Here is a 57,671-nt window from a genome sequence, read left to right on the forward strand (position 1 = left end):
CAGGAAAAATAAAAAAGGGCAGGATCTTCGTAAGAAGATCCTGCCCTTTTTTATGAGGTTTATCTTTTATATTGATAGTGATATATTTAATATTATGCTCTACTGGCTATTTTAATATTATCAATTGCTATCATTTAGTTCAACCTTGTACAACTGCTTGTTCAAAGCTACTGCCTTTCCTTCCTTTACTACAAATTCAGTGTCTGATAGAGGGCCTAGCGTTCTTTTGCGCTTCTTCAGCGCAAATTAATGCAGCCCGAAAACAGATCACTTAATTTGCCCCTCTTAATTTGACTTCCTTATCTTAATAATCCTCATCCAGTGCATCATTTTCATGATCGGATAAGTTGGATCAAACTCAAACCATTTGCTTGCAAAGTTTGGGCTATTAGGTTTTTTGTGGTGGTTGTTTTGAAACAACTCTCCTAACATCAGAAAATCAAGCGGCAAAGAGTTTTTGCTATGATCATTGTTATCATGATTCGAATAACCGTATTTATGTCCACACCAATTCACGATTGCACCATGAAGAGGTCCCATCAAAAAGTGGATTGGCAACAATAAGAACATCCACCATGCGGTAGCAAAAGTTACATAGAACCAAATGTAAAAGCAGATGAACACCGAACGTGTAATCCAGGAGTCCCCTATCTTATCAATAATTGGCCATGAAGGATAGTTATCACGAAACTGTTCTTCAGGCTCATGGTTATACTTTGAATAATTCAGATAAATGTTTTTTGTCTGAATCATCATACCCCAAACATCTTTCACAAAATGTGGAGAATGTGGATCCTTCTCTGTATCACTATAAGCATGATGCATACGATGTAAAATCGCATATGCTCTTGGATTTAAAAAGGAAGATCCTTGTGACAAAAAGGTAATCGCATAAAAAAACTTCTCCCAAAAGCCATTCATTTTAAACATCTTATGTGATGCATAGCGATGCAGAAAGAATGTCTGAGAAAATAGCGACAAAAACCAGTGCGCCAGAAAAAATATTAAAATTATCATATAAGATATTAACGATTATTATAGATGTTTAGATACAATTATGTCATTAAATGACAGGAAGATGCGTTATCTTCCGAAATCGTCCTGAACCCTAACAATATCGCTTTCATCAGATGGACTAGCCGGATCTGTGTGTTGCCAGATTTCTGAAACAATACCCCAATCTTCTAAACCAATTAAACGGTGTCTTTCACCTTGTTTTAATTTGATGCTTTGTCCTGGAGTTAATTGTTTTACTTCACCCTGCTCGTCAGTATCACTAGTGATTACTCCAACGGTACCGTTAACTACTCTCCATATTTCAGCACGACGATGGTGATATTGCCACGATAAGCGTGTATTTGGAGCAACTATCAATATTTTAGGACTTAATTTACCTGAAATTTTAAGATCATCAACATTTAAACCTTCAAAATAAACGTTCGCAAATTGTTGTGCTTGTTCTTCATCAATTACAAAAAAACCTCCCCATGGACGGGTCTCATCACGGTTAACGACATTAAATCCTTCAATCTTTAAGCGTTGTGCAACGCCTTCAAATATTTCTTTTTTTTGATCTGACATTTTATAAGTGGTATATTTTAAATCCCAAACTTACTTAAAACTGCTTTAGCTTTCATTATCAGAGCTAAAAAAAATCAAAAAAACAGATAAAAAGAATCAATCGCCTAGATTATCAATGTCTGCCAGATCATTATTTAGGTCAATAATTAGGCTATATAGCAGTGAAATATTCTTATCATCAGGATCAAACTTTCCTCTCAACAAATCTGAATATTTATCAATGAACTCATCATACATCTCATCAGGTATTTCCACTTCATTAAGTTTAATTTGACAAGTGGTATGGTATAGTAATTGGGAGATCGAAAAATAAACAGCATTTAAATTATAAAGTAAATCTTTGTAGCTTTTACTTTCCCAATCAATAATATAAGCATAGTAACTATCAGAAGCCAACAGACTGTACTCTTCATTTTCCATCACCTCCATCTCATCAAGGTTGTTTATTAGAAAATAAGTCTGAGAGCATTTTACCACCTTATCAATGGAGCTCAACAAAATCCGAACTACCTCATCATCAACAGCCTCTAAAAGCTCAAAATCATCCGACGAAATAGAATCTGGTTCAATCAAGCCTTTTAAGTCCGAAAGATCTTTTTCATAGGCAATCATAAAGCCATTCTTGCAAAGCTCGTTTATAACAAAACTTAAAACATGAGGTACAAGCCCTTTAATGCTATCTTCCAAAATCTTAACTTTTAGATGTTCTTCGTTGAAGTTAATTACATCTCGGCAGATTACAAAATAAAAATTTCGCTAGTTCTTGAGGCTAGAAATATCACCATTAATACTTGTAGGTAACCACAAGCGGGAGATGATCTGAAGCGTGAATATCATTTAATACCTGATGTGACTGTACTTTCAAAGGACTCCCCTTTTTTAACATGATAAAATCTATTTCTTCTTTAGGGTTTACATCTGGAATCGTAGGTGCGCAATTTTCCTGGCAACTACGTTCAAAATATTTCTCCAATACCTTCATCGCAGGAGTTGAGGCTGTAAGGTTTAAATCTCCGGCAACAATTACAGCTCCTTTACGGCCACCTAAAATTTTGTTAATCTCTGCAACCTGCAGTATGCGATGTTCATCTTTCAAATCCAGATGTGTGCTGGCAAAATCAAGCGTCTTTCCATTTGCAAGGGTAACATTAATTACTGCCAGAGAACGAGGCTCAGCATTTAATCCTTCCTTAAAAGGCAATGAAAATCGTTCTTCTTTATTGATCTTAAATTTGGATAATATGGCAACACCATATCCCCCTCCACCAAAATCAATGCTTTTAGAAAAGAAACTATACATCCCGGTTAGTTCTGCAAGTTTTTTCACTTCATCAACATTACCGCTACGACTGGTTAATACATCTAGCTCCTGCAATGCTACTAAATCTGGTGATTGACTATTTATTACATCAGCTATGGCTTGTAAATCAATAACACCTTCTTTTGCGGGTGGGTTCCCGTGATGAATATTATAGGTCATCACCTTAAGTTCCTTTTCTTTGTTATTAACAGAAAGCGAATCAGTATTATTTTTTGCTGAAACTTTTACTGCAGAAAAACTAAATACTGAACATATTATCAGTGTGGCTAAAGTTGTACGGGAAGATCTCATATTAGTTTGGTTATTATATGTGCCTAAATTAATAAACTATTTATAATAGTTTATGTTTTACTAAGTACAATAGTCGCATTTCACCCCTAATAATGCCGTATTCGTACCCCTTATTGTTGGCTAAATGGCTGTAACTTTAAGTATAAACTTAAAACTCATGAAAATAGAAACCTTAAATGAAGTAACCGAAACAACAAACGAATTGTCAAACATAATTTCTTCTATGTCAGAAGAACAGCTCAATAAATCCCCTTTTAAAGGTAGCTGGACTGCCGGACAAGTTACAGATCACATTTCACAATCATTTGGAGGAGTGATACAAATAGTTAATGATGGAGCAGTTCCTACAGAACGGGAACCTGGCAAAAAGATTGAACTTATTAAAAGTATATTTTTAGATTTTGCAACTAAAATGACTTCACCTGATTTTGTTCTTCCTTCTCAGCCACCTCATAAAAAAGAAGTACTGATTGCAGACCTCAACACAATGAAAAATCAATTAACTGAAGCTATCAAAACGTTAGATTTAACAGAAACTCATATGAATTTTGAAATCCCGGGATTTGGGAAATTTACAAGGCTAGAGTGGATTAACTTTCTTATTTATCATATGCAAAGGCATATCCACCAAATCAAAAATATACAGCAGCTAATATAAAGCAGAAAAGCCTCCGGTCCATGAGGCTTTTCTGCTTTAACTTGAAACTTGTATTTACTTCGCCAATTGTGAGTTAATTCTTTTTACAATATAATCGATATCAAATGGTTTACTGATATAATCATTTGCACCTGCATCTAAACTTTTTTGTTTATTCTGATCATTTGCCGACATCACAATAATTGGAATATGCTTAGTAAAAGGGTCACCTTTTAAATCACTGCAAATATCAGTGCCATCACCATCAGGTATCATTACATCTAAAATGAAAAGATCAGGCAAACTATCCTTTAATTTACTTTTAAGTTCTGTAAAGCTCGAGGAAAGCTGTAATTCATAACCTTCATCTTTAAGTAAAACTCCAATTATATACCTTATATCTTCATCATCTTCAAGGACGTGTACTCTTTTTATCATAACGGATTCTTATTAATATAGATTTAGTAATACATAGCAACAATTTGGCCACACATAATAAGGGCTATATAATTATTACGCAAATGATACAGGATGCTACAGGTTGCCAAAATAGAAAATATATACTTACTTCAATAAATCTTTAGAATGTACGATCAAAGCAGGGCCGCATTCTAAAGATTGACAACCAAATATTAACACCATTTACAACAAGGCAATCCATATTGGACAAAAGGATAAATAACATCTAAACAGCAAATGAAGTCAAGCCTTTTAAATATTGACGAGGATAAAATGTTGCTTCAGCAAATACGGGATGATTGTAGAATCGCGTTTGATACACTCTATCAAAAATATTGGAAGTTTGTACTCAATACGGGATACAAGCGACTAAACGATATTGGCAAAGCAGAAGACATAGCTCAGGATGTATTTACACAACTTTGGTTAAGAAGAAAAGATCTTGTTGTGAACAATATATCTGCGTATCTATTTACTGCGATAAGAAACAGTACGTTTACACTTTTAGCTAAGGAAAAAAGGTACATCCCGATTAACGACCTTCTTTTGGAGTTAAAGGCTGACAAAGCTAGCGCAGACGCACAAATGTTGCACAAAGAATTCATGATTGCTTATGAGGCAATGGTTGATGCTTTACCCAACCAACAAAAAACCATTTTTAAAATGCGTTATCATGAGGAATTAACTGCTGATGAAATCGCAACCCAACTACAACTTTCTCCGAAAACAGTTCGAAACCACCTAGGTCGCGCTATTAGTACATTAAGGGCTTCCTTAATGATGACTTACATTATTATATTCTTTCAGGCATAGAGCGACATCTATATCTTTTTAAAATATTTTTCCATTTCGACTGGGCTAATTTCAATCTCGCTAGTCTTATCATTAACCAAGTAGTCAGACGATCCAGAATCTTATGCGAAATTTAGAGAAAGAAAAAGTTTTAGAGATTCTAAATAAATACGAAAAGGCTACAATTAGCCCTGTGGAAAAAGAATTTTTAAATGCTTATTTCAACATTTTTGAGCTTAATCCAGATTACACAAGTGAACTAAATAAAGATGAAGAGGAAATATTAAATCTTCGCCTAAAAAATAAAATCAATCAAGCAATTGATCAAAGTGATCATAGTTATTCTTCTTCTGTAAAAAAGCTAAATATTATCTGGGTAGCTATAGCAGCCACATTAATCTTCGTCACTTTTATCACTTTTTATTCCAACAAAAAAGCTTCAGACAACAACAACATTAATTCCGGCAATGAAGTAGCAATCAATATACCTCCAGGGGGGAATAAAGCGATATTGACACTCTCTAACGGATCAAAAATCCTTCTTACAGATGCCGAAAATGGAGAAATATCAAATAAGAGTGGTATTAAAATTACAAAAACCGGAGATGGTGAATTGGTTTATGAAATTACAGGAAAAGTAGAAAACGAGACAAAAGCTCTAAACACAATAGAAACCCCACGGGGAGGACAATACAAGATAAACTTACCTGATGGAACAAAGGTTTGGTTGAATGCTGAGTCCTCCCTTAAGTTCCCAATTGCATTTGAGAGTATCGGCAATAGGTTGGTTGAACTAAGCGGAGAAGCCTATTTTGAAGTTGCTCATAATAAAGATCAACCCTTCATTGTTAAAACCTCCAAACAGGAACTTGAAGTTCTCGGGACTACGTTCAACATCAATACCTACGAAAACGAGTCATTTACAACAACAACCTTATTAGAAGGATCAGTTAAAATAACCCATGATAATCAAACTAAGGTGATTAAAAAGGGTCAGGAAGCAAAAGTAAGAGATGATATAAAAGTAGAACCAGCCCATGATAATGCTGTTGCCTGGAAAAATGGGATTATATCATTTACAAATGCAGATATCCGAACAATTATGCGCCAGGTTTCCAGATGGTATGATATAAATGTGAAATATGAAGGAGAAATTCCTGCCAGACTATTTACAGGAGAAGTATCCCGACAAGCAAATCTTTCAGAACTAATTGGAATACTGGAGACAAGCAAGATAAAATTCAAGTTAGACAATAAAACAATCACAGTAATGCCTTAACTAAACAATCAACCAATTATAGACTAAACCAAACCAAATATGAAAAAACGCTACAATTCCCCTTAATCGCAGGTTAGTTCAAAAAAAAACCGATAATGCGCTAACATTATCGGCTACATTGTTTTTCAACAACTGTAGGGATTAACCATTCTTATCTATTGACTGATATTCACTTAAACCCCAACAAACAAAAGTATGGATTTTTATTCTATCTATAGGCCCCACTATGAAAAACGCCGGGGCCTATTCAAAATTTTCATGGGTATGAAATTAACACTGTTCTTCGTAGTCGTTATTGGCTGCCTCCAGGTAAACGCATCAGGGAATGCGCAAACAATTACACTTTCTGCAAAAAATGCACCGCTTGAAAATATCTTTAAAGAATTAAAAAAAACAAAGCGGTTACTTATTCTGGTATGAAAATTCTTTGCTTCGCAATACCAATAACATTGACATTAATCTGAACAATGCAACACTCGATCAAGCACTTAAGGAATGCTTTAAGGATCAGCCAATATTCTATAGCATAATCGGCAAGACAATAGTCATTAAAAGTAAAGACGCTGAAATAAGCAGACGCCTAGACAAACAAATAAAAGGTATTGTTTCTGATTCCGCCGGCCCCGTCCCCGGGGTTTCTATTAAAGTAAAGGAAAAAACGAGTATAGGCACTACAACCGATAGTCAGGGCAGATATTCAATAAGTGTCCCAAACGAAGAAAGCACTCTTATTTTTAGTATGGTTGGCTTTGTAAGCCAGGAAATCAAGGTAAAGGACTTGACAATAATCAATGTTACGCTTAAAGCAGCGAACAATACTCTTGATGATGTTGTTGTGGTTGCCTTTGGAACTCAAAAAAAGACAGAAGTAGTTGGCTCAGTAACAACCATTAAAGTGGCTGACCTGAAGGTTCCATCCAGTAATTTAACAACAGCATTAGCTGGGCGTGCTGCAGGGGTGATTGCGTACCAACGAAGTGGAGAACCGGGACAGGACAACGCCGACTTTTTTGTACGTGGCGTAACCACTTTTGGATACAAAACCTCTCCCTTAATATTAATTGACGGAATGGAACTAACCGTCAAAGATTTGGCACGTCTACAACCAGATGATATCTCCAGTTTCTCGATTATGAAAGATGCTACTTCCACTGCACTATATGGTGCTCGTGGAGCAAACGGGGTTATCCTTGTTACAACAAAACAAGGAAAGGTAGGAAAAGCTAATCTGTCATTACGTTTAGAAAATTCTCTATCCGCTCCAACAAAAAACATTGAGTTAGCTGACCCTATTACTTACATGAAAATGTCTAATGAGGCAATTCTTACCCGAACGGATTTCTCTGACCTCGATAGAGGTAATGACGATTTGTATTCTGACGAAAAAATTGCCAATACAATAGCTGGAATAAATCCAACAGTATACCCCGCCAATGACTGGCAGAAGATCATGTTTAAGGAATATACCCAAAACCAGCGTGTAAATTTAAATATAAGTGGTGGTGGTGGTGTTGCTAAATATTTCGTATCGGGATCCTATAATAAAGATAACGGGATCATGAAAGTAGATAAACGCAATAATTTCAACAATAATATTGACTTGAAAAGTTACACTTTACGTTCTAACGTAACTATCGATGTTACCAAATCAACTGAAATGATTGTCCGCCTAAGTGGAAATTTCGATGATTATACCGGCCCAATTGATGGTGGTGCTGATATGTACAAAAAAGTAATGCGATCCAATCCAGTTAGATTTCCGGCCTACTATCCAACTGATGAACAACATCAATTTGTGAAACACATCTTATTCGGGAATTATGATGCGGGTCAATACATAAACCCCTATGCTGAGATGACTAAAGGGTATAAAGACTATACCAGCTCTTTGATGCTGGCTCAACTGGAAGTGAAACAGGACTTATCATTTTTAACTAAAGGACTTTCTTTCCGTACCATGGTAAATACCAATAGAAATTCTTATTTCGATGTTAGTAGATTCTACAATCCATACTTCTACAAGCTAGCCGGATATGATGTATTTACAAATACTTATGCGATAAAAAATATAAATCCCACTACAGGTACAGAATACTTAGGTTATCGTGAAGGTCCAAAGACAGTCAGTTCTACATTCTATCTTGAATCGATGCTTAATTATAGCCGGGCCTTTGGTGAGAAACACAATTTAAGTGGATTAATAGTATACATGATGAGGGAAAACATAAACGCTAACGCCGGAGATCTTCAATTATCATTACCATTTCGAAATTTAGGTGTTTCGGGCAGAGCAACTTACTCTTATGACAACCGATATTTCGCGGAATTTAATTTTGGCTATAACGGTTCAGAACGTTTCTATGAAAAAAAACGCTTTGGTTTCTTCCCTTCGGCAGGTTTAGCATGGAGTATATCCAATGAGAAATTTTTCGAACCAGCTAAAAATACCATTTCTAATTTAAAATTAAGAGCTACTTATGGATTGATTGGAAATGATGCGATTGGCGCTGCCGAGGATCGTTTCTTCTATCTATCAAATGTAAACATGAATGACCCAAGCAGAGGTGCGTTCTTTGGGCGCGACTTTACAAATGGTTATTCTAGTCCTGGGGTATCTATATCCCGATATTCTAACCCAGAAATAACATGGGAAACATCGACACAAAAAAATATTGCTTTAGAGATCGGTTTGTTTAATAAAGTAAATATAATAGCCGAATACTATACGCAACTGCGTAAAAACATATTGATGACCAGATCATCAATACCAATAACCATGGGTTTTTCAGCACCAATAAGAGCCAATGTTGGCCAAGCGTCGGGAAAAGGAACTGATTTATCCATAGATTATCAGGAAAATTTCAGTAATGGTTTATGGTTATCAGCTAGAGGGAATTTTACTTACGCAACAAGTAAATATAAAGTATTTGAAGAGCCAAAGTACGATGAAGCTTATCGCAGTAGGGTTGGACATTCGTTATCCCAAACTTTCGGATATATTGCAGAACGCTTATTTGTAGATGATGAAGAAGCGGCCAACTCACCAAAACAAAACTTTGGCGTTTATGGCGGTGGAGACATTAAATACACTGATGTCAATAGAGACGGCCAGATTACAGAGGCTGATAGAGTTCCCATAGGAAACCCCACAACTCCTGAAATTGTATACGGCTTTGGTTTCTCTGCAGGTTATAAAGGGTTTGATGTGTCAGCTTTCTTTCAAGGACTCACTAATGAATCATTTTGGATTGACGTGGCCGCCACCTCTCCCTTTGCATCCTATAGATATAACGGTGAAAATATTTCCGGACAATTACAAAATCAAGTACTAAAAGCCTATGCAGATAGCTATTGGTCTGAGGACAATAGAAATGTTTATGCACTATGGCCTAGATTAAGTCCCAACGTTAATAACAACAATGCGCAAACCAGTACTTGGTTTATGCGTGATGGTTCATTCTTGAGATTAAAGCAGGTTGAGATTGGTTATACATTGCCAAAAAAACTAATGGCTAAAATACATACATCAAACTTCCGAATTTACATAAACGCAAGTAATCTACTGATTTTTAGCAAGTTCAAATTATGGGATGTGGAGATGGGTGGCGGAGGATTAGGCTATCCAATACAAAAAGTATTTAATCTAGGTTTAAACGTAAATTTTAATTAATAACCGAAGTCAATCCTATGACTATCCATTTAAGCCCAACAATTAAAATTATGAGAAAATATATTCTATTGGGGGTTTCTGTTCTGATTATCTTATCAGTGGTAACCTCCTGCAAAAAATACTTAGATGTAGTTCCAGATAATGTTGCAACTATTGATAACGCCTTCACCATGCGAACCCAGGCAGAAAAATTTCTATTTACCTGTTACTCCTACATGTCAAGAGACGGTGATGTATATTCCGACCCGGGCATGTTAAGTGGTGATGAGCTTTGGCAAGTTGTTGGTACGGAAGGGACCTATTCCAACATTGCCAGAGGTTTTCAGAATGTAGTAAACCCTTATGGAGATAACTGGGAGAAATATTACAGGGCGCTGAGGGACTGTAATATCTTTCTCGATAATATCGGAAAAGTCCCAGATTTAAAAGAAACTGAAAGACGCCGCTGGATTGCAGAAGCAAAATTTTTAAAAGCTTATTATCATTTCTATTTAGTAAGGATGTACGGTCCAATTCCAATGGTAAAGAAAAACTTATCTGTTGATGCTGATATAAATCAGGTAAAAGTATTCCGGGATCCGGTGGACTCATGTTTCAATTATATTGCGCAGTTACTTGACGAAGCTGAAGATGGCCTACCACCAACTATTGATAATCCTACAGATGAATTAGGCCGTGTTACGCAATTAATCGCTTTATCACTAAAAGCAAAAGTACTCGTAACTGCTGCAAGTCCATTATTTAATGGTAACCCCGACCAAACTTCTCTTAAAAATTCTAATGGAACACCATTATTTAATCCAGCTGAATCAAAAGAAAAATGGGATTTAGCGGCAGCAGCTTGTAAAAAGGCAATTGACATGGCCGATGAACAGGGATTGAAATTATACTATTACAATCCAGCATTTGAGCAATTTAAGCTATCAGACAGCATTAAAACACAATTGAGTATCAGAAATGCGATTACCGACAAGTGGAATAGTGAAATAATTTGGGCCAATACCCAAGTAAACACAGCAGGCCTCCAAGCATTATACACGCCTTTCCTAGACCCTCAATTCCTTGATCAAACAGCCACGAGGGGATTATTTTCACCTACATTAAAAATTGCAGAAATGTTTTATTCAGAAAACGGAGTACCTATAGCTGAAGATAAAACCTGGAACTATGCTAATCGATACAGTTTACGAACCGCATCTGAAAAAGACAAAAAATACATTAGAAAAGGTGACATTACCGCCAACCTAAACTTTAACCGTGAACCTCGCTATTATGCCGATTTAGGTTTTGATGCAGGTATATGGTATGGCCAAGGAAAATATGATGATAAAAAAGACATGGAATTATTCTACTTGGAAGCCAAATTCAAAGAAGTACAAGGCGCAGGTAAAGGTGGCTTCGCCACTGTAACTGGTTATTACATTAAAAAACTTGTACATTTTGAAAATGTTATCACCAAAACCGGCTATTCTGTAACACCATATCCTTCTACTATTATGCGCTTATCGGATTTGTACTTGTTATATGCAGAAGCATTAAACGAATCAGCTAGCCCTAGCCCTGAAGTATATAAATATATCAACTTGGTACGACAAAGAGCAGGTTTAAAATCCGTTGAATCTTCATGGGCTCAATTTTCGACCAATCCATCAAAATATACAACCAAGAATGGTTTGAGAGATATTATTCAGCAAGAACGTTTAATTGAATTAGCCTTTGAAGGACAGCGTTTTTGGGATTTGCGTCGTTGGAAAGAAGCTTCCCGAGTACTGAACAGCTCAATTACCGGCTGGGATGTTAATCAATCCTCAACAGCAGCATATTATTTACCAAAAGTCATTTTCAATCAAACATTTAGTGTTAAAGATTATTTCTGGCCTATAGCCGATGCAAACATTACAGTTAATCGAAACTTAGTACAGAATCTGGGCTGGTAAGCTTACGTGACATTGAAATCGACAAGAACATATTAAAGAAAATCAAAATGAAAAAACAAATATATTTCCTTACCGCAATCGTAATCACCATGGCATGGTATGGTTGCAAAAGGGAGGACAGGCTAGATCATATCGACAAAAATGCTCCCGCCCCTACGCAAATTAGTGATGTAAAAATTGAGCCCAATGCAGGAGGTGCAGTATTAACATATAAAATTCCTAAAGACCAAAATCTAGCTTATGTTAAGGCCATATATGAAATACAACCCGGCGTTTTTCGCGAGGCTAAATCATCGTATTACACCGATACAATAAGCTTAGTTGGCTATGGTGATACGTCAATCCATGAGGTCAAATTATATAGTATTGGAAAAAATGAAAAAGCATCAGAACCTGTCTCAGTAAATATCAGACCTCTATCCCCCCCTGTTAGAACAGTATTTAATGAATTAAATCTTCTTGCTTCATTTGGAGGTGTCAAAATCGAATTCAAAAATGAGCTGGCAGCTAACCTAGCTATTGTTGTAATGGTTGATAGTACAGGTAAGAATACATGGGCTCCTGTAACAACATTTTACACAGGAGCTTTGGAGGGAAGCTTTTTTGCCAGAGGATTTGAATCCAAAGAAAAAAAGTTCGCTGTATTTCTTCGCGACAGATGGAACAATAAATCGGATACTTTAATAAAGCCTTTAACCCCTTTATATGAAGAGTTAATACCTAAAAGCAAATTCTCTGTTTTACGTTTACCAACAGACACTTACACTCCGGCTGAAGGTTACGTTTTAGAAAATGTTTATGATGAGAGATATTTCTGGAATGGTTTATTTGCTTCATCAAATGCATCTAAAATCCCACAATGGTTTACTTTAGATCTAGGGCAGCAAGTTATACTTAGCAGGTTTAAAGAATTCCAACTAGGTTCAGACCATTTTTATAGAGGTTCCGCATTAAAAGCTTTCGAACTTTGGGGATCAAACAATCCAGATCCTGATGGCGGATGGGCAAACTGGGTGCTACTAGGCTCATTTAAATCCTTTAAACCATCTGGATTACCAATGGGGCAAACCAACGATGCAGATTATAATTACGCAGCTTTTAACGGCGAAGATTTTGAGTTTGAGAACCTTGTACCCGCTGTGCGATACATCCGACTAAAATCTACGGAATCTTACAGTAGCTCAGGCCAAATAACCATTGCCGAACTCACCTTTTGGGGTCAAATCATTAAATAATTTTTTAACACTTAAATACCTAAATATGAAATCAACACATTGGTATTCCATAATATTATCACTTTTCATATGCTTAATAGGCTGTAAAAAGATGGACAGTACTTATAAACAATACATCGTTCCTGGAGGATTACCTTATACAGGAAAAGTGACAAACGCAAAGGCCTATGCTGGTAAAAATAGAATTAAAATCGCATGGCCAAAAAGTAAAGACCCAAATGTAGTAAAGGCTAAGATTTTCTGGAACAACTATGCTGATTCTTTAGAAGTAAATACGCAATCCGAACTAGATACGATATCAGTAACCATTGACAACTTACCTGAAAAATCATATACCTTTAACATTATAACCTATGATGGAAAAGGGATTCCATCTATTCCGGTTGAGCTATTAAGTGGTTCCTATGGTGAAAAATATCAAGAACAATTGCTAAACCGTCCGGTAAACTCTTTGATTATTGATGTAGATGGAAAAATAACAATAGATTGGGGAAATGCAGATATTTCCAGCGGCGCCGTTTTTTCAGAACTAAAATATGTAAATACAGCTGGAAATCCCACAACAAAACGTTTTTCAGTCAAGGAACCTAAATCCCTTCTTACAGATCTGAAATCAGGAACAAGGTTCGAATATAGAACAGAATTTAGACCCGATACATTGTATAGTATTGATTCATTTTTTACCAATTATGCAGAGAGCCACGAACTAACTATCAGCAAAGCAAGCTGGAAAGTCATCGATTTCTCTTCCGAACATGACAATGGCTCAAATGCAGTGAAAAACTTTATTGATGGTACAGATGGAACCCGTTGGCACAGCCGAGCTGATGGTAGAGGCTACCCCCATTTTGCTACTATAGATATGGGCGTTGAAAGAACTATTACACAATTTGGAGTATGGAGAACTACTTTCGAAAACGGCGGAGATAGCAGAGCGCCAAATAAGATTCAATTCTTTACAAGTACTGATAACGCAACATGGGTTGATCAGGGTATATTTGATTTTAATCGTTTAATAAATGGAGAGCAAACCATTTTATTACCATTAAAACCAAGAGCAAGATACTTTAAGTTTGTAGCGGTATCAGGTCCTGAAAACAATATGGTTATTGGAGAAATTAGTGCCTACGGATTATAATATATTATATACCGATAGACCAAAACAAACATTAATATCCCTTATGCTTTCGGTTGCCTACGGGCAACTAAAAGCATAAGGGATTACTTATTTAAGGCTTAGCCTTAATCCATGTGGCAATATCCGTTACCAAAGTTTCAGAAACATTAACAGGAACCCTATATTGTTCCATAGTACCTTTTTCCGTCTGCGGACTCAAAAGATGGTTAAGCTCAGGATACAATTTTACCATTGAACCTTTTTTCTTGCCAATAGCCGTGTTCCATAAATTATAGTCAGTGGTCGAAACCTGAAAATCGTTTCCTCCCTGACCAACAAAAATACGCTGCTTTGCTAATTTTTTTGCTGTTGCAACCTGATCGTTCATATTAAGATCAACCCAATAAGAAGCCGGCAAACCCAATAAAACCGAATCAGACTTCATTGCTCCAAGCTTAGTTATCCTGGTAACATCCAATTCCTTAATTACTGTATCCAAACTTTTCTTACCTGCTTCGGAAGTATCTTTAGAGAGACTAAACATATATTTATTTTGCTCAACCAAAAGATCCGTAAACTTCCTTGCCGGCGCTGCAAGCATGATAATCCCATTTAAATCCGGTGCCAATGTAGCTATCCTTGGAGCAAGCATCCCTCCCAAACTATGTCCAAGTAGGTAAATTTGTTTCTTATTTACCTCTGGTAAAGTTCTGGCAAGAGCAATTGCAGCAAGAGCATCATCTATTACTTCCTCTTTAACAGTAAAAGCTTTTCCAAATTCACCTGAATAAATCATTGTTCTTTTTACGTAACGAATAGAGGCTATGCCTTTTGAAGCCAAACCAACGGCTATATCTTTCAACGGTTTATTAGGGCCAACAGTTTCATCCATATCAGCCGGTCCAGATCCGTGAACTAATACCACAACAGGATAACTTGTAAGCTTTTTAGGTACGGTTAACACCCCAACTAAACTATGTCCCGGTGTTTTAACATTTATTTCAGTTTCCTTATACAAAGTGGTATCTGCATATGCAGGGAGTGTATACGCGGGTGACGTAGACTTTGGCTGAAGAAAGAATCCTACAATTTTTTCAGCTTTATTAAAGGCTAAAAGGAAGTTCTGATCCTCATTTGTAAATTTCCCTTCGAGTGTAACGACAAAAAACTCTCCTTGAGTTTTACTGCTAATTACGTCTAACGCTTCAACTTTACCGAGCTTTTCTGAAACTTGAGTCCATAACTTTTTCAAATCCTCTTCAGGTACTTTTGCCTGAAAAGTAGCATCCAAATATCCATAAGCCTCGGTATATTTCTGGTCTTCCAGGAGCTTAAAAAAGTCTTGCGAACGACCTAATAAATTTAATACGCCTTGTGAGAACGCACTCGTTGTAACAAACAATGCAAAGATTAACAGAATTACTTTCTTCATTTAAATGATAATTGATTTTCAAGCCTTTTGATTTATAGACTCCAAACCAAAGCTAACATTATTTAAGAAAACAAATAACAGCAGAACAACAATTTAGTGTAAGTCCATGTTGAGTCCATGGTAAGTCCATGTCATATCCATGTTTTTACTTAAAAATCATGGACATGACGCGACCTTTACTTAAAACTAGGTTGGGATCTTACTGAATTATTCTTACATCCTTAGGGGCATTTATATCGGTTTTAATTTTGCCGTTGGCAAGTTTAGTGTGTTTAACTTTTAAAACGCCATACGGTGTAGGATATGTTCCTTCAACGAATTTTAAATCACCTAAATGCGGTTCTATTTTAATTGCTTTACATCCTGCCTCAACCACTTTTATTCCCAAAACATGTTCTGTTAGCCATGCTGTAGGTCCAGAAGCCCATCCATGACATAAACTATGTCTAAAACCTATATAGCAGTATGCTCCATAATCACCATGCACATCCTTTTTACCTTCAGGCACCAATTCATCAATTCGAGAAGCATTAGGGATCCAATCCATGTTAAAATCTTCCCAGAAAGTTGTTGCCCCCAAGTCCAGCATTGCACCCCAATATTGGCGGATTACATCGATAGCACCTTGATGATCTCCTGCTTTAGCTTTTGCCTCAAGCATGTAGTATCCATAAAAAGTAGAGAAATTTGCCGCTCCTCCAACAGATAGAACATCTTTATTGGCTTTCTCTGCAGGCATTAAACCGGTAATAGCAAGTAGAGCTGCAGCTTGTTTTGAACCATTGGGATCAGGTACATATTTGCGCATTCTAGCTACAGTTTTATTACAAAGGTCTGCTGTTTCTTTATCGCCAACAAGTGTGCTTATTTTAGATGCTGCCGACAAGGACCAAACCGTCATGGCTTGTAAACCTGCATGAATACCTTTTGGATTTTCGCTTGATGGCCAATCCAGAAAACGAGTTCCATCCAGCTTTTCTTTATTATCGTCGCCAACTTTTGCAACTATTTGCTTTACCAATCCACTTAAATATGACTTCTGTTGCTTCAAGTAATTTAAATCTCCATTCTGCATATACCAATCGTAATGAAGGATAATCCACCACATTGAGTAGGTGCTTATTCCGTTCATCCAGCCTGGTAATGGCGTAGTTTCTCTGGATAAATCTAAACTTTTAGGAACCACCTCATTGTATCCGAAAACAGAATTAACGGTAGAGATTTCAGGGTGAAGATCTCCAACCCAAACCAGTCTATCTCGTTTAATTCCGTCCCAAAGGTATTCCTGCATATTTAAGTGCACTGTATAAGCACCGGTTTCCCAGATTTTATTTAAGCGTTCATCACTACTTTTAAACGAGCCGATATATGGAATATCTCGATACGTAAAAATTGCACGAACTTCTTTCAATTGGAGTTCAGCATTTTCTTCTTCAAGGTCTATACGCACAAAGCGAAATCCGCTTTCAGCTAATTGGATTCTACCCAACCATGGAGCCACTGTAGTGAAATCTCTGATTGCATGATCATTGGTTGCTCCTTTTGGACCGCCAACATCCGACATTGCTTCACTCGCAGATTCCCCATAACGCACACGAATCTTAAGAGGGAGATTTTTTGGTCCCCACATGCCAGTTACAATCTCCAATCCACCTTGCAGCTCTTTACCAAAATCAAGTAGTATGGATGCTTTTTTACCAGAACCATCATTTTTCAGGATTGCCATATTACGGTTGGCTAAATCTGCCTGACTAATCCCTGGTTTCAACAATTGTTCAAGGTTACTAGTCTGGCCTTCTTTCCATAAAATCTTTACAGGGGAAACATATTGTCGGGTTAAGGGACTAATACTACCGGCTTTAGCAGCACTGCTAAGTTTCTTACCTGGCTGTGCCTGTATTGCAGTGGCTAGTAAACAAATGGTAAAAAAAGGATATAAAAATTTCTGTAACATGTTTTTAATTTATAATGATCTGTTTAGATTTTCTCTGTTTTAATAGTGTGGTTTCCTGATGTAAGTTCAAAAGCCCTGAAGCCATCTTTAAGGCCTAAGTCCTTAATATATTTTGATTTATCTGCTATATTTTCAGCTTCTTTTTCCTGTAACTGAAGTATAGCAGTACAGTTTGGTGGCACATTGATATTCATTACAAGCTGATTTCCTGTACGTTTCCATGCAGTTTTAATTAAACCGGCAGGTGACTGCATATCGGCTTTAGCCCATTCCATTTGAGTAGCCGTTAACAGTGGTGGGCGGACAATGAAACGCTGAAATCCTGGTGCTTTCGGATCGCGCTTTATACCTGCCACCCCATCAACATACCATGCCCCTGGGTATAGGTAAGAGCTGTGCAGAAGAGAATGGCCTGGAAGATCTTTTTCCCACATTTCCCAAATGGTGGTTGCATCATTAGCTTTCATATAACCCCAACTTGGATAGTCAGTTTGCGATGTCATCGAATAAATAAGATCGTCTCGCCCTGCATCTCTTAGTACTTTAAAAAGCATTGCACCGCCTGTTATACCAACATTGATGTGCCCTTTATGAACAACCAGAATTTCGTTTTCCAGTCGTTTCATTATTAATGGTTTTAAATCTTGTGGCATTACCTCACCTAATAAAGCCGCAGCCAAATTAGACATTGATTTATCAGAATAACTATGATCGTCTGCATTGTAAAACTTGGCATGAATCGCTGCGCTTGATACATCAGCTTGTTTTTCCCACTGTTGTGCCTCTTTATCTTTATGGAGCACACGGGCAATTTTAGCAGCAGTACGAAGGTTAAACACCCGGTAGCAGTTGTTTAAAAATACCGCTTGAGGTTTATCGTTGTTCATGCCTTCGGCAGTTGCCCCCGGCCATAACCAATCGCCTAAAAAGTCCCATGCTCCGCCAAAGCGAACTAGCATATCGTCTTTAGTATTAAGATCAAGGAAGGAAAGCCAACCTTTTATCATTTCAAAATTCTTGTCAAGCACTCTTTTATCGCCTTCATGCTGATAAATAAACCAAGGCAAGGAAACTACTATACCACCCCAAGGCGGACCACCACCGCCCATGTAAGTAGGTGCAGTATGCGGTAAAACTCCGTTGTTCATTATACGACCGCCCATTACACCTTTGCGGGCAAAGTTTTCATCGTACATATTGCCCACCAGAGATTCTGTTCCCTGCACATCTCTCCAGTCTTCCATCCATTTCGTATAGAATGCAGCCATGTGATAGTTGAACATTCCTGTCTCGCAGGTTGCATGTGCATCGCCACCATAACCAAGCCTTTCGCGCTGAGGGCAATCTACAATGTAGCCGCCTATTGAGAGGTTCTGAAAGGTCCATTTAATTCTGTCATACATCCAGTTTTGCAAAGGATCAGAACATACAAATGTAGTAGCTTCTTTGTAATCGGTACGCACCATCCATCCACGGATATCAGCCAGAGATGGTTTACTTTTTAAACCTCTAATGGTAATCCAGCGACCTGAGCTGTAATTAAACCGATTATGAAAAGTCCCCTCTCCTGTTCTCCCAATAATGAAAGCACTGTGATTGCTAAAAGTGATATCGGCCTGTTCTCTTTCCGAAAACAGAAATTCAATCTTATCACCTTGTTTACCTTTTACTTTAATCTCCGTCCAACCTGCAAAATTCACACCCATATCAACGCGATAGGTTCCATCGTTTCTTTCTACAATTCCAATTGGCTTTATCTCATCAAAAACACGGTTACCCTCTATCTTTTGAGCAGATAGAATTAGCTTAGGCTGATAAACGATGGCTTTATCCCAGGTTGTTTCATCACAAGCAGTGGTATTCCAATTTGGAACTTCTTTATTCGCATCCCAGATCTCTCCTCCCATTCTGTTCGAATCCCATACACCTAATAATTTATTAGGGCTTTTATGAGTTTTCCAGGTTTCATCTGTACTGATTATCAGTTCAGGTTTTGATAGTGGTGTGGTATTTTTGCTGGTATAAATTGAGGCCTGAGCAATTACAATTGGGGTATTCGGCCTGTCTTTCACAATGTATGGACCAAAAATAGACCATGATGTCCCCAACCAAACGGTGATTACATTTTTGCCTACCTTAAGTTCCGGAGCAATATCATAAGCAACATAGCGTGCCCTTTTCATATGATCAGTTACACTTGGTGCCATTACATCGTTCCCTATTCTTTTTCCATTTACGTATACTTCATGAAAACCTACAGAGGCTACAAAGATGTTTGCTTTTCCAGGTTTTGTTTTAAGCGTAAAGGTTTTTCTAAGCCATGGATCCGATATGTTACAATCCTGTTGTTTAGGATCAAAGATCTGGTCTGTCCCAATCCATTTTGCTTTCCAATCTGTTGGTTTAAGTAACCCTGTTGTCCAGTAAGCAGTTTTACTCCATGGCGATATTTTTCCATTTTCATCTTTAACAGATACCTTCCAGAAATAGTTTTTATCAGAGATAAAAGCTTTTCCTTTGTAGGTTATCTGTTGCATTTCAGATGAGTTTACCCATCCGGAATCCCATGCATCTCCTTTATTTATTTTTAGTCCACTTTCTGTTGAAGCCACGATAATCCTATAGGCGGTTTGCTTTTGTCCGAATGCAGTGGTATCTGCCGCATTAAGTGTCCAACTTAAGCGAGGCTGCAATTCATCTAGTCCAGCCGGATTAATGAGATACTCACATCTTGTATTTACCGGAATAACAGAACTGATCTTCTCTGTTATTTTGGAGGCGAAAGCTGTCCCCGAAAAAAAGAGAAACAGCAATGCAATAAACATATTTTTAGTTGGTATCATTGGGAAATATTTGGTCTATTAAAGTAACACAATTATAGCTTAACGGCAACCTGTACTGTCCAGTACAAGGTCTATTCTTTAATATACCTGTAAGCGAATCGTCCATTTGGAGCCGCATCTCCTTTATCTAACCAATGCATTGCATTTCCATCAAGAGGCGAATTATCAGCCCATTTAAAATCTAAAGTAAACTTGTTTCCAACAATCCCGAGCTTATTTTTAGGAATAACCAACTCCAGTTCATTTTTACCAGCTTTGTATTTTACTACGATAGATTTACCAAGCCTTCCGTCCTTTTTGAGGTTGTGTAACGTAGCACCGTTTGCTACATATTGAAACCCCTCCCAACCTACACCGCTAACTCCTTTTACACCGATAAACAAATGCATCCAATCCCGAGAATTCGATGGAGTTAATTGTTCCTTTGTTTTTACATAGAAATATACATTTTGCTGATCCGATGTAATTCTGGATTCTACGATATCATTACGCCCAGAAGTATTTACATATTCGCTTATTCGGCCCCAACCGGGATGTTTGCGATGGAAGGTATCCCCGCTATCATCTTTATACTCTGCTGGTATTTTTTTCCAATCCTCAAATTTACCATCGATAATAACCGAAGCATTGGTTTTGTAAGTGGGTAATTTTCCTGAGCCTTTAAACTTTCTTACATAATCCACTAACTGGTAATAGTAATTGTCTTTGGTTACTCCATTTTCAGGTTCCGCATCTCTGCTAAATTCTGCATTATAAAGATCTACAAAATAGGTTTCCCCCTTTTCAATCGATTTACCTAAAAAGGTTTTGGATGCACCGTCATTAAAGCGCATGGCTACCCATTCATTCCATCCGGTAACAAACACAAACTCAGGATCTACCTCAAGTGCTCTTTTCCATTGTTCTGCAAAGTAAAGTCCTTTTTCGGTCGAGAATATTTCCGGTTGTTCGCCATTATGAAAGCTCCTGCCAATGTTCGACATAGGGTGTTGTGCAATGGAAACCGTTACTTGCTCTGCCTTATCTTTTGAGTCATGCCAGCCATAAGACTGAGGATAGTGATCTAGCCATGGCCACTTGTCTTTACCATCGCCAAACCACTCCTGACCTTTACTCCAAGCCCATGAATGTCGGGTAGTAAAGAAGTTGCCAATTTCAGGTGTAACAGCTTCCGGCGGGCACAATAGCAGAGGTTTTCCTTTCCACATGAACCAAAGATTGTTGAACAATCCTTTTTTATAAATCTGCTCGTAAAGGTTATTAACCGTTTGCTTTGGCGCACTATTTACGATAAAAGAAATAGAAGGTGTGCTTAAACCTTCTGCACGCATTTTCAAGTAAGTATTGGCTATTTTAGTAACCTGCGGCAAGTAAATTGCAGCATTGGTTACGTCGAGAATAATCACATCAATACCTGCATCCGACAACATTTGCGCATGCTTGCGGATTACCCATTCATCATCTGCAAGGTAGTAACCGAAATAAGGTTCTCCCCAATGGTGAAAAGCATGAATTGGTCCATATTTAGGATCCGTCGGGTTAGCCTTTAACAGTTTTGTAATGTCGTAAGGGCTAACCGTATCTCCCGGTGTTTTAGGCATAATTCCACCATCCGCAGCACCGCCTTTATGTTGATCGTAACCATGAGCGCCCTGCCATATAAAATAGAATATCCCTGCATATTTATCTTTGCGCAGATTTTTATAATTGAAAGGATCAATTGTACGGCCAAGTGCGTCTTTTGCTACCCATGTATCCGCATTTGAGGATGAGATTAAATGTTGAGCACTTACCTGAAAAAAAGCAACGCAAAGCATTCCCAGTAAACAAATCTTAAATCTTGCCTTTTGCACCATACCTAATTTTTTAAAAACATTATCAATTGGCTGAACTATAAATAAAATTAAAGCGACCTCCAGGTGCTGTGTCACCATTCACATACCAGTCCAATGGATCACTATCGTCCTGCATATTATCAGACCATTTAAATTCAAAATTGAGTGGTTTAGCTACATTTTTAAGGTAGGTTCTTGGAATGGTGATCATCAGTTGGTCACCCTTAACCTGATATTTTAATGTTTGCATATTTTGCCACTCTCCATCCTTATACAGCTGTAAGATGCTTCCTGATACAACTCTAAAATCATATCCTCTCCAGCCTGTTTTAGCACTTCTGTCTGTGTCAAGATATAGTCTCATCCAATTACTACCTGAATTGGCAGTGATATTGGCAGCGGTTTTCACGAAGAAGTAAATATTTACTTTGTCACGTGCAACCTTCATCTGTTCAAAATCGTTCCTACCTGTTGTGTTGGTATAAACAGTGGCAGGCTCTATCGGTGTACCAGGATGGTTGCGCTCCTTTGTGTCGCCTGTATAATCTTTATAAATTAATTGTACTGATGCCCAGTCACCCAGCCCTCTGATTGTTTTAGGTAAACCGGCCGAAGGATTAGCGGCCACACCTTTGTACCTCCTTATATTCCCAACCAATTGCATATAATAATTATCCTTTAAGCCGGCAGTAAGCGAGGGTTCAATATCTCTGCTATATTCAGGACTTGCCTGATCACAAAACCAGGAATGCTCTGGATTCTCATCTCTGCTTGGAAATTTTCCCGCTATCCACTCATTCCAACCTGTTACATACACAAAAGGTGTATTTTGTTTTATAGCATAGTCCCATTGCTCCTGAAAATTATAGCCATAAATTACATCTGTTGCAGGATTTCCGGGTGATCCTTTACGATAACTCCTGCCCCAGTTGTCCTTATTACCGTAAAATGCAGAGCCTCCCATACCGGCAGTTGGATTAGGGTGCTGAGCGACTGAGACATTGATAATTTCTACTTGACCTTTGGCATTCTTGTATGTTTTTTGCGGCCTTACAAATTCAATCCATGGCCAGCTATTTGTTTTTTGAGGTTCATTTGGCCATTGTGACTCTCTATATGTAAAAGCATTTTCATAATCTTTTCCTTTAGCTTCCGCTGATATGCCAATTATTAATGGCTTACCATCCATTAAATACCAGCACTCCGGATGGCGATAAGGTGCCTCTGGTTTATAAAAATTATTATAAGCTTCCTGCATCGTCTCACCCGACGAAGTGTTGGTATAAAACACAATCCTTGGTGGAATTTTGCCCTGAGCACGTACAGCATTCATAGCCTTCATTAATACATCGGCCTGTTTTGGATAAGTTAAACGGTTTGTTGCATCAATTACAAGAATATCTACACCTGCATCAGTCAGCAATTGGATGCTTCTTAAATGTACCCAGTAATCATCCCCTTTATAATACCCATAAATAGGCTTTCCCCAATAATACATCCCTCCACTTCCCCAATATGGATTATCAAAATCATTGAGTACTTCCGGGTGAGTATTCACTATTTCATTAAGATCCCAATACTTACGCGGTGCTGTTTCATGCCATAAAAAATAGAACATGGCAACGGTTTTTTTTCTTGGATTTCCAACCTCGCTATTTTGAGGAAGAATTCTGCCTAGATCATCAGTTCCGGCAAATGACTGAGCATTTGACAAACCTATACCAAATAGTGTAAATAGTATTATAAGATGAACATATCTCATTGGATTTATTTTTTAACAAATGCCTTTTTTAACACTTCCAGATATCCCATTTTATGTAAAGTATCAGGTTCAAGATAACTACCTTCCGACCACTCATTCCAAGCATTGATTGTAATCAGTTTGCGTTGTTTTGGATGTTCATCAGCAAAGGTTTTGGCTTTTGCAACATACTTTGCAAACTTCTCTGGAGCAGGATTATTTATGTAACCGGTTCTATACGGAAACCTTGGATTAGCATCCCAACTTATTGTCAGGTTAGGAAAATATGGAATGGTAAAATCTTTACTAAACCCTTGCCACATATTGGTAGATAAATCTGCCCATTTCTCGTAATCTCCATCTGGATTTTGTAAATGTGCCCAGCAATAGTTGGTAAGACTGTTAAAGCCAAAATACTCCATTACCTTATTCTGTGTTTCTATTTTTTCACCGGGCACTCCCGTAATACTCGATGGTAACGCCTGCCAAAGAATCCCTTGTAAATGCAGTCTAGGGAATCCGGCAGCAATGGTTTTTTGTCTGAAGTAATCTAAAGCTTCTTTAGTTTGCTCTGCACCACCTAATCCGGCAATGAGCGTATGAAGTTCATAAATACAGAATACCGGAGCACCATCAATTTTGTAATAAGCAGGGTTTTTGAAGTACTTCTCTATTACACGATCCACAACGATATTAAACTGTTTACGATCGACGCTCCCCTTCCAAATCACAGAATCCTTTCTCGGGTTTTCACGTTCCCAGTAAGTTGTAGCATCATGATTCGCCCACATAAGGTAAAATTTCATGCGGTTTTTGTTAGCTTTTAAAAATCCTTCATTGATGCAATCTTCCAGGAATGGTTTCCCCTCGTACCAATACCAATCGAAAATAAATGTGTTCACTCCGTGATCAACAGCGGCAGTGATCTTTTTATCCATATCCTTTGGATTTGCCTCATCGAGATAGCCCCATAATGGAACTTTTGGTTGGGCATGCCCCTTATCTTTGGCCTTTGCTTTATAAATGATTTCCCATTCTCCCTTTTTCTCTGGGAACAAAAACTCTGCTCTAGGTTCATAATGATAAGCAGGCCAATAAAATGCAGCCACATCATATTCCTGGGTAATTTTCTTTTTGATGCTGCAAGATTGAAATATGGTTGAAACAACTAGAGCTATTCCTAAAAACAAGACTAGTCTTTTATAAGAGAATGATTTCATTGTGCTTATTGTAAAATTTAATAAGGGTTTATTTCAATTGATACAGGTCCGGTTAACCCTGAGGTATGAAGTGGGCTATCGGCATTGTATGGATTGATATAAGTCCAGGTTTTACGCTGATCTTCTGGCAATTTCAAATCACCTATCAGCCTATTTACCCAGGTATTAACCACTTTTATTTCCAGTTTATTTTCTCCTCCCATTACTGCCTCAGTAATATCTACCTTATAAGGAGCAGTCCATACGCCGCCAACATCTTTACCATTAACTTTTACTTTTGCCAATGCGGTAACCGAGCCAAGGTTTAAATAAATACGCTGTCCGGCTTCAGGCTTTTTTATTTCAAATGAAGTGTTATAAAAGGCGCTTCCAGAATAATGAGCTATTCTTTTATCAGGATGTTTTGACCAGTCTACCAGAGTTTTAAACACCACAGGTTCTTCAGGCCCTCTCCCTTCTTTATCAAACTTAACAGTCCATGGATCGTTTAGTTTAACAACATTAATTGGTGAAGGAAAATTAACTCTTTTCTCCGCTGAGGAATTGGTAGGATGATTCTTTTTGAAGATCACAAAAGCACTTTCAAATGCATCCAGCTTTAAAGGAACAGATGTTGTAGTTGAAGTTGAGCTATACTCCGGAAGATCACGCATTTTTCCCGTAATGGCGTTCCATAACTCTGGAGCCTTTCCGCTAATACGAAAAGCAGGATTAATGCTTATTGGCTTATCACTTTGATTAGATACAAAATAGATATCACCATCATTGGTTTTTCTGTGGATAAATAGAGCCAGGTCATTGTCAACGGTTTTAAAATCAGGAATTACACCTATTTTATCTAATGCTTGTTGCAAATCCAGTCCGGTCATTACCAAACCCTTGCCAAATTCATTTGTTTTAACGTTTTCGCCATCAATTTTACCCCAGATTTCACCCGCAAGTTTCTTCACCTTTTCATCTGCTGTCGCATAGTTTTCTAAACTAGGAGAGTGCTTTGGTTTTGGGCCCAAAATCACTCCACCCGCTTTTACTAAACTTGCTATTTTCTCTAGCAATTCCGGTCTCATAGATTCAAGTGCCGGTAATACCAGTACACGATAAGACATTCCATCAGGAAGCACAAATTTGCCATCCTTAACAGATAAACGATTAATTATTACTTCGGCATTTATATAATCAAAGGAATAACCTGCAGGAAGTTTAGGATCTTGTACTCCTGTCATTTTTGGAGCATCCTCGCCAATAAAATAAGCTACATCGGCAACATATTTGCCTTGTTGCAGCATAAAATTACAACGTTTAAGATATTGGATAAACATATCCATATCGTAATACCAGGTATTAAAACGATTAAACTCATTACCAAACCAGGCATTAACGCCCGGTTTTCTATCTTCATAGGCCTGTTGAATATAAACGTGCAACAATGTATTATTGATACCTTCAGTAAAGAACCGATCGCCACGTTGTTTCATCATTGCAGGATACCTGCCAAAAGTATTTCCCGCAGCAGTAAACGACTCTGCAGAAACTTTTGTTTTACCATAAATATGTGCTGCCGAAGAAGCTGCCCTGTTTTCTATGTTACCAAGTTCTCCTTCACTCCAGAACTCCCCTGCAACCTCATCAGACTGCCCTCCGTACTGAAGAAACTCTCCAGGGAAACCCCAATGTCCGTAATTTTCTAGCCATATATTTAAACCATGCTTATGACTTATATCACGTAATCCACCTACATATTCATAAGCAACATTATCAGCTACAAAACGTCTCAAATCCCATAAGAAACGGTCTGATTTATCCTGACTTCCTACCACATGACCATACATAACAGGCATTAATGGCATTGGGTCATAGCCATAACGTTTTTTAAACTTTCCGATAAAATCATCCGTCCAGTTTTGTCCACCCATCTCATAACTATCCTGAACTGCAACTTTCCATGTTTTACGATCTTCAGCAGGTATACGTCGTTGAATTTCGCCCATAAATGCATCAAAGTGTTTTAATACATGCTCATGGTTCATTTTATCGATCTCTAATCCTGTTCCTTCCGGAGATGCCGGACCATTTTGAACACCTGTTGGTAACATCCCTGTACGCATAACGATCCATTCGCCCTCTGGCACATCCCATGTAAGCGTTCCATCAGCCGACAAATTTGAACTGATATCTTTAATTGAGCCTTCATCTACAAGCAATTCTTTATCTGCTACTTCTTTTTGCTGAGCCCATTGGTATTCATGCCAATATGGAAGCGGCGTTGGGTGCATTTTAGCTAATGTTTTCTCTACAAAGCGTTCAACTTTAGGCACTGATGATATTTCTACTTCAGCAATAGCTGCGTCATTTGATGGATTAGTAATTGTTAAGCGGAAAGCCTTTGAGGTTATTGCATCAAATGAAATAATAACAGGGGCAAACTGCGCAAAACCTACATTAAGCGCATTGTTGCTACGATCTACTCTGAACTGTTTTACTTCACGATAAGTACCATTATCCAATGCTTCTATCTTTACATCCATACTCATGTTCTTTTTTGATGGATGGATAGTTAAACTTCTGGCAGTATAATTTTCTTTAGCAGTGATGTTAATCACAACAGGTTTACCACTAGGTAATGCAGCCTCTGTCTGCTTATTTTTATCAACGATATTTCCTATATTTTGAATGGCAGGTTCTGAAGTAATAACAGGTTTTAAATCTGCAATGCTACTTCCATATCCTTTAGGTGCTTTGAAAGCCAGTAATTTAACATCTTGAAAACTTCCTTCAGGTCTGTCGAGTTTTTGAGAAATCTTTGCAGGCCCTTTAAATACAGTTTCTGAAGATGCCAGATAGCGCATTGCCTGTTCAGGTTTAACCCATGGGCCACCTGACTGGCTCCAACCCGGACTGTTAAACATCCCTATTTCAATACCTAGTTCAGAGGCTGTTTTTAGGGCCGTATGGGTAATATCCCACCATTCATCAGAAAACAATTTCACTTTTCCATAAGGCACCTCTCCGGTTAAACCTATATTCCCAATAAAAGCACGATTTATTCCTACCGCTTTCATTGCCTTTAAATCATTTATTACCCCTTGTTTAGAGATATTGTCAGAAATCCAATACCAATAAACACTGGTTTGTATGGTATCTGGAGGAACGACAAAGCCACTCTCAACTTTAGTAAAAGCAATTTCTTTATTTGTACTTGAACAAGCGGCAATAATTAAAATTAATACCGGCAGGACAAAGCGGGCAAGATGTACCCATACAGGTCCGTGAAAAGATCTGATGTTTAAATTCATAAATGGTTTCATTTGGTTGTGTTAATAGTTCTCCGGAGAAAACTATTAGTTAATGTACCAATACTATTAATTATTTTGCTGATCAGCAACCTGTACTATACTGCCTTCATTGTAACTTTTAAGATGCCTTAATCTAACCAACTTGGGTTCTGCCAATTCTGTCCTGTAAGATTAATCATCTTATCTACCTCAGCCTGATCTATTGGATACAATAAATATTTAGTGGACCAAGCGTTCCTATCCGCAAATTTGAAACGGCTATAAGTAAGATTTGAACCCGTTTTGGTTATTCTCATTCCTGTGACTATTTTATCCGTTTGATCCAGAATTTTCCATCTCCGAACATCAAAAAAACGATGCTCTTCAAACGCAAGTTCAACACGTCGTTCATTACGATATTTTTTCTCAAATGCCTCTTTAGACATCCCAGAAGGAAAAGCAGGCATGCCAGCCCTTGCACGAACAATACTTACAGCCTCACGCGCACTCATCGTAAGTCCACCTGAAGACACAGAAACATCTGGCCCAGCAGATTGATATGCAGATTCTGCAAAGTTCAAATAAAGTTCTGCCAAGCGAAATAATCTAATAGAACCATCAGCATCATTATTAATTCCAGACCTGTAGTTATTGAATTTACGAAGATAATACCCTGTACGAGTATGTTTTCTATCCGTTTCTGAAATACCTTCAGCACCTCCTACAAATGTTTCAACTTTCTTTCCATTAGGATCGTTTAGATTCCTTACCGCTCCGTTGTAATAAATAGAGGCATAAAACCTTGGATCACGACCATTGTATGGATTATTTGGATCATAACCCGATACTCCATTTATAACGGGTACAAGTTTATTTGCATCCGAATAATTTGTTATTGGAGCTTCGCCATTTGCCATTTCATAACTATCAACTAGGTCCTGACTTGGACATGGGCCGGTTCTTTCTAATCCAGGAGTGGTTGGCATACCAGCCCATTTCCATACCTGCATTTTGTTGCCTGCATGAAAAATTGTTTCCTTATCAACTGAGCGCTGATCATTAGAACTTATTAGGTTATAATAAGCATAAGCATTTTGGGCAATATCAGATGCAGGTGCCTGATTAAATAGTTTGTAATCATTTGCAACACATTGAGCTAGCGCCTCCGCATTGATAGCTGTCGCATCTGCCCAATTGTACGTGCCATCCGACCATAGGGGACTTGCAGCATAGGTTACAGATTCCGATTTAATAGCATAAGCTATAGCTCTAGTCATAATTCCATATTGATTTTCATAAATTTCCCAGGGAAATCCATCTCGCGTTGCCGGATAGGATAGTGCTTTATCACAATCTGCTTGAATAAGTTTCACTACCTCCGAAAAGGTGGATTTTTTGTCTTTGGAAAAATCATGATTAATATCTAAAGGCTTATCAAAGATTGTCACACCTCCATAACGTTTAATCAGTTGCAGATAATAAAGTGCACGTAATGTATGTGCCTGCGCTGTCCATGCTCCCTTTTCCGCATCGGTTGCAAATACAGGCGCTGTTTTAATATTCTCTATAAACACATTACACTTACGGATCCCTTCATACAGTTTAGCCCATGGACTTCCATCCGCGGAATATTGCGGATATGAGGTAGATGTAATCGCTCCATTATACCAAATTGCGTACTTGGATTCTGAAGTATTATCGTCTGCATCCTGTGCTTCATCAGTAAATGAAGCTCTATCCATATAGGGTGCCGGGGTAAACCCATAGCATGAATTAAGATAACCTCTTGTTCTATTATAGTCGCTAAATACCTGCTCCATTGATATGCGGCCGTCAGTTGGTAAATCTAACTGCTTGTTACACGAAAAAAGCATTCCTGCGGCAACTATGATTATAAATTTTCTATACGTTCTCATTGTAGTAATTAGTTAAAAAACAACATTTACACCTATGTTAAATACTCGGTAAACAGGGAAAGAGGAGTAACCTCCACCCTCTGGACCAAAGTCCTTTGATTTCATTTTATCCCATGTAATCAAATTTTGTCCGCTGAGTAAAAACTTAACCTTTTCAGCAGAGATTGCTTTAGACAGAGATGTTGGCAATGTGTAGGCTAGTTCCACATTTTTTAACCGTATGTATGACCTGTTATATTTATAATAATCGTTGACTTCATGACTTACAGATTTAACGGAAGAAAGTGCTGGTGAAGTAATTAATTGCCCGTTATTATAACGATCCTGAGTCCATGCATTTTTATGTAAAGCACCATATACGCCGTCAAAATCCGTTTCCCACACGCCCTGACCACCAATGACAGAAGAATATTGTCCAACACCCTGAAATAAGAAGCTAAGATCAAATGACTTAAAGGTCACTCCCCCAGATATCCCATAAGTAAACCTTGGCAAACTTCCTGTACCTATTGGAGCCTTATCCGCTTCATTTAAAAGGCCGTCACCATTTAAATCTTGATACTTGAGATCTCCTAAACGAGGGTTTCCAATTTTGTACTCAAGCTTATTATCATTAAGTTCTTCCTGGGTATTGAAGAACCCATTGCCATTACTATAATCTACCAGGTAACCAAATGTTTGTCCATAGGAATATCCCTCCTGTTGTTTTCTATAAGAATAGTCAGTATTTCTAAGTGGTTCATTAACATTAATAACTTTGTTTTTTGAATAGCCGACTAAACCGCCTAGAGAAATTTTCAAATTAGAGTTGATCGATTTACTATAATTGGCTGTTAACTCATAGCCTTTGTTTTCAAAAATACCTGTGTTTGTTTTTGGATAATTACCTAATGGAATCCCTTGATAGAGAGGAATAGATGACAAAGCACTAACAACCATATTGTCCATTCGTTCTTTAAATATATCAACTGAAAAAGAAAACGAATTAAACAATCCTAAGTCAAAGCCGTAATTCTGTTTAGTAGAAATTTCAGCTTGTATATAAGGATTACCTACTTGGTTTTCATTGACTACATACTGAAGCGAACCAATTGGCCCTCCACCATTAACGGTTACATTATCAAGATATGCAAAACGGTTTAACCCACTTTGATCATTGGCTGTTTTGCCATATGATGCTCTTAATTTAAGATTACTTAACCAGTCGACGTCTTTCAGAAAAATTTCATTTGAAGCTTCCCAGGCTGCAGAAATTGCAGGAGTATAAGTAAAGCGACTACCACGAGCATATTGTTCAGAACCTGAATACCCAATATCAAATTTAACATGATATCTATTGTCGTAATTATAAGTTGCCTCTACACCAGAACTCACCCTATTATATGGAAGTAAGCCAGGAGAACCAGTATCAGCCTTAGTTAGGTTTTGAAAAAACATATAGGCCATTCCACCAACATGATGTTTTCCAAAATCACGATTGTAATTTAAAGCTCCATTATAAGTAAGGTGGTAATAGTAAGAGTGCCCTTTAGTATATTTCAACGGGGTATTGTTCTGATCACCCTTTTTCGTAAATATCAGCTCATCAAGATTATCTGTCCTCTTGTAACGTTCATAGTCTTGAAGTGTATTTAAACTCCCAACGGCATTAGTCTGATAAGCTATTATGCCCGTAAGGTTTAGACCCTTAGTTAGGAACCCCATGTCCAGATCCAGCCCAAATTGGGAGGTAATATTGGTAACTGTATGTCTAACATAGCCAGAGCGATTTAACATTCCGTAAGTTGGCGAACCTACAGTCTCGGTAGTAATTACCTGATCATTTGGAGTTAGCGGACCATAAACTGTTGGCGGTATTTGAAACAGAGAACCATAGATTGTTGAGTTTCCTGCCCCAGCTGTCCGCTCTCTTTTAACATTACCACTTAGGCGTACAAACGCCTTGAGATATCGATTTAGATTCATATCAACATTACTGCGATAATTAACCCAAACGTTATTAGCATTAGGATTATACTTTGTTTGTTCTGTCATAAACTGACCTCCCTGATGCATGAAATTGATATTGGAGTAAAACTGCACCTTATCATTCCCTCCTGTTACATTAACTCCGGCCCGTTGCATCGAGGCGAAGTCTTTAAAATATCTATCATACCAATTGTTGCTTGGATAAAGATCATTACCTCCTAAACGATAATTCTCAATTTGTTGATCGGTAAATAATTTATCTTTCCCACTGTTTACCAAGGCTTGATTTCTTAATGTAGCATACTCAGCTGCATTATAAAATGTTGGTCTGGTAGTAACTTCTTGGATAGATTGATCAAAACTTGTTTTAATTTTTACATTCCCCTTCACCCCCCTCTTGGTGGTAATTACAATTAATCCGTTAGCTCCCTGAATTCCATAAAGTGCTTGCGTGGAAGCATCTTTTAGAACCGTAACGCTTTCGATTTCATTTGCACTTATATACTCCAATGTCTGATTGCTGTTATATGCACAAATAATTCCATCAATGATTACCAATGGGCCATTACCTCTGGCAGCAGAGAGACCTCGTACATAAAGATTGGTGGTTGCTCTGGATAACTCCGAATATGTTTCCTGAGTAATTAAACCGGCAAAACGGCCAGCAAAACTTTGGGTTAAATTCGCTACCGGGGATTTTTCAAGTTCCTCTCCGGTAACAGTTGATACTGCTCCAGAAATTTCACGACGAAGTTGAGTCGTATATCCCAATTGAACAATTTCATCTTTTGCATGTGCATCTGGTTTTAATAGTACATCAATCTGAGGTTTTCCATTTACTTCGACCTTTTGAGTAGCATATCCGTTATAATAAAACGTTAAGACACCACTCTCGTTAATAGTAAGCACATATTCGCCTTCTGCATTTGTTGAAGTACCCGACTGCCCATCCTGAGAGTTGATTAATACCCCCGCCAGTGGCTTTCCAAACTCATCCTTTACTACTCCTTTAACAGAAGCTGATACTTCCTGTGCGCAAACATTTGCTCCAAAGGAAAGCAGGAGCACAAATGCTAGCGACAATGTTATTTTGATCATTAATTTATGTATCATCTGATTTATCATTGAGGTCTAATTAAAACTGTTACTACCAACCATTACTCTGCCATTGCACACCTGTAATGGCCTGCAAACGATTTGCCTCATCAAGAGGTATAGGTATCCAGAGAAATTTATTAGTATAATTTTTACGCTCAGTACTACGTACTGTTCTTCGGTTATAGATAAAAGTCCCATCTGGTTTCCTGGTTATTTCCATCGCTGTAACCCATTTATCAGTTTTAGAAAGATCACCCGTAGGCAATGTCCATCTTCGAACGTCAAAATACCTGTTCTCTTCCATTGCCAGTTCTACTCTGCGCTCATTTCTAACACGTAAGATTAATTGGTCTTTGGGTAAACCTGCCGGTATTGCAGGCATACCTGCTCTTGATCTTATTTCATTTACAGCGATGGTGGCTTCGTCAAGCTTACCAGCTTCCGCCGCAGCCTCAGCAAAATTTAGAATTACCTCCCCCAGGCGAAACAACTTCCAGTTTGCACCAGCAATGTTATTATCAGTACCGGCATTGGGGTGTAAAAATTTGCGCTCGAAATAACCGGTTCGGGTTGCTTTTCTGGTTGAGGCATGGATTCCAGTTTGAGGCTCATCTACATAAGTTGCGATAATCCTTGCCCTTTTACCCATCAGTGCCGGGTAATTTTCAAAAGACTCAGGCGACTCGGAGAAATTCCAATTGGCGTATCTTTTTGAACCATTATAATAAATAGAAGCATAGAAACGAGGATCTCTATTTGCGTAAGGATTATTAGGATCATAGAGTTTATTCTCAGAATTATAATTTGGCTGTACATGTTTTTCATCCAGATAAGGATTTGCCAAATTTAAGACAGGCTTACCATCAATGGTTTCATAGGCGTCTACCAATTCTTGTGAAGGACATGTCCCTGATTTATATCCATCCTGAGCTCCGATTCCATCAATATTCCAGACATTACCCTGTCCATCTCTACTCTGGTACAGCGTCTCTTTATCGACAGGATCTCCTGAATAGGCCATCGTTTGCGTAAAGTACTCATTATAGATTGCTGTATGCACGTTTTTATCCGGTCCCAGATAAGCATCATTAGAAAGATAAGTTTGAGGAAAATTAACTTTATTATACAATTCAAAACCTTTAGCCCTTAAGTTGGCAAGTGATGTTTTATTGACATCATAAGCCTCCTGCCAATAATCATTGCCCTCATTATAAAGTGGACTGGCTGCAAACAAAATCATCTTTGATTTGATAGCTTCGGCCATGGCCTTATTAACACGCCCACCCTCATTGCCTGTTGTGATTCTCCATTCTAATTCATTAGAAGCCAAAGCAGCATCACAATCTTCTATGATGAATTTAACTACATCATAATACTTTTCTCTTTTTACTTTAGAAAAATCACCTGCAAAATCATAGGGTTCACGTTCTATAGGAAGTGAAGGGCCAAACCACTTGAGCAATTCAGAATAATAATATGCTCTTAACAAATGTGCCTCTGCTTTCCATCTGCTTTTATCTTTATCAGTGCTTGCCGTTACCGCATCAATGCGACTTAAAAAAATAGTACAATTACGTATTGCACTCCAATATCTTGGCCAATATTTACCGTTTCCTTCAGCATCCCAATTTGTCTCAACAGGGTGGTCTGCTGCTGAAGCCCCCCCATTATACATTCGACCAGCCATAATCCATGATTCTGCCTCAGCATCTGTATCCCATGCTTCATCACTCCATACAACCGGCCCCCTGGACCAGAAAAAATATTTTGTGCCCTTTGAAGGCATATTTGAGTAACAACTATTTAAAAATGCCTTTACTTTTTCATTATCAGCAAAGATCTCATCCATGGTGATTTTACCATCAGGCGCCATATCCAATGCTTTCTTGCAAGAGCCAAGAGAAAGTATGGAAAGTGCTATTAATAAAACTATATATTTCGTTTTCATAACTTCTTTTTTTAGGGATTAGAAAGTAATATTTACACCAAAATTTGCCATTTTGGTTACCGGATATCCGATAGGATCATTATTTTCCGGATCCAAATGGCCCATTTTTAAGTGATCCCAAGTGTAAAGGTTTTGTCCGCTAACATATACTCTCAATCGTTGAATCCCCAAAAACTTCAATGCATTTTGTGGTAGTGTATATGCTAATTCTATATTCCTTAGCCTAATAAAAGAACGGTCCATGATAAAAAAATCATTAGCTGTATGGTTGGTATTTTCAGAAGTACTAAGTGCAGGATAAGTAATTTTCTCTCCATTGGCATATCTTTCCGGAGTCCATGCATCTTTATGGTAATCGAAATATGTACCTAGTTTTGTAGTTTCCCAAACTCCCTGATTTGAATAATTGCTTGAGTATTTACTTACACCCTGAAAGAATGTTGAAAAATCAAATCCTTTATAAGTGACACCTAAAGTAAAACCAAAAGCAACTCTTGGTATATTACTATAACCAATAGCAACCTGATCCTTATCATTAACAATACCATCCCCATTAACATCCACATATTTAAAATCTCCTACACGAGGAGTTCCAAAACCATAAGAAGTATTGGCAAGATATTTATCAAGTTCATCTTTGGAATTAAAATAGCCATTACCATTACTATAATCTATTTTATACCCTAATGCCTGACCCAAAGAAAGGCCTGTTGATTTATACCTTGAGGCATAAGATTCATCACGAATCTGCTCATCCAAAAACTTCACGGTATTGTGATTATAGCCAAAATTCCCTTTAAGCATTAAAGAAAGATCTTTTGCCAAAAATTTGTTATAAGTAATTTCTATTTCATATCCCTTATTATCAACCAATCCCATATTTACCTTAGGAATATTACTTACTGGAAGTCCCTGAAATTCCGGGACCGTATTGCGTGAAATCAGAATATCACTTCTTTTCTCAATAAAGTAATCGAATGTTGCACTTAAGTCTTTAAACAACTGCAAATCAACCCCGTAATTCTGCTTTTTAGCGAGCTCCCATGTTAAATTCGGATTTCCCAGAAGTTTTTGTTCTATTCCACCACCTAAACTACTTAGAGGGCCACCCCCCATCGTAATATCGCTTTGATAAAGGAAACGAGCACTTCCCATTCTATCATTACCAACATGGCCATAAGAAGCACGCAATTTCAAATTGGTGATTATTTTATTCTCCTTTAAAAAACTTTCATTACTTACTACCCATCCTACAGATGCTGCAGGAAAAAAGCCGAAGCGTTTACTAGGGGCAAACTGTTCAGAGCCATTATAACCCATATTTATCTCAGCCAGGTAACGGTTGTCATAACCATAGGTAGCGCGTGCTGCAATGCCTAGAACATTAAATGGAATTTCCCCTGCAGTCGTTTCCCAATAATCACGTTGACCAAGCACCATTCCTCCTACATTATGCTTCTCTCCAAAGGTACGATTGTAGTTAACAGAGGTCTGTATATTAATATTGTAGCGAGAGTCTGCTCCTTTCCCTAATGCTAACAAATCTTCATTGGGGCGTTTAATGGCATAACTTAATTGATCCGTTTGAGGATTGATCTCGGCAAGATAAAGACGTTCTGATTTTTTTGCCTGGGTAGCTGTTGTAGATTTGGAATCGTAGGAGATCATTCCCTTAACGCTAAGCCCTGGGATAAGTGCTTTACTCAGATCCCAATCTAATCCAAAAGTAGAATTAAGATTAGAACGCACTTCATTTCTGTATCCAAACCTGTTCATAATCTCAAAGGCAGAGCGGTCTAAATATCCAGGATCAACAATTTGACCTGGCGCAACTCCGAATCCTGCAATTGTTGTTGGGCCAGGAGTAATTGGAAGAATAGTTTGAGCCTGGTACAACAAATCTCTCATCATCCAGTTTGTATCTCCTCCATCGTATAACCATGCAGAAGGCATATTAACCTGCTCAATGTAACTTCCAATATTTAAAAATGATTTAAGTGAATTTGTGACCTTATAATCAAGGTTGGCTCTAAAATTGAATCTGTCCATTTTTGAAGAAGGATCATACCCTAATAAAGATTTAGGTTCTGTCTTTAAATTTCCTCCTTGATGAAGATAAGCAGCGTTTACAAAATAAGAAGCCCTTTCTGTACCTCCGGTAGCACTGGTATTGATTCTTGTCTGAGGAGCATAACGTGATATAAATTCCCGGTAATAATCATGATCAGGATACATATAATTTCTTACAATAGCTTTTTGTGCATAATCCGGATCATTAGGATTAAGGCCTGCCAATGGATTAAGATATTTATCCATGGTTTCCTGACTAAATGGTAGTGGCGATATCTTATCGTTTTTAGAAGCTTCATTCCTTAGCTTCATATAATCTATTGAGTGTAACCGTTCAGGCTCCCTAGTAAAAGATGAATAACTCTGATCCAAATTAACAGATAGCTCGGGTTTTCCTTCTGTACCACGCTTTGTTGTGATCAAAATAACACCATTTGCTCCACGAACACCAAAAACTGCTGTCGCTGATGCATCTTTCAAAACTGAAACAGAAGCTACCTCACTGGCATCAATAGTTCTGATATTGTCACGAGGGACCCCATCAATGAGAATAAGAGGGCTTTTACTATTAGTTGTTGCAGCACCACGCAGATACATAGTTGCATCATCACGACCGGGTTGGCCACCACCAGACTGAATAGAAGTTAAGCCTGATAATTTACCCGCCAAGGCATTGGCAAGACTTGCAGATGAACTTTGCTTAAGTTCTTTAGAAGAAACAGAAGAAACTGCCCCGGTAACGGATATTTTTTTCTGTTGACCATATCCTACCACTACAACTTCGTCCAATTTCTGATCAGAATTTACCAGAGTTACATTAATTGTTGGTTTTCCATTTACGGCGATTTTCTTCTGAACATATCCTATAAAAGCAAAAATTAGTACAGCGTTTGATGGCGCTTTAATAGAATAGGTCCCTTTTCCATCAGTTTGGGCACCCACTTTGGATCCCTGAACCATAACTGTAACCCCAGGTAACGGGCCAAGATCCAGAGAATCCAATACCTTTCCGGATACAGTTATCTGTTCCTGAGAGAAAGCATTAAGTGAACTACATATTGCCAGTAACAGCAGCGGAGTCCAATAGAGCTTTAAGAGTAGTCTTTTTTTTCTCATAATGAGCATTTTAGAAATGTTTGAGTTAGGTTAATTCTGACTAGGTTTCAGATGTATTTTATTTACTTTGGGTTTCTTTATATGGATAATTGAATCTTCCCGATGGGGCAACATCTCCATTAATCAGAAAGTCAATGATATCTCCATCAGTCTGCATATTATCAGACCATTTAAATTCAAAATTCAATTTGTTTTTTAAAGCCAGAAATGCCCTTGGAATACGAATTTCTAGCTGGTTCCCTACAAACTTATAATCCACCTCTTCTACCTGTTTCCAATTCCATCCTCTTACAGATTTTTCTAAAAATGCTTTTCGACCGGGCGTTTTTCTATTCACAATAAAATCATATCCCTCCCACCCTGTTTTTTTATCCTTATCTATATCTATAAACAAGCGCATCCATGCCGGATCTGTAGGATCAGTTAGTTTATTTGCTGTTTCCACATAGAAATAAACATACCTATTGTCTCTTGCTACTTTTGTTTTTACGATGTCGTTTCTCCCGGTTGTATTCGTATAATGAGTGCCTGCAAACCCATCAGCATCACGATGTATTGTATTGCCTTTATGAGCTATAAATTCTGGCTTAACATTTATCCATTCATCAAATTTGCCATCAATACCGATGGTTTTGGCCGCAGACGGTTTTTCTGGAGCAGGCATGCCTTTAAAGCGACGGATGTTGGCAATTAACTGGTAGTAATAATTATCCTGATGTCCACCTTTCATAGGTTCTATATCTCTGCTATGTTCAGTATCGAACTGATCAGGAAAAGCATTTGGTTGATCCTGCCACTTTTCATACCTACCCGCGATCCATTCGTTCCAGCCTGTAACAAATACCAATTCTACATTCTGTTTAAGCGCACGATCCCATTGCTCCTGGAAATTCAGACCGTACTGATGTGCATCTGTACTTGTGTCCTGTCCATTTTTATCAGTATAACTCCTGCCAAATGCACCTTTAGCATTCATCGGATTTAAGCCATTTTTTTTAGTCCAATTTTGTGAAGTGCCAACAGTCATTTGTTCAAAACTTCCATCATTGTTTTTCACGAAACCATGTTGAGGATATATCTCCAGCCATCCCCAATGATCTTTACGTTCAGGACCTTTATTGTAAACCGGCTGACCAGGACGGAAGGTAAAAAAGTCCTTAATCTCTGGATCAATATTATCCGGGTACGCCATAATTAAGGGCTTTCCTTTCCATTGAAACCACAGATCTTTATAAAGCCCAGGCTTGTACAAATCATTATAAACCTGATCAATAGCACTTTTGGTATCTTTCGAAGCACCAAAGCCCATCATAAAAGCTATTTGTGGGGTACGGATGCCATTTTTTCTTGCTTCTGAAAACACTTCACAAAGAGCCATGTAAGCAGGCTTCCATACAAGATCTCCATTGGTACAATCGAACATAATCATATCAACACCCGCATCTGCCAGCATTTCTGCATGTTTCCAAAGCACCCATTTATCCATATTGATGTAATAACCAAATAGGGGCTCGTTCCAGAAATTCATAATATTTTGAGGCCATTCGGGATGCTTAAAATCATAAAGCGCATCAGGATGCTTTTGCAAAAAGGCGGTAGTATTATTAGGTTTTAGCTTAGCCTGTGCATAATGCCATGTCCAATAGAACATGCCGACAAACTTGTCACTTTTCTCTTTACCTACTTCACTAAATGTTGGCAATTTTCTGCCCAATGCATCTGTCGCAGGCAGTGCCGCGGTATAATTGGTTAGTGATTTCTGCGGAAAAACATTTGTTACAGCAGCACACAGCACCAATAAAAGACCAGCACAGGATCTGATATTAAAGCTCATAATAAATCTATATTTGGTTAGGCACAATTGTTTTCGGAGAGAAAACAATTAGTTGCTGATCAATACTATTAATAGTTTCATCGAACAGCAACCTGCACTATACTGAATGGCATCCTGCACTCACAGGTTCTTAAAGATTAAATTATAGCCAAAAACACGTGCTAAATCCTATTAGGAAGAAAATAAAATTTAAAAAAAAGAAATACATTTTTTTTTAAATTGATTATCTCTCAAGTACTTCTATTCTTTTATTGGTACCCATACCTGCATTTCAGACTTACCTCTATTTGCCCAGGAATAGTATGGTACAGCAGTGACCAATTCATTTTTTGCACCTTCTACTTTTACCAAGACGATACCACCCAATAGGTCTTTTTGGAAAGACGAGCTGAAAATAGGATTTTTAGGAAGTGAGAGATCTTGCATTTTATTTAAGTTATCAGGTTGCTCGATGCAATAAACCAAAGGCCCTCTTTGAAGTGCGACTTTATTATTATTTTCTTTTATGCTATCAATTGCAGCAATTTGACGAACCTCCATTGGTAGATTTAGTTTTACAACATCTCCCTTTTTCCATTTATTAATAATAACAGCATATCCATCTTTAACAGTGTATTTAGCAGGTTTTCCATTTAAAGTTAAATTGATATTCTTACTCAATTTATCAGCATAATGATAAGTAGAACCAGGAACAGGCTGATTATTTGCCCAGCCCGGAATGCGAATTTGCAGAGGAAAACTTATTTGCACCGATGGATCTATAGAGACATTCACCAGACCATCCCATGGGTAATTGGTTTCCTGTTTAATTTTAACACTACCTTTCTTTAAAGGTATAGTGGTGTTACTACCTACAAAAAGATTAACCAGAATTGAGTTATTAGAAGAAGCATAAATATAATTACCTAGCGATTCGACTAATCTCGCAATATTTGAAGGGCAACAAGCTGTTCCGAACCATTCACTGCGACCGTACCCTCCTTTTGATGCCAATGGATTACCGTAGAAAAATCTATCGCCGCTAAGTGACAATCCAGCCAAGGCTCCATTATATAAGCTTCTTTCCAACACATCTATGTATTTCGCGTCATTGGTTAATAAGTTCATACGTTCATTCCATAGAACCATACCAACAGATGCACAAGTCTCACAATACGCATTTTCATTTGGGAGATCATAATCCACTGAAAAACCCTCGTTACTGCCTGAAGAACCGATGCCACCAGTGATATACATGTTCCTATAAACTACGTCTTCCCATACTGTTTTCATAGATTTCATATACCCGAGATCATTTTTTGCGGCACCTACATCTGCTGCACCGGTATAAAGATACATGGCCCTTACAGCATGCCCTTCTATCTGTTTCTGATCTTTAACAGGTACATCATCCTGACAATATTTCTTTCCCATATGAGGATTAGTCCAAATGGCACCTCTACCGTGGTCATGTCCACGTTGCTGTAAAAACCAATCGGCCAGATCCAAATATTTTTCTTTACCTGTTGCTTTGTAGAGTTTTACTAGGGCAAGCTCTATTTCCTGATGTCCGGTTACCCAGTTACGATTCTTAAGTCTAAATGTGTTGTCTATATGATCGGCAAAACGGGTAGCTACATCAAGGAGTTTCTTTTTTCCCGTTGTATTATAGTATGCTACAGCAGCCTCCATTAAATGTCCGGCACAATAATCTTCGTGCTTTTCCATGTCAGTCCACCTTTGATTGAGCCCAGTAAGCGTATAGTAGGTATTTACATACCCATCAGGTAACTGCGCCGCAGCTATTTTGTTAATCCAATCGTCAGCTTTTGCTTCTAGCTTCGCGTCAGGATGGTTTTTTAGTGAATAAGCTATGGCCTCGAGAGCTTTGTAAACATCAGAGTCATCATAATAAATTCCCTCATGCTTTTCACCCTGCTTACGAGCTACCTTTTCAAAATTTCTGATTCGAGGTGTTTTAACCTCTGTCTGATCGATACATACGGGAATGGTTACCTCACTTACAGTTTTAATTTTAGGTGCCCAAAAATTATCAGTGATATTAACCTTTGAAAAATTAACGGATGAGATTTTAGAACTTGATTGCTGAGCGAAAGTCGGCTCAGACAATAAGCCCAGCAAAACACAAAAACCAAAACCACATTTCATTAAATTTCTCATATTACTTTGATTACAACAATTAATATCTTCTGCCTTTCGACAAATCGATTAAGTTAAATCTAGTGTTTTAAAAGAAAAGTTTAAGTAAAATGTTTATTATCTTAAAATAAGATAGCCATCTTCTGCCCGCTGTGGTGCCCGGTTTATATAAAACTGTCGGTCTAATGGAGCAGTTGTTCCCAAACCGTCAACATAACGATTGAACATACAAAATGCCGCTGCGATGAGCACAGTATCATGAATTTCTTTATCTGTGGCATTCTCTAATCTTGCAGTTGCAATTTGCTCTTCACTTACCATTTTACCACCTTTTTGTACACTTGCAGCAATAGCAAGCAGACTTTTCATCTTAGATGAAAGGTCTGCTGCATTAAAATCATTTTTAATGTTATCTATCTGATTGATGTCACAGTTTAAATAATGCCCCGCCAATGCCCCATGTACATTCTGACAAAAGAAACAATCATTTAGATAGGAAACATAAGTCCCTATCAATTCCCGTTCGCCGCGCGACAAAGTATTGTCATCATCTCTTAGCAGCATCTCTGCAAGTGCATTTAAAGGAGTAGCTGTTTCAGGTCGATACTCCATCAATCCCCTGATGCCGGGTAAGTCATTATTTAAATTAATATGTGCCATCTTACTTATGATTATTGTTGTACTGGTAAATTATATCCCTGAACCATTCTCTTTCCCATTTCCTTGTACGCTTCAGGATCTGTTGGCGTAGAGCTGGCCAAGCCATCCACATAACGATTAAACATACAAAACGCAGCTGCGATGAGCACAGTATCATGCAGTTCTTTATCAGTAGCACCTTCATCTTTGGCTAGTTCTATATCTTCAGAGCTTACCTCTTTACCAAGAATCTGTACTTTTCCTGCAATATTCAAAAGTGCTTTCATCTTGCTACTTATGCCAGCTGTCTCCATATCATTCAAAACATCATCTACAATTTTCTCATCATCATTGTACAAACATCTTGCTGCTGCTGCATGACTACTCATGCAAAAGAAACAATCATTTCGTTTTGAAACATATGCAGCAATCAATTCCCTTTCAGCTTGTGATAAGGGCGACTCTCCCCGCAGCAACACCTCGGCGAGATCATAAAGGTATTTTCCTGTTTCGGGTCTGAACATTACCAGAGATCTTATTCCTGGAACTCCCTCAGGTACGTTAATATGTGCCATTTCTTATAAGTTTTAAATTTCAAATTATCCTGCAGGAGACTCTAATGGAGCAACCCCTATTACTTCTTCTTTCTTCTCTTTTATAGATAACACAACGACAAACCCAACTACGAATACGGTTGAGAACATAAAAATTGCGTTACCATATCCGCCAAGTGATACTACAAGAACACCTATAAACAAAACCGCAGTTGCAGTAAACAACCTGCCGATATTAAAACAGAATCCTGTAGCTGTGGCCCTTATACCGGTATGGAACAATTGCGGAATATAGGAGGATAGAACACCCTGACTAGCCCCGAAGAATAAAGCCAGCACAGCGATTTCTATAAAAATTAGAGGAGAAAAAGTGATATTCAGTTTAAATAGCACAAAGGACATAATGGAGCAAACAGCAAAACACAGCATCATTGATTTTTTTAAACCAAGTAGATTGACCAAATAACCTGAGAAAAATCCTCCGACAAGTCCACCCATACCCATGCACATCATGCTCAGACCCCGTTCTTTTTGTCCGTCACCACTGATTAGACTTTGCACCCATGTAGGAAGCCATGAAAATATGGCCCATAATCCAATGAGCATAGTACCAAACATCAGGGAACCAACGATCAGCTCCCTACGGTTTTCGGCAGAATACCACAGGGATAGTTTCTGGGTTACCGCCTTTTGCTCCCGATGCTCCAGCCATTTATCCGACTCTTTAATCACAATAATCCCAATAAGTGCCAGAATAATAGGGATGGCTCCTACAAAAAAGGCTTCCCTCCAAGAGGAAACGACAAAATTGATGAGACCTGCTGAAAATATCCCTACAGGGAAAGCAATAGAAATAATCCCCGTAACTACGGCTTTACTTTTCTGAGGCCATACTTCACTAAGCAAGGTAAAGGAAACAACCAATACGCCCCCTACCCCAAACCCGCTCATGAACCTACATGCTACCAGACCGATCCATGTCGGCATGAGGCCTGTTAACAGTGTAAACATACCATAACAGGCGATAGCAGACAATAAAGCTTTTCTACGTCCGATCCTGTCGCTAATTAGTCCCCAGGTAAAACCACCAAAGGCCCAGCCAAAGATGAACAGTGCATTGACAAATCCGCTTATAGAATTTAGTTCTTCAGCACCCAGATCTCCCTGTAGGTCTTTAACTACTACCGGGAGGTACACTGACATGAGCGTTGAAACTGTTCCGCCGAATGCGCTACTCAAAAAACAGAGAATGAACAGTAAAGTCAGGTAGGTATTACTTAATTTTATTGCACTCATAATTTTTACTTTTAAGGATGAATACCAATTATTTTAAAGGGTTATCAAATACCAGTGATACATAATAAATTGCCCCAACTGCAGGTGAACCATATGATTGCGAAACGTATTTATTCAGGATATTACTACCTCCCAATTTAATTGTGGTGTTTACAGAAGGAATCTTTTTATTGATCTGGGCATCCACCATGGAATAGGCATTAATGCGTCCTGGTCTCACCCCGTTAAAAGTTCCATACCAGTCGAACGCACTCTGCCAGTGCCATGCAACATTAAACCCAAAATTACCTCCCAGATTTGCATTACCAAATGTTGCATTGGTACTGTACTTAGGTGTATTAAACTGGGCAATGTTATTAATGTTTGCACTTCCGAGGTTAAAATCGGACCAGGTTGCGTTACCTCCAAGAACATAGCCTCCGTTAAGCAGATAGGTCAGACCAAAACTTACACCTTGTGCTGAAACCTTATCCTGTGCATTGGTATACAATTGAAAGGCACTTACAGTGCGTGCTGCTACTTCCGCTGCTGCTGCTGGATTAATTTTACCATCGGCTCCCAGCACCGGACTTGTTGGCCTTAATACTACAGTATTGAGTATAAAATCTGTGTATGAGCTATAATAATAGTTTAAGTCTACCAGCAGTTTTTCGTTAATCAAACCTTTGTAGCCAACCTCAAATGCTTTTTGCTGCTCTGGTTTTATATAGGCAACATTAGACTTAACCAAAAGGTCTTTATTCTGGTTGATTGCAACTGGCGGAGGTGTTCCGCCGCCAATAGCTGCACCTACAGCAGGGCCGAATACATTTACTGAAGCTGCAGTGAACGAATTCTCATATACATTTAATCCGGCGCTGTTATTTGGAGCTCCTCCTAATATGGTAATAGGTCCAACATTGAGGTGAATAAACTGATCTACAGGGGTAGGGTTTCTAAAGCCTGTCTGATAAGAAGCTCTGAAATTATGAGATTTCGCAACGGTATATACCCCTGAAAAACGAGGAGTAAAATTGCCATCGAAATTTTCGTTCTTATCATATCTTACTGAGGCGGTTAACTTCAGCTTTTCATCGAAGAATTTTTTACCTATTTGTGTAAATGCTCCATATTCTTTGATCCCGATTTTATTTGTCTTATCATCGAACAAGCTTCCATTGGTAAACATTTTATAATTACGGAAGCTGCCCCCGGCAAGTAGTTCGAATACCTTTATTGCACTGGAGAAATCATACTGACCATCAGTATGATAAAACTTACTGTTGCTGAAAACGCCGGCACCGCTTAAGCCATAATTATGAATAGAGGCATCCTTTGATTTGTCAAATGCTTCTGAACCTGGTAGGAATCTACCCTGATCAGCAAAAGTACGTGCGGCAGTATGACTATTGCCAGTAACACCCGCCTGTGTACCATTAAAGGCTGCTGCATACCTTGTGAACCAGGTATCATCAGCCACATTTGGCGCTACAACTTTTCCGCTAAGATCCTGTACCCAGTCTCTATTGATAAATTGAGCAAGGGAACGGGTATTGTAAGAATCGTGAGAATTTTCGGTTACCACATAGCTACGTAAAAAGAAATTGCTTCCTTTTAGTTCTGCACGGTGTGTCTGAAGTACAAAATTATTCAGATCAAAGCGGCTACTTCCAGTATAACTGGCGGTACCTACGCCATAATTGTATTGATAAATGGCTTCAAGACCGTTAGTGATACGATAATGCAAGGCACCGTTCAATTTCAAACTATACACATCATAATTCATCAGGTTCTTTTCCTCATAACCAGTACGGGATACGACTCCGATACCCGTTAAGTTTCTGGAAACCTCATCACCATAAATATTTAAAGCATCGCGCGCCGGATTGTTGGGGCCACGCTGATCTAACGGAGTGCTGGCACTGACATCAGTATAATCATTAGCATACCAATCGACGCCTTTTAAATAAGAAACATTGATTTTAAAGGCCAAACGGTCATTAAATGCGTGGGCAAACCTGAGTGCAACATCATTCATTTCTTTTGAGCCTGTTGCCGGATCATTAATGTGATTTATTCCGGTTTTTACCTGAAAAGACAGACCCTGATAAGCGAATGGATCTTTGGAATGGATGTACAACAGGCCATTAAAAGCAACCGGTCCGTAGAGTGCCGACGCTGCTCCGGGGATAACCTCTGCCGATTCAACATCGAGATCAGATGCACCGAACAGGTTACCTACTGCGAAATTAAGTCCAGGTGTCTGATTATCAACTCCGTCGACAAGCTGAAGGAAACGGGAGTTACCGGTGGTATTAAAGCCACGGGTGTTTACCTGCTTGTAAGTGATACTGCTAGTAACAGCCTCCATTCCTTTCATACTTTGAAGGCCATCATAAAAAGTATAAGATGGATTTTCCTTAATAGTTTTGAGTGACATTTTTTCAATGCTGACAGGTGACTGCAGGATATTTTGACTTACCCGGGAGGCGGCAGTTACCACCTCATTAAGCATAATAGTTTTGGCAGAAAGTAAAATACGGATATCCTGACTTTCTGAGGTAACCTGAATTTCCTGGGATTCATATCCGATAGCGGAAACAACGATCACAATTGGTAATTTACCTTTATAGTTTAAGGTGAAACTACCTTTTGCATTTGTTGTGGTGCCAGTGACTTTGTTTTTAATATTGACACTTGCATTGCTTAAGGCAAGATTGGTATCTGTGGCGGATACATCACCTCTTATTTTTACTTCCTGTCCGAATAAGTTAACAGCATAGAGCAATAATACTATTAGTAAGTTTCTCTTCATTTTGGTTTGGTTTATTTTGGTTTATTTTGGTTGGTCTATTTCTTAAGATGATCATACCCATTGGGGAGACGGGTATACCCATGGTTAACAAGTCTGTCGGCCAGGGTGAGGTAGTACGCAGGGTTTTCAGGGAGTGCGGTTCCTAGTCCGTCCACATAACGATTATATAAGCAGAACAAGGAGGCAATCAATACCGTATCATGAATCTCCACATCAGTTGCGCCAGCAACCTTTGCTTCTTCGATGTGTTCTGCCGTTACACTTTTACCACTTTGCCTGGTTAGGGCCGCAATGGTTAATAACGCTTTCATTTTTTCACTAACAGGAGCTGTACTAATATTTTCTTTTACTTTTTGCGCCGTTTGCGTTTCACCGGCTAACAAATCCGCCGCAGCAGTATGCGCTGTTGTACAAAAAACACACTCATTTCCGTGTGAAACAACAGTAGCAATTAATTCCCTTTCGGTTTCAGTTAATGAAGATGGTCCACGGAGCAAAAACTGCGTTAGTTCACGGATAGGCTGAGCTGTTTCTTTACTATACTCTAGTAATCCGGTAATTCCGGGCAAGTGGCTTTCGAGTGAGATATGAGGCATTTAAATACTGTTTAAAATAAAAGTTCTAAGCCGTAAATTGTAACAATACTATATAAATAACTTCTATACCAGAAGCAAACCAATCAGCAAGAAAACACACTTACCGCTATATATCAGCATTTAAACACAAAAAAACAGCTATTAATTAAAAAATTAAATATTACTCCTTTACCCACAGATAGAATGTAACCATAAGTTTACAAACTTTATTCGTGACAACAAAATAAAAATGCTAAAAGGTTTTAAAATAATATTTTAGTTGCATTTCCGTGCAAAACAGAAGCATTCTTTAATGCCTGATAATTATTGACAAAAATCTGACAGTTAAAAAAAGTTAAGAACACCCTAACTGTCATCCCTAATACTATTTTTGTGGCCGAATATGAAAACGGTTATTCTATTCTTACTTTCTTTGTGTTTCCTTCTATTAGGCAGGTCTGACCATGCTTATGCAGGAGCTCACCAGAACACCGCTTCTTATTCATCTGCTCTTAATACTGAGAAACCACAGCTTACAAAATTCATCAATACCGCGCAGGATCTACCCGTAATTAAGAGCAATTGCTTCAGCGAACAAAGGGAAGACTTCATATCTGTTGAAAATGAAGACGAGGATTTTGTATCTGCAAGAAAATCAGCTCTACCAGTCAAGTATATTATTACACTTGCCTACGCATCTATCTTAAATAGCTCTAGCAATTACGTTAAAAACCGTTTGCCTTTTTGCAAGCATTTTTCTTATACCTCCTCTTACAAGTACATTCTACAAAGAGTTCTAAAAATATGATCAAAAATACGCTTCAGTTATCGAGCGTATGATCATCTGTGCCCAATAAAGGTGTACTAATAGCATCCTTCTTTCAGCATAATTATTCTGGTTCCATACCCGGCAACTGTTGCTATTTCTCATTCCAGAGATTTTTCAATCTCTGATCATCAAATCGTTTTAACAACCAATTAACAACAAATGAAGAGAATTGCAATGCTCACCGGCTTGTGCGCTATTTTGTGCCATACAAGCTGTACATCTGAAAAAAAAGAAGAAAAGGAAGAAGCCAGCAAATACACGGTTACGACTCCTTTAAAAATTGATACCTCGTTTACCAAGGAATACGTTTCTCAGGTAAAATCTGTGCGAAATATTGAAGTCCGGGCACTGGAAAAAGGCTATCTACAAACCATTTATGTAGATGAAGGCCAATCTGTAAAAGCCGGGCAACTCTTGTTTAAAATTATGCCTAAAGTGTATGAAGCTGAATTACTGAAAGCTCAGGCCGAAACCAAAGCCGCAGAGATTGAAGTACAGAATACTAAAACCCTATCTGATAAAAATGTAGTTTCAAAAAATGAACTAGCCATGGCGCAGGCAAAACTTGACCAAGCAAAAGCCGAAACATCTATGGCAAAGTTTCACCTTTCAGCTACTGAGATCAGAGCTCCTTTTGATGGAACCATCGACCGTATCCCGTCCAAACAAGGGAGTCTTATTGACGAAGGGCAATTGTTAACTAGTCTATCGGATAACAGTCAGATGTTTGCCTACTTTAATGTTTCTGAACCGGAATATCTCGATTATCAAACCAACATAAAAGGTCGTGCAGATAATAAAGTAAGTCTACTTTTGGCAAACAATGAGCTTTTAAAATATAAAGGCCAAGTAGAAACCATTGAAAGCGAGTTTAATAATGAAACCGGCAGTATAGCTTTCCGTGCAAGATTCCCCAACCCAGACCGCCTTTTAAAAAATGGCGAAACAGGTAAAATACGAATGATTGTACCACTCAAAAATGCACTCGTTATTCCTCAAAAGGCAACTTATGAAATTCAGGACAAAACTTATGTATTTGTAGTTGATAAGAATGGTGTGGTAAAATCAAGAAACATCATCATAACTGGTGAAATGCCTGATTTATATGTGGTAGGAAGTAACCTATCTCAAGATGACAAAATATTGCTTGAAGGTGTTCAGAAGGTAAAAGATGATGACAAAATCAAATTTGAATACACCGCCCCTGATGAGGTCATTGCCCATTTGAGATTAAAAGCAGAATAGTGATTCACTCCTTAAACAAGAAAATTAATGTTTAATAAATTTATACAGAGGCCCGTCCTCTCGATAGTAATATCACTCATCATTGTGTTCCTTGGGGTTTTGGCCATGACCCATATGCCGGTAACACAGTTCCCTTCGATTTCGCCCCCAAAGGTGAACATCACAGCAGAATATCCGGGAGCTAATGGTGAGCTAATGATCAAATCAGTAATCATTCCACTTGAAAGGGCCATCAACGGTGTACCAGGAATGAAATACATGGCTTCCGATGCCGGTAATGATGGGGAGGCTAGCATACAAGTGGTGTTTAACCTCGGGACAGACCCCAACCAGGCATCGGTAAATATTCAGAACCGGGTAGCATCGGTGGTTAATAAACTTCCGCCATTGGTAGTTCGCGAGGGTGTAAAGATTACCCGTGAGGAATCTAACATGCTCATGTACATCAACCTTTACAGTAAAGATCCTAAAATGGATCAGAAATTCCTGTTTAATTTCGCTGATATCAATGTATTATCCGAACTAAAACGCGTTGATGGAGTTGGGGTTGCCGATATTCTTGGTAACAGGGAATATGCAATGAGAATCTGGCTAAAACCAGACCGAATGCTAGCCCATAAAATCTCTGCCGACGAAGTTTTGGAAGCGCTTAACCAACAAAGTCTGGAAGCTTCTCCGGGTAAAACAGGTGAAAGTTCTGGTAAAAGATCTCAAACCTTTGAGTATGTATTGAAGTACCCTGGCAGGTTCACCACTAAAGAGGGGTACGAAAACATCATCCTAAGATCAAGTCAAAATGGTGAAATCCTTAGGTTAAAAGATGTTGCCAATATAGAATTCGGAAGTTCAATGTACGATATCTATTCTAACCTGAATGGCAAACCTTCTGCCGCGATTACAGTAAAGCAATCTTACGGAAGTAATGCCAGTCAGGTAATTAAAGATATCAAGGCAAAAATGGAAGAAATCAAAAAAAGCTCCTTCCCTAAAGGAATGGATTATGAGATCAGTTATGACGTTTCCAAATTCCTTGATGCTTCAATTGACAAAGTAATACACACCCTGATAGAAGCCTTTATTCTGGTAGGACTAGTTGTATTCCTATTCCTTGGCGATTGGCGTTCTACTTTAATTCCTGCCATTGCTGTACCGGTATCACTCATAGGAACATTCGTATTCATGCAATTCTTTGGTATCACACTAAATTTAATCACCCTTTTTGCACTCGTCCTCGCCATCGGTGTGGTAGTAGATGATGCCATTGTGGTGATAGAAGCTGTGCACACCAAGATGGAAGAGGAACACCTTTCGCCTCTTAAGGCTACAAAAAAAGCAATTCACGAAATTAGTGGGGCAATTATTGCCATCACCTTCTTGATGGCAGCGGTATTTATTCCGGTCGCATTTATGTCGGGACCCGTCGGTATATTCTATCGGCAGTTTTCCATTACAATGGCAACCGCTATCATTTTATCAGGTATAGTAGCGTTAACACTTACACCTGCACTTTGTGCCATGATTTTAAAGAATAATCATGGAAAACCTCAAAGAAAAACCGCTGTAGATAGATTCCTAAGGGGTTTCAATAATGGGTTCAACAAACTTTCTGATAAATATCAGAGAATATTGGGCGCAATAGTAAATCGTAGAATGATTACCTTCCTGATGCTACTGGTTTTCTGTGCCGGAACTTACTTCATTAATAACACACTGCCATCAGGATTTATCCCGAACGAAGATCAAGGGATGTTTTATGCAATCATCCAAACACCTCCAGGTTCATCTCTGGAAAGAACCAATGAGGTATCGGAAAAACTACAGAAAATTGCTGAGAAAATTGATGGAGTACAATCAGTTTCTTCACTTGCAGGTTACGAGATCCTTACCGAAGGAACAGGCTCCAACTCTGGAACATGTCTGATCAACCTAAAAAGTTGGGAGGACAGGAAACACTCAGTTCAGGAAATTATGACTGATCTGGAGGAGAAATCCAAAGATATCCAGGGTGCCACCATCGAATTCTTCCAACCACCTGCTGTGCCCGGATACGGAGCTGCCGGAGGTTTCGAGCTCCGTTTGCTTGACAAAGCAGGATCAGGCGATTTCAAGAAGATGGAAACAGTGAGTAGAGACTTTGTAAAAGAACTAAGCAAGCGCCCAGAATTATCATCAGTGTTTACCTTTTACAGTGCCAGTTTCCCTCAATACATGTTACGCGTTGACAATGACATTGCCCAACAAAAAGGGATTACCATTGAAAATGCCATGAACACACTTTCTACATTGGTAGGTAGTAATTACGAAACCAATTTCATTAAGTACGATCGACAGTACAAGGTTATGGTACAGGCACTACCGGAATATAGGGCATTGCCTGAAGATATTCTGAAACTTTATGTGAAGAATGACCACGATGAAATGGTTCCATTCTCTGCCTTTATGAAGATGGAGAAAGTGTATGGCTTGTCAGAAATAACACGCCATAACATGTACAATGCATCAGAGATCAGCGGTTCATCCGCACCCGGATACAGTAGTGGTGCGGCAATTAATGCCATTAACGAAGTGGCACAAAAAACCTTACCAAGAGGGTTTGGAATTGACTGGGCAGGTATTTCAAAAGATGAGGTATCTCGTGGAAACGAAGCTATTTACATCTTCCTGATCTGTCTGGGATTTGTATACCTGATCCTTGCGGCTCAGTATGAGAGCTTTATCCTGCCACTAACAGTAATCCTTTCACTACCTGCGGGTATTTTCGGTGCATTCCTGCTATTGAAATTATTAGGTCTGGAAAACAACATCTATGCACAGGTAGCAATGGTGATGTTGATTGGTTTACTCGGCAAAAACGCGGTGTTGATTGTAGAGTTTGCAACCCAGAAACATCGCGAAGGAGCTACAGTACTCCAAGCAGCTTTAGAAGGATCGAAAGTCAGGTTCCGCCCAATTTTAATGACCTCTTTTGCATTTATCGCAGGGTTAATCCCATTGGTTATGGCTAATGGTCCTGGTAAAATTGGCAACAGAACAATAGGTACCGCCGCCGCAGGAGGTATGCTTTTTGGAACTATTTTCGGAGTACTTATTATACCCGGACTATACTACATATTTGCCAAAATATCCGAAAAACATATTCTTGTTAAGAATGAAAACGAAAATCCGTTAACAGAAGAAATTGATCATAATGTATAAACACAAGATATATAAATGCATTGGCCTGGTGAGTATTTCACTGGCCATTGCAAGCTGTAAGATCCCTGCGTTCGTACAGTCTGTTGAAAATAAATCAGTTCCTGAATCCTATACTAACAATAAGGATACCGCCAATATGGCGGCGCTTGAATGGAAGAGCTTTTTTACCGACCCCAAACTGGTAAATCTGATCGACACAGCCATCAAGCGTAATCAGGAACTGATGATAACACTTCAGGAAGTTCAAATAGCGAAGAACGACATCAAATTTAAACAGGGCGCCCTATTACCTACCGTAACCGGAAAGCTTGGCATGGGTGTCGAAAAAGTAGGAAGATACACCAGCCAAGGGGCTGGTGATGCCTCAACGGACATCACTCCCGGCAAGGAAACTCCTGACCCTTTAATGGATTACACCGCTGCAGTGTATGCAAACTGGGAAGTAGACATCTGGAAAAAGCTGCGCAACTCTAAGAAAGCAGCAATCAACAGGTATTTATCTTCTGTAGAGGGTAAAAACTTTGTACTCACAAATCTGATTTCTGAAGTTGCGAACTCGTACTATGAATTACTGGCACTGGATAATCAGCTAGAGATTGTTAAGCAAAACATCCAGCTTCAAAAGAATGCATTGGAGATTGTGAAGATTCAAAAAGAAGCAACAAGAGTAACCGAGTTAGCTGTTCAGAAATTTAAAGCTGAGGTGCTAAACTCTCAAAGCATGGAGTTTGAAATTCTTCAAAAGATCAAAGAAAGCGAGAATAAGATCAACTTTTTACTCGGCCGATTCCCTCAGGAAATCCCGAGAGATAAAGGCAATTTTTTAAATCTGTTGCCCGCAGCTGTTCACACTGGTATTCCTTCTCAACTGTTGGCCAACAGACCAGATATCAAACAAGCTGAACTAGAATTGGCTGCTGCAAAACTGGATGTAAAAGTGGCTAAAGCAGAGTTTTATCCTTCCCTGGATATTTCTGCCGCATTCGGATTTCAGGCATTCAATCCAACTTATCTGGTTAAATCTCCAGAATCGATGCTTTACTCCCTTGCCGGAGATCTTGCAGGTCCGCTGATTAACAGGAACGGAATAAAAGCGGAGTTTAAGAATGCAAACCTACGTCAACTTCAGGCCATGTATAACTATGAGAAAACCATTTTAAATGGATACTTAGAGGTTTCTACTCAATTATCCAATATAGATAATTTGGAAAAGGGTTATCGTTTGAAGTCTGAACAAGTAGATGCATTAAACAAATCCATTGAAATCTCTAATGATTTATTTAAATCAGCAAGAGCAGATTATTTGGAAGTTTTAATGACGCAGAGGGATGCTTTAGAATCTAAACTGGAACTTATAGAGACAAAAAGAAACCAGCTCAATGCTGTAACCAACATCTACCAGGAGCTTGGTGGAGGTTGGAAATAAATTCCACTTACAGGGCCTTATTAAGGGCTTGCTAGAGCTACAGCCGAAGCACCTCCCCTTAATAAGGCCCTTTTAAATTATTTTCTTTTCATTTTAATTTTTTCTATTTGGTACTCACCAATACTCCTTCCCTGAATTTGACCATTTTCAATAGCTGGTCTATAATGAATTCCTCCATAAAGCCTGCTAATTGATGCTTCTTTAGCAGCCTGATCAAAAGAAGTAAAGCCTCTTATTGGCAACCCATAATCAACCTCCGTATCATCTTGAAATTTAAAATTATCTCCAAATATTTTAGTTAGAATATATGCTGCTGATGTTGAAGCAACACTATGCCCACTTGGATATTCTGGGAATGGTGGTGTTTGCAAAATTGGCTGCCAGTTTTCATCGATATTAGAATTTATGAATGTTTCTGGCCTGATATAATTGCTCCTGTATTTTTCATCCCAACAACTAATAAAGGCATCAAATATCGCAATGCAGGTAGATGTGTATGCAAAACTACTTTGAACATAATTAAAGTCTTTTAGTTTGCAGGCAATGCCAGTAATTGAAATCCAGTGTGCACCGGGTGATATTTTTTTTGTTGCATAATTCATATGCCCATTTACATTTAAAAAGAAAGGGTTACAATCCCAAAATTTCGCAATGTCTAGTTGTTCTCCATTTAAATTTTTACCAGTTAAATAAACTTCATTCGCATTTGCGTAAAACTCACTATTCTTATCCTTACTATAAGACGGAGGAGGAGACGGTTTAAACTGATCGGCTGTTTTCATAAATAGTGGTCTTATTTTATCCCAATAAGGTTCCACAGCCGCCATATAACCAGGAGGAGTAGGTGCCCAGTTACCTTCTTTTTTTACAATACTATAGCGTCTTAATTTACGTGTTTCTTTATATTGGTCTTGATCAACCCATTTTAAAACAGAATCTGATACATTTTTACCGTATAAAATTGAGTTTTGAACTACAGTATCAGGATATCCTTTTACTTTATACCATAACAGTATACTGTTTAAACTATCTAAAGCTACCTGATCCGAGAATACAAGGCGTTTTGCAACCTGCCAGTATGCATAGGTAGCAGCTAGTGAATAGCTAATTTGCTTTTTATCAGCTTTTGGAATTCCATTAAAGCTATTCAATTGTCCTTTTAAAGATTGAAACTGATTATTACTCTTAACCTGAATTTCATATGCAGCAATGTTTGCATAAACAAATATTCTACTCGCAACAGGTGGAGAAAATATATCGCTTACAATAATATCAGAAAGTGCTTTCTGTGATCTGTGCAAAGGCGATGGATCATTTTCATTTTTACGCCATTGGGCATTGACATGGACTGATATACAGAAAAAAAATAAAAACAAATATATCTTCATGATGTTCGTTTTAATTAGCAGCCTTTAAAATCTGAACTTTATCATTATTTTTAACAACAACAATTTTTTTGGTCCCCCCTTTAATCTCAATCATATTTCTAACATCGCCATCTATATACAATCCCGAATCGTAGGGAGGCACTGGTTTAAAGTCACCCTTCCCATCTCCAAGTAAAAGTAAGCCCAAACCAGCATCTGCTTGACCAAGCTGAACCCGGTAGGGATAAAAATTTCCGGCCAAAAGGATGTCATCATGTCCATCCTTATTAAAATCATCTACAGCTATGCCCCATGTTCTGGAAAATTGCGCTTCGATTGGAAGAGCTTTGATGGTAAATTTCCCAGTTCCATCATTTAATAAAATAGATGTTTCGAGTTGTCGGCAGTAAAATTTTTGACTTTTGCTCAACTGCTCTGGTGTAAATAACTTATCTATTGTTATATCCGAGTAAGAGCTATAGTTTAAAAAACGCTTTTTTAATTGAACCATCTGATCAAGTAGTTCATCTCTAGATGCCATTGGATAGTTTTCTCCCTGAATGTAATAACACATAATCGGATCCAATGCGCCATCATTATTAAAATCTGAAGCATAAATGGTTATTGGTTGCTTATTACTCGCTTTAAATTGATTGTTTAAACCACAGTTCCCTACAACAAAATCAATTGCCCCGTCATTATTCACGTCCATAGGCACGATTTTACTCCACATACCATCTGAGTTTTCTAAACCTGAGTCTTTATCATATTTCAAAGCCCCTTTATCATTTGTAAACTTCTTTAATGGCATCCAATCACCGCCAATTAACAACTCTGGATATCCATCTTTATTTAAATCCTGCCAAGAAGCTGAAACAACCATACCTGCGTACTCCAAATCGGGAGAAAGTTGGCTGGTTACGTCGCTAAACTTTACTTCTCCACCCCTTGATTCATTTCGCAATAAGTAACTCTTACTGCATAGTGGAAAAGAGCCTGGCTTACTCATTCCGCCAACAAAAACATCTAAATCTCCGTCCTTATCA

Annotated in this window: 37 protein-coding genes (1 of these 37 running past the window's edge); 12 read left to right on the forward strand and 25 right to left on the reverse strand. The window is 38.3% G+C overall.

From position 1 onward, the window contains the following. Positions 1-285 precede the first annotated feature (285 nt). The 4 genes from J1905_RS03930 to J1905_RS03945 form a co-directional block, all read right to left on the reverse strand. The gene (locus J1905_RS03930; RefSeq protein WP_173091760.1) at positions 286-1,017 is read right to left on the reverse strand and encodes an acyl-CoA desaturase; all 732 of its coding nucleotides are present in this window, start codon (positions 1,015-1,017) and stop codon (positions 286-288) included. Positions 1,018-1,083: 66 nt separating this feature from the next. Then, complete coding sequence (locus J1905_RS03935; RefSeq protein ID WP_108203250.1) at positions 1,084-1,581, reverse strand: cupin domain-containing protein; 498 nt, start codon at positions 1,579-1,581, stop codon at positions 1,084-1,086. A gap of 96 nt (positions 1,582-1,677) precedes the next feature. Further along, entirely contained in the window at positions 1,678-2,268 is a 591-nt protein-coding gene (locus J1905_RS03940) for a hypothetical protein (RefSeq protein ID WP_214225949.1), read from the reverse strand. 97 nt (positions 2,269-2,365) lie between these two features. Beyond that, entirely contained in the window at positions 2,366-3,193 is an 828-nt protein-coding gene (locus tag J1905_RS03945; protein WP_214225950.1) for an endonuclease/exonuclease/phosphatase family protein, read from the reverse strand. A gap of 157 nt (positions 3,194-3,350) precedes the next feature. Here J1905_RS03945 and J1905_RS03950 point away from each other — a divergent pair, with 157 nt between their 5' ends. Then, positions 3,351-3,851 carry a DinB family protein gene (locus tag J1905_RS03950; protein ID WP_214225951.1) on the forward strand — a complete coding sequence of 167 codons (501 nt, stop codon included), beginning with the start codon at positions 3,351-3,353 and terminating at the stop codon, positions 3,849-3,851. Between the two features lie 54 nt (positions 3,852-3,905). Here the strand turns inward: J1905_RS03950 and J1905_RS03955 are convergent, their stop codons facing one another. Then, a complete protein-coding gene (locus J1905_RS03955; RefSeq protein WP_214225952.1) occupies positions 3,906-4,268 on the reverse strand; it encodes a response regulator transcription factor in 363 nt (120 codons plus the stop codon). A gap of 258 nt (positions 4,269-4,526) precedes the next feature. Between J1905_RS03955 and J1905_RS03960 the strand changes: the two genes are divergently transcribed. The 7 genes from J1905_RS03960 to J1905_RS03990 all read left to right on the forward strand — a co-directional run bounded on the left by J1905_RS03960 (position 4,527) and on the right by J1905_RS03990 (position 14,340). Further along, positions 4,527-5,102, forward strand: coding sequence for an RNA polymerase sigma factor (locus J1905_RS03960; RefSeq protein ID WP_214225953.1), 576 nt, complete (start codon positions 4,527-4,529; stop codon positions 5,100-5,102). A gap of 103 nt (positions 5,103-5,205) precedes the next feature. Then, a complete protein-coding gene (locus J1905_RS03965) occupies positions 5,206-6,360 on the forward strand; it encodes a FecR family protein (RefSeq protein WP_214225954.1) in 1,155 nt (384 codons plus the stop codon). A 264-nt stretch (positions 6,361-6,624) separates the two neighbouring features. Continuing rightward, a complete protein-coding gene (locus J1905_RS03970; RefSeq protein ID WP_214225955.1) occupies positions 6,625-6,780 on the forward strand; it encodes a hypothetical protein in 156 nt (51 codons plus the stop codon). A gap of 7 nt (positions 6,781-6,787) precedes the next feature. Continuing rightward, on the forward strand, positions 6,788-10,030 hold the full coding sequence (locus J1905_RS03975) for a TonB-dependent receptor (RefSeq protein ID WP_250317989.1): 3,243 nt from the start codon (positions 6,788-6,790) through the stop codon (positions 10,028-10,030). Between the two features lie 50 nt (positions 10,031-10,080). Further along, entirely contained in the window at positions 10,081-11,967 is a 1,887-nt protein-coding gene (locus tag J1905_RS03980; protein WP_214225956.1) for a RagB/SusD family nutrient uptake outer membrane protein, read from the forward strand. 47 nt (positions 11,968-12,014) lie between these two features. Next, on the forward strand, positions 12,015-13,202 hold the full coding sequence (locus J1905_RS03985; protein ID WP_214225957.1) for a DUF5000 domain-containing lipoprotein: 1,188 nt from the start codon (positions 12,015-12,017) through the stop codon (positions 13,200-13,202). Positions 13,203-13,227: 25 nt separating this feature from the next. Next, positions 13,228-14,340, forward strand: a complete 1,113-nt coding sequence (locus J1905_RS03990) for a DUF4998 domain-containing protein (RefSeq protein ID WP_214225958.1) — start codon at positions 13,228-13,230, stop codon at positions 14,338-14,340. 91 nt (positions 14,341-14,431) lie between these two features. Here J1905_RS03990 and J1905_RS03995 read toward each other — a convergent pair whose 3' ends face one another. The 18 genes from J1905_RS03995 to J1905_RS04080 all read right to left on the reverse strand — a co-directional run bounded on the left by J1905_RS03995 (position 14,432) and on the right by J1905_RS04080 (position 48,584). Continuing rightward, entirely contained in the window at positions 14,432-15,751 is a 1,320-nt protein-coding gene (locus J1905_RS03995) for a DUF3887 domain-containing protein (RefSeq protein ID WP_214225959.1), read from the reverse strand. A 199-nt stretch (positions 15,752-15,950) separates the two neighbouring features. Then, complete coding sequence (locus J1905_RS04000) at positions 15,951-17,705, reverse strand: alpha-L-rhamnosidase-related protein (RefSeq protein WP_214225960.1); 1,755 nt, start codon at positions 17,703-17,705, stop codon at positions 15,951-15,953. A 23-nt stretch (positions 17,706-17,728) separates the two neighbouring features. Beyond that, positions 17,729-20,548, reverse strand: coding sequence for a family 78 glycoside hydrolase catalytic domain (locus J1905_RS04005; RefSeq protein ID WP_250317990.1), 2,820 nt, complete (start codon positions 20,546-20,548; stop codon positions 17,729-17,731). A gap of 71 nt (positions 20,549-20,619) precedes the next feature. Further along, positions 20,620-22,404 carry a glycoside hydrolase family 71/99 protein gene (locus J1905_RS04010; protein WP_214225961.1) on the reverse strand — a complete coding sequence of 595 codons (1,785 nt, stop codon included), beginning with the start codon at positions 22,402-22,404 and terminating at the stop codon, positions 20,620-20,622. A gap of 22 nt (positions 22,405-22,426) precedes the next feature. Next, entirely contained in the window at positions 22,427-24,145 is a 1,719-nt protein-coding gene (locus J1905_RS04015) for a hypothetical protein (protein WP_214225962.1), read from the reverse strand. Between the two features lie 5 nt (positions 24,146-24,150). After that, positions 24,151-25,344, reverse strand: a complete 1,194-nt coding sequence (locus tag J1905_RS04020) for a glycosyltransferase WbsX family protein (RefSeq protein ID WP_214225963.1) — start codon at positions 25,342-25,344, stop codon at positions 24,151-24,153. Between the two features lie 17 nt (positions 25,345-25,361). Continuing rightward, a complete protein-coding gene (locus J1905_RS04025; protein WP_250317991.1) occupies positions 25,362-28,649 on the reverse strand; it encodes a glycosyl hydrolase in 3,288 nt (1,095 codons plus the stop codon). Between the two features lie 116 nt (positions 28,650-28,765). Beyond that, positions 28,766-30,532 (reverse strand): RagB/SusD family nutrient uptake outer membrane protein, encoded by a 1,767-nt coding sequence (locus J1905_RS04030; protein ID WP_214225964.1) that lies wholly within the window; start codon positions 30,530-30,532, stop codon positions 28,766-28,768. Between the two features lie 12 nt (positions 30,533-30,544). Then, positions 30,545-33,613, reverse strand: a complete 3,069-nt coding sequence (locus J1905_RS04035; protein ID WP_214225965.1) for a SusC/RagA family TonB-linked outer membrane protein — start codon at positions 33,611-33,613, stop codon at positions 30,545-30,547. 34 nt (positions 33,614-33,647) lie between these two features. Further along, a complete protein-coding gene (locus J1905_RS04040; protein ID WP_214225966.1) occupies positions 33,648-35,546 on the reverse strand; it encodes a RagB/SusD family nutrient uptake outer membrane protein in 1,899 nt (632 codons plus the stop codon). 18 nt (positions 35,547-35,564) lie between these two features. Then, positions 35,565-38,732 carry a SusC/RagA family TonB-linked outer membrane protein gene (locus J1905_RS04045; protein WP_214225967.1) on the reverse strand — a complete coding sequence of 1,056 codons (3,168 nt, stop codon included), beginning with the start codon at positions 38,730-38,732 and terminating at the stop codon, positions 35,565-35,567. 58 nt (positions 38,733-38,790) lie between these two features. Then, positions 38,791-40,566 (reverse strand): hypothetical protein, encoded by a 1,776-nt coding sequence (locus tag J1905_RS04050; protein ID WP_214225968.1) that lies wholly within the window; start codon positions 40,564-40,566, stop codon positions 38,791-38,793. A 240-nt stretch (positions 40,567-40,806) separates the two neighbouring features. Then, positions 40,807-42,726: a glycoside hydrolase family 127 protein gene (locus tag J1905_RS04055; RefSeq protein WP_250317992.1), complete on the reverse strand. Its 1,920-nt coding sequence runs from the start codon at positions 42,724-42,726 to the stop codon at positions 40,807-40,809. A gap of 96 nt (positions 42,727-42,822) precedes the next feature. After that, entirely contained in the window at positions 42,823-43,365 is a 543-nt protein-coding gene (locus J1905_RS04060; protein ID WP_214225969.1) for a carboxymuconolactone decarboxylase family protein, read from the reverse strand. An 11-nt stretch (positions 43,366-43,376) separates the two neighbouring features. Then, positions 43,377-43,919 carry a carboxymuconolactone decarboxylase family protein gene (locus J1905_RS04065; RefSeq protein WP_214225970.1) on the reverse strand — a complete coding sequence of 181 codons (543 nt, stop codon included), beginning with the start codon at positions 43,917-43,919 and terminating at the stop codon, positions 43,377-43,379. A gap of 24 nt (positions 43,920-43,943) precedes the next feature. Next, positions 43,944-45,194: an MFS transporter gene (locus J1905_RS04070; protein WP_214225971.1), complete on the reverse strand. Its 1,251-nt coding sequence runs from the start codon at positions 45,192-45,194 to the stop codon at positions 43,944-43,946. Positions 45,195-45,222: 28 nt separating this feature from the next. Beyond that, positions 45,223-47,988 (reverse strand): TonB-dependent receptor, encoded by a 2,766-nt coding sequence (locus J1905_RS04075; protein WP_214225972.1) that lies wholly within the window; start codon positions 47,986-47,988, stop codon positions 45,223-45,225. 35 nt (positions 47,989-48,023) lie between these two features. Further along, a complete protein-coding gene (locus J1905_RS04080; RefSeq protein ID WP_214225973.1) occupies positions 48,024-48,584 on the reverse strand; it encodes a carboxymuconolactone decarboxylase family protein in 561 nt (186 codons plus the stop codon). A 382-nt stretch (positions 48,585-48,966) separates the two neighbouring features. Here J1905_RS04080 and J1905_RS04085 point away from each other — a divergent pair, with 382 nt between their 5' ends. From J1905_RS04085 to J1905_RS04100, 4 genes are all read left to right on the forward strand, one after another. After that, positions 48,967-49,371: a hypothetical protein gene (locus tag J1905_RS04085; RefSeq protein WP_214225974.1), complete on the forward strand. Its 405-nt coding sequence runs from the start codon at positions 48,967-48,969 to the stop codon at positions 49,369-49,371. A 180-nt stretch (positions 49,372-49,551) separates the two neighbouring features. Continuing rightward, complete coding sequence (locus tag J1905_RS04090; protein WP_214225975.1) at positions 49,552-50,637, forward strand: efflux RND transporter periplasmic adaptor subunit; 1,086 nt, start codon at positions 49,552-49,554, stop codon at positions 50,635-50,637. Positions 50,638-50,664: 27 nt separating this feature from the next. Continuing rightward, on the forward strand, positions 50,665-53,832 hold the full coding sequence (locus J1905_RS04095; protein ID WP_214225976.1) for an efflux RND transporter permease subunit: 3,168 nt from the start codon (positions 50,665-50,667) through the stop codon (positions 53,830-53,832). A 28-nt stretch (positions 53,833-53,860) separates the two neighbouring features. Then, the gene (locus tag J1905_RS04100) at positions 53,861-55,258 is read left to right on the forward strand and encodes a TolC family protein (RefSeq protein WP_350027966.1); all 1,398 of its coding nucleotides are present in this window, start codon (positions 53,861-53,863) and stop codon (positions 55,256-55,258) included. 77 nt (positions 55,259-55,335) lie between these two features. Here J1905_RS04100 and J1905_RS04105 read toward each other — a convergent pair whose 3' ends face one another. Next, positions 55,336-56,646, reverse strand: coding sequence for a vanadium-dependent haloperoxidase (locus J1905_RS04105; RefSeq protein ID WP_214225978.1), 1,311 nt, complete (start codon positions 56,644-56,646; stop codon positions 55,336-55,338). Positions 56,647-56,656: 10 nt separating this feature from the next. Next, positions 56,657-57,671, reverse strand: the 3' end of a protein-coding gene (locus tag J1905_RS04110; RefSeq protein WP_214225979.1) for a VCBS repeat-containing protein. Its footprint extends 2,336 nt past the window's final position; 1,015 of the gene's 3,351 nt are visible here — the last part of the coding sequence; its start codon lies off the right edge, out of view; it ends in the stop codon at positions 56,657-56,659.

The organism is Pedobacter sp. B4-66 (assembly GCF_018492665.1).
Lineage (GTDB): Bacteria > Bacteroidota > Bacteroidia > Sphingobacteriales > Sphingobacteriaceae > Pedobacter.

What these genes read in the sequence shown, in the direction of transcription:
- J1905_RS03985 (WP_214225957.1), top strand. Translation starts at nt 12,015, where the DNA reads ATGAAAAAACAAATATATTTCCTTACCGCAATCGTAATCACCATGGCA.
- J1905_RS04035 (WP_214225965.1), bottom strand. Translation starts at nt 33,613, where the DNA reads ATGATACATAAATTAATGATCAAAATAACATTGTCGCTAGCATTTGTG.
- J1905_RS04080 (WP_214225973.1), bottom strand. Translation starts at nt 48,584, where the DNA reads ATGCCTCATATCTCACTCGAAAGCCACTTGCCCGGAATTACCGGATTA.
- J1905_RS03995 (WP_214225959.1), bottom strand. Translation starts at nt 15,751, where the DNA reads ATGAAGAAAGTAATTCTGTTAATCTTTGCATTGTTTGTTACAACGAGT.
- J1905_RS04010 (WP_214225961.1), bottom strand. Translation starts at nt 22,404, where the DNA reads ATGGTGCAAAAGGCAAGATTTAAGATTTGTTTACTGGGAATGCTTTGC.
- J1905_RS04070 (WP_214225971.1), bottom strand. Translation starts at nt 45,194, where the DNA reads ATGAGTGCAATAAAATTAAGTAATACCTACCTGACTTTACTGTTCATT.
- J1905_RS04030 (WP_214225964.1), bottom strand. Translation starts at nt 30,532, where the DNA reads ATGAGAACGTATAGAAAATTTATAATCATAGTTGCCGCAGGAATGCTT.
- J1905_RS04025 (WP_250317991.1), bottom strand. Translation starts at nt 28,649, where the DNA reads ATGAAACCATTTATGAATTTAAACATCAGATCTTTTCACGGACCTGTA.
- J1905_RS04000 (WP_214225960.1), bottom strand. Translation starts at nt 17,705, where the DNA reads ATGTTACAGAAATTTTTATATCCTTTTTTTACCATTTGTTTACTAGCC.
- J1905_RS04015 (WP_214225962.1), bottom strand. Translation starts at nt 24,145, where the DNA reads ATGAGATATGTTCATCTTATAATACTATTTACACTATTTGGTATAGGT.
- J1905_RS04095 (WP_214225976.1), top strand. Translation starts at nt 50,665, where the DNA reads ATGTTTAATAAATTTATACAGAGGCCCGTCCTCTCGATAGTAATATCA.
- J1905_RS04090 (WP_214225975.1), top strand. Translation starts at nt 49,552, where the DNA reads ATGAAGAGAATTGCAATGCTCACCGGCTTGTGCGCTATTTTGTGCCAT.
- J1905_RS03960 (WP_214225953.1), top strand. Translation starts at nt 4,527, where the DNA reads ATGAAGTCAAGCCTTTTAAATATTGACGAGGATAAAATGTTGCTTCAG.
- J1905_RS03970 (WP_214225955.1), top strand. Translation starts at nt 6,625, where the DNA reads ATGAAATTAACACTGTTCTTCGTAGTCGTTATTGGCTGCCTCCAGGTA.
- J1905_RS03930 (WP_173091760.1), bottom strand. Translation starts at nt 1,017, where the DNA reads ATGATAATTTTAATATTTTTTCTGGCGCACTGGTTTTTGTCGCTATTT.
- J1905_RS03990 (WP_214225958.1), top strand. Translation starts at nt 13,228, where the DNA reads ATGAAATCAACACATTGGTATTCCATAATATTATCACTTTTCATATGC.
- J1905_RS04005 (WP_250317990.1), bottom strand. Translation starts at nt 20,548, where the DNA reads ATGATACCAACTAAAAATATGTTTATTGCATTGCTGTTTCTCTTTTTT.
- J1905_RS03980 (WP_214225956.1), top strand. Translation starts at nt 10,081, where the DNA reads ATGAGAAAATATATTCTATTGGGGGTTTCTGTTCTGATTATCTTATCA.
- J1905_RS04075 (WP_214225972.1), bottom strand. Translation starts at nt 47,988, where the DNA reads ATGAAGAGAAACTTACTAATAGTATTATTGCTCTATGCTGTTAACTTA.
- J1905_RS04050 (WP_214225968.1), bottom strand. Translation starts at nt 40,566, where the DNA reads ATGAGCTTTAATATCAGATCCTGTGCTGGTCTTTTATTGGTGCTGTGT.
- J1905_RS04085 (WP_214225974.1), top strand. Translation starts at nt 48,967, where the DNA reads ATGAAAACGGTTATTCTATTCTTACTTTCTTTGTGTTTCCTTCTATTA.
- J1905_RS04105 (WP_214225978.1), bottom strand. Translation starts at nt 56,646, where the DNA reads ATGAAGATATATTTGTTTTTATTTTTTTTCTGTATATCAGTCCATGTC.
- J1905_RS04045 (WP_214225967.1), bottom strand. Translation starts at nt 38,732, where the DNA reads ATGAGAAAAAAAAGACTACTCTTAAAGCTCTATTGGACTCCGCTGCTG.
- J1905_RS04065 (WP_214225970.1), bottom strand. Translation starts at nt 43,919, where the DNA reads ATGGCACATATTAACGTACCTGAGGGAGTTCCAGGAATAAGATCTCTG.
- J1905_RS04060 (WP_214225969.1), bottom strand. Translation starts at nt 43,365, where the DNA reads ATGGCACATATTAATTTAAATAATGACTTACCCGGCATCAGGGGATTG.
- J1905_RS03945 (WP_214225950.1), bottom strand. Translation starts at nt 3,193, where the DNA reads ATGAGATCTTCCCGTACAACTTTAGCCACACTGATAATATGTTCAGTA.
- J1905_RS04055 (WP_250317992.1), bottom strand. Translation starts at nt 42,726, where the DNA reads ATGAGAAATTTAATGAAATGTGGTTTTGGTTTTTGTGTTTTGCTGGGC.
- J1905_RS04020 (WP_214225963.1), bottom strand. Translation starts at nt 25,344, where the DNA reads ATGAAATCATTCTCTTATAAAAGACTAGTCTTGTTTTTAGGAATAGCT.
- J1905_RS03950 (WP_214225951.1), top strand. Translation starts at nt 3,351, where the DNA reads ATGAAAATAGAAACCTTAAATGAAGTAACCGAAACAACAAACGAATTG.
- J1905_RS04040 (WP_214225966.1), bottom strand. Translation starts at nt 35,546, where the DNA reads ATGAAAACGAAATATATAGTTTTATTAATAGCACTTTCCATACTTTCT.
- J1905_RS03955 (WP_214225952.1), bottom strand. Translation starts at nt 4,268, where the DNA reads ATGATAAAAAGAGTACACGTCCTTGAAGATGATGAAGATATAAGGTAT.
- J1905_RS03935 (WP_108203250.1), bottom strand. Translation starts at nt 1,581, where the DNA reads ATGTCAGATCAAAAAAAAGAAATATTTGAAGGCGTTGCACAACGCTTA.
- J1905_RS03965 (WP_214225954.1), top strand. Translation starts at nt 5,206, where the DNA reads ATGCGAAATTTAGAGAAAGAAAAAGTTTTAGAGATTCTAAATAAATAC.